A 57671-nucleotide genomic window follows, 5' to 3' on the forward strand; every position below is an offset into this window, starting at 1 on the left:
GTCATCGGCGTCGGCGACGGCGAAGTACGGCACCCAGCGGGCCTTGTGTTGCCCCGCCTGGAGGGGCGCCACGCCACCGAAGGAAGCGTCCTGCTGGTCGCCTTCCTCGATGCTCAGCACCCGGTAGGTCATTCCGGGTGCCGACATCTCCGCGGACCGCCAGCCGAACAGAGCGTTGTAGAAGGCGAGGGCACGGACCGGGTCCTGGACGTGCAGCTCGACCCACAGGAGGGTGTTGTCCTCGGACGTCTTCTCCAGCCCCTGGGTCTTCCCGGGCTGCCATACGGCGAACGGCGCGCCCTGGGGGTCGGTGAACTGGGCCATCCACCCCTCCCCCATGATGTCCATGGGCTCGGCGCGTACGGCACCGCCGTCCGCGACGACCCGGCGGGCGGTCTCCTGGATGTCGTCGGTCTTGAAGTACGTCGTCCAGGCCGTGTGGGCGCCCTCCTCGGTCAGGGAGCCGAGCGCGGCGACGGTCTTGCCGTCCTTCTGGAAGAACCCGTACCCGCCGGCGTCGGGCCCGGCGGAGACGAAGGCCCAGCCGAAGAGGTCGCCGTAGAAGGTGGCGGCCAGGGCCGGGTCGGGACTGCCGAGATCGATCCAGTTGGGCGATCCGGTACGGAACTCGGTGCTGAGCATCTGTTTCTCCTTCTGGTGTCCGATAGGGACCTGGCATCCGGTAGGGACGGCCGACTGTCACCTGCCCCAAATCTCGCGGTACGCCTCCCGGTAGCCCGCCGGATCCCAGGTCGTGGCGCCGTCGCTGTTGTCCGCCGTGGTGATGTGCACGGGGGCCGCGTACCCGCTGGCGGGGCTGCCGGAGAAGGACCGGTTGAACTCGTCGACGATCTGCCAGCCCTGCTGGGACAGCGGCTCGGGCACGGTGGCGGCCTGGTACTGCCTGCTGTTGATGCGCTGGAACGCGGAGGGGTCGCCGTCGCCCGCGCCGATGTTGAAGGGCGGGCCGGAGCCCGGAGTGCCGGCGGCGCGGAAGGCGGGCGCGGCGTCGGCGAAGTACAGGTCGTTGATGGCGACGGAGTGGGTCCACCTGTCCTGGAACCGGGAGAGCAGCGAGGAGATCTCGCGCGGGGTGCGGGTGCTCGCGTCCGGGATCGGGATGTTCTCGTACGAGAGCACGCGAACACCCCGGCAGGTGGCCAGTTCCTCACGGATCAGGTCGGACTTGTGCTTGGCGAAGGGGATCGAGGCGTCGGTGATGACGACGACCCCGGCGCGGCCGCCCGAGTCCGAGATGATCCACTGCGCGCTGATCGCGGCCACGTCCTCGACGCGGGTGGTGACGTTGGTGAAGAGCCGGGGCCGCTCGCTGGGGCCGGGTGCGGCGACCGCGTGCCAGCCGATGAGCGGGATGTCCGCCGCGTTGGCCCGCGCCACCTGGCGTGACGTCGCGTTGGGGTCGAAGCCGCCGATGACGATGCCGGCGGGGCGGAGGGCCACGGCCTCGCTCATCGCCGCCTGGATGCCGGCGGGTGTGCCTCCGCCGTCGATGACGCGGACGTTCCAGCCGATGACGCGTGCGGCTTCCCGTACACCTTTCGCGGCGCCCGCGACTCCGGGATTGGTCATGGTCTGGGCGACGTAGACGATGGTCCTGCGGGACACCGCCGTGGGGCCGCTGGTCGGCCCGTCCCAGGGGACGTCGGTGTCCTCGGCCCGGGTGACGGCGGCCCGGGCCTCGGCGTGGACGGCGGGGCAGCCGCTCGCGCCCGTGGGGGACTCCTCGGCATCGTCCGACGAGCCGCGTTCGCAGCCGGCGAGGGCGATGGCCGTCACCAGCAGGGCACAGAGCCTGACTTTGAAGGCGCCGGGGACGGCTGCGCGGTTGCCGTGCAAGAGAGCTCCTCTCATGGAGTCATGGGGTGGTGCCCGTCGCGCCGCCGCGCTGTCTGCGGCGGGCGGCGTATCCGGCCAGGCCCACGGCGATGAGCAGGGTGCCGCCGTGGAACAGCGGGACCGTCCAGAAGTCGGCGCCCAGCTGGCCGAGGCCGGTGAGGCCGACGGCGAGAACGGCGACGGCCACGGCGGTGCCGAGGGCGTTGGGGCGGCCGGGTTTGATCGCGGTGGAGCCGAGGAGGGCCCCGACGAAGGCGGGCAGCAGATAGTCGAGGCCGACGCTCGGGTTGCCGATCTGCTGCTGGGCCGCGAGCAGCACTCCGGCGAGGCCGACGATCAGCCCCGACGCGGCGAAGGCGTACACGGTGTACTTGCGGGTCGGGATGCCCAGGAGGTCGGCCGCGCGCGGGTTCGAGCCGACGACGTACAGATACCGGCCGAGCGGCAGGCGCTCCAGCACGACCCAGAGGACGGCCGCGAGGGCGAGCACGTAGAAGGCGGGGACCGGCAGGCCGAGGAACGTGGAGTCGTAGAGGTCGGTGAACGCGGGCGGGAGGCCCCGGGGGCCGGGGACGATCCTGCCTCCGTCGGTGATCCAGCCGGTCACCGCGTACAGCATGCTGCCGGTGCCGAGGGTGGCGATGAAGGAGTCGATGCGGCCGAACTCGACGATGACACCGTTGAGGACGCCCACGACCGCACCGCCGGCGATCACCGCGAGACAGGCGAGCGGCCAGGGCCACCCGTTGTTGACGACGAGTTGCAGCACCATGACGTGGGCCAGGCCGAGGGCGTAGCCGATGGAGAGGTCGAACGCGCCGGTCACGATGGGGACCATGGCGGCGAGCGCGAGGACGGCCGGGATCGACTGGTTGGACAGGATCGAGTCGACGGTGTTCAGCGTGGGGAAGGTGTCCGGCAGGGCGAGGGAGAAGGTCAGATACAGCAGGGCGGTGAGGACGAGCAGGCCGTAGGAGCCGATCAGGTGCCCGCCGGGACGGCCCGGCCCGTCCGGACGGCTCATGGATTCGTCCCGGTTCCGTGCGGAGGCACGGCCGAGGCCGCCCTGGTGAGCCCGGCGACCGTGAGCTCCGCACCGCTCAGCTCGGTGGTGACCGATCCGCGGACGAACACCAGCGTGCGTCGGCACACCCGCGCGACCTCCTCGAAGTCGGTCGAGATGAGGAGGACAGCGAGGCCCGCGGCCAGGGCCTCGTCGAGCAGGCGGTGGATCGCGGCCTTGGCGCCGACGTCCACGCTCGCGGTCGGCTCCTCGAGGATCAGCAGCCGCAGGCCCGCCCGGAACCACCGGCCGATCATGACCTTCTGCTGGTTTCCGCCGGACAGGGTGGCGATGGCGGCCTCGCTGTCGCGGGGGCGCACCGAGAACCGTTCGATCAGGGCGGTCGCCTCGGCGCGTTCGCGGCGGGGCCTGATCCAGCGCAGCGCCGGCCGGTCTCCGGCGCGCGGATCGGCCAGGAAGTTCTCGCGTACGGTCAGCTCGGCGAGGCAGCCTTCCCGTTGTCGGTCGCCGGGTACGAAGCCGACGCCGAGCCGGACGGCGTCGGTGACGGTGTGCGGACGGTACGGGCGTCCCGCGAGCAGGGCCCTCCCGTCGAGCAGGGGCCGGGCGCCGGCCAAGGCCCGGCCCAGGTCCATGTGCCCGGCGCCCGAGAGGCCGATGAGGCCCAGGGCTTCCCCGGCCCTCAGTTCCAGGCTGACCGGTCCCGCGCCGGCGGTCCGTACGCCGTCGAGGGTGAGGACGGCCGACGTGTCGGCGGGTGCCGCGGCGGGACGGTGTTCGGCCAGTTGCGCGCCGACGATGTCGTGGACGAGGCGGACCGGGCTGTGACCCGCCAGGGGGCCGTGGCTGACGAGGTGACCGTCCCGCAGTACGGCGAAGGTGTCGGCGACCTCGTACACCTCGTCCAGGCGATGGCTGACGTAGAGGATGGCATGTCCCCGGTCGCGCAGGGTGTGCAGGACGCTGAAGAGGCGGGCGCAGTCCGCGGCCGGGAGGCGGGCGGTCGGCTCGTCGAGGACGATGAGCTTCGCGCGGGCGGCCAGGGCCCTGGCGATGGCGACCAGCGAACGCTCGGCCGGGGCGAGGCGGGCGACGGGTGTGCCGGGGTCGAGGTGTCCGGCGACGACGCGCAGGGCGTCGGCGCAGCGCTCGCGGGTCCGCCGCCACGAGATCAGTCCGGTGCGGCGCCCGTATCCGGTGCCCAGGGCGATGTTCTCGGCGACCGTCATCCACTCCACGAGACCGAGGTCCTGGTGGATGAACGACATGCTGTGCGAGGCGGCATGGCTGCCGAGGGGGTGCCCGTCCACCGTGATCTGTCCCGCGTCCGCGTGGTGGATGCCGGCGAGCACCTTGATGAGCGTGGACTTTCCGGCGCCGTTGGGCCCGAGGAGGGCGAGGACGCTGCCGACGTGGACGTCGAGGTCAACCCCGGCCAGTGCGACGGTCCCCCCGAACCGCTTGGCGAGCCCGCGGATGCGGACCAGGAGTTCCACCTCGAAGGGCTGCGCCGCCATCGCGGACGGGTCGGGAGCGTCGTGCACGGACATCTCCGAGGGTCGGCCAGGTGAGTTCTTCCCGACGTTCACGGTGGATGCTAGCCGACTAAATCACAACATTTCGGATATACGCCCGCGACGGTGGATACGCCCTCGCGGACCGTCTATGCGGCGTCCGCGGCGGCCGGCTCGCATTCGGCCCAGATGACCTTGCCCTCGGGGAGGTAGCGCACGCCCCAACTCTGCGACAGTTGCGCGACGAGGAACAGGCCCCGCCCGCCCTCGTCTGTGGTCGCCGCGCGGCGCAGGTGAGGTGCGGTGTTGCTGGTGTCGGAGACCTCGCAGATCAGGGTGCGGTCGTACAGCAGCCGCACCCTGATGGGGCCCGCGCCGTGGCGGATGGCGTTGGTGACCAGCTCGCTCAGGATCAGTTCCGCGGCGAACGCGGCCTCGTCGAGTCCCCAGTCGGCCAGTCGCCGGCCGGCGAAGGCGCGGACTTCGCCGACGAGGGCCGGGTCGGCGGGCAGCTCCCAGGTGGCGACCCGGTCGGGGCCGAGGGCGTGGGTGCGGGCGACGAGCAGGGCGATGTCGTCGTACGGGTGGGCGGGCGCCACGGTGTCCAGGATCGCCTGGCAGGTCTGCTCGGGGGTGCGCTCCGGGTGGTGGGCCAGGGCGTCGCGCAGCTGGTCGAGGACCACGTCGACGTCACGGTGCCGGTCCTCGATGAGTCCGTCGGTGTAGAGGACCAGCTGACTGTTCTCGGGGATGTCGATCTCGACGGCGTCAAAAGGCAGCCCGCCGAGGCCGAGCGGAGGGCCGGCCGGCAGGTCGGGGTACGACACGGTGCCGTCGGGGCGGACCACCGCGGGCGGCGGATGGCCGGCACGGGCCATGACGGACTGCTGCGAGGTCGGGTCGTAGATCACGTACAGGCACGTCGCGCCGATGATGCCTGCGCCCTCGCTGCCGGGGTCCTCGCGGTCCAGGCGCGCCACGAGGTTGTCGAGGTGGGTGAGGACCTCCTCCGGGGGGAAGTCGAGTTCGGCGTAGCTGCGTGCGGCGGTCCGCAGTCGCCCCATGGTGGCGGCGGACAGCATGCCGTGGCCGACGACGTCGCCGACCAGGAGTCCGATGCGGGCGCCGGAGAGCGGGATGACGTCGTACCAGTCTCCGCCGACATCGGACTCGGCGGGCAGATAGCGGTGGGCGACCTCAACGGCGTCCTGGTCGGGCAGTCCGTGCGGGAGCAGTCTGCGCTGGAGGGCCAGGACCATGGTGCGTTCGTGGGTGTAGCGCCGGGCGTTGTCGATGGACAGGGCGGCGCGGGCGGCGAGCTCCTGGGCCAGCGAACGGTCGTCGTCACCGAAGGGGGCGGGGTCCTGGGCGCGGTAGAAGCTGGCGATGCCCAGGACCACCCCGCGCGCGACCAGGGGTACCGCGATGAGGGAGTGGACGTGGGACAGCAGCCGGTCGGTGTGCTCGGGGTCCTGCGCGAGCCAGCCCGCGGCAGCCTTCAGGTCCGGTTCCAGCACCGCCTGTCCGCCGGTCAGACAGCGCAGCTGGGGCGCGGTCGGGCCGAAGTCGATCCGCTTGCCGACCGGGGTGAACGGGAGGTCGTCGCGGATGCCGTGGACCACCGTACGCCGCAGATCACCGACAGGATCGGTGGGCTCCTCGCCCCGCAGTACGGCCTCGGGCAGGTCGACGGTGACGAAGTCGGCCAGGCGCGGGACGGCCGTCTCGGCGAGCTCCTCGGCGGTGCGGCGCACGTCCAGGGTGGTGCCTATGCGGGCGCTCGCCTCGGACAGCAACTCGAGGCGACGGCGCGCGGCCAGGGCGTACGCGCCGACGTGCGGCTCCCCGAGAAGGAGGAGGCTTCTGGGTGATGGCGTTGGTAGGGGGCCGGGTGGTGGGGTGACGGGGAGGCGCGTGGGTTGAGGTGCGGCGAGGGCTGCGGGCCGGGGTGCGGCGGCAGGCTCGGCAGGGACGGCCAGGAGTTCGTCCGGTGGGCGCGGAACGGCCAGGGCTTCGCCTGCCAGGGCCTGTCCTGCCACGGCCTTCCCCGCCCGGTCCCGTACCGGCTCGGCCCCTCCCACCGGCGCCCCTCCCCGCGACAGGCCGGGCAGGACCGCCTCGACGGCGATGCCCTCCACTCCGGAGGCGCTCGTCATCGGGCGGCTGACGAGGGTGACCCGGCGCCCGTCGGAGAGGGGTACGTCGATGGCGGCCCGCTGTGCGCGGGAGATCAGCTCGGCGGCCTTCTCCAGGAGGAGGGCCTGGTCGCCGGGGCGCAGCTCGGGGGCCAGTTCGCCCACCGCGAGGCTGTGGTGCGGCCCGTCGGCGGCTTCGGCTCCGGCGGCGTGGTACGCCCGCAGCAGAGCGCGCCCACGAGCGGAACTCTGCCCCAGCAGGCGCTGTTCCATCGCCTGGGCCGCTTTGCGGATCACGACGGCGAACTCCGGGTTCTCGGCGCTGCGCGGATAGCCGAAGCACAGCACGCCCTCGATACGCCCGCTGAGCGGGTCGTGGACGGGCAGCGCGACGCAGGCGTTCCCCTGGGCGCGCTCCGCGAAGTGCTCGGCGCCGTAGACCTGGATGAGCTGGCGCTCCGCCAGGGCCAGGCCGATGCCGTTGGTACCGCCGTACTGCTCCGCGAACACGAAGCCCGGGACCCGTTGGATCGCCGGGAGGCCGCCGGCCAGCATCGGCTCGCCGAATCGGCGCAGGAGGACGGTTCCGTTCGCGTCGGCGACGGAGATGTTGATCTCGCTGCCGGAGTACCTGGACTGCAGCCGGTCGAGCACCGGTACGGCCGCGCGGACGAGCGGGCCGTCCGGATCGAAGCCGTCGTGGAAGGGGAGGTCGGACCGGTCGGGTGAGAGGCCGAGGGTCCGGCAGCGCCGCCACGAGTCCAGGATCGACGTCCGCACGCCCCCCTCCGTCACGTCGACCGGCTCACCCTGCAGAAACCGCTCACGGACAAGGGCAGGGCCGGTGCCGCCTGTGGCACGCCCCGTCGGCATCGGTTCCCTGCCGGACCGAACCACGCTTCACCTCACTCCAACCGCCATCATCCGCTTTTAGCAGAAAAGCTGATATTGCCGAGGATACGGTCATTAGGGGCACTAGTCACAGGACTGCTCACCGCACCACTCACAGCACCGCGATCGGGCTGACGGGCGAGCCGGTCCCTCCGGGTACGTTCAGCGGCGTCACGACGAACAGGAATCTGTGCCTCTCCGCCTCGGCGGTCGCGGCGGAGAGGGCCTCCAGGTCGAGGTTGTCCAGCAACGGAACTCCCATCGCGGCGACGGCCAGGGCGTGGACGGGCGAGTGCACGCCGTCCACGGGCGAGGGCCGTACGTCGCTGTCACCGTCGCTCCCGAGCAGTACGACACCTCGCTCGGCCAGCAGCGGTACGGCGTCCACGTGGAAGCCCGCGCTCGCCGTGTCGGGGTCCCAGGCACCGAGTTCCGCGCGGCGGCGGACGCTGCCGGTGCGCAGCAGCACCGCGTCACCCTCGCCGATCGTCACGTCGAGTGCCTCCTCGGCGGCGATGACGTCGTCCGCGTGTACGGCCCGGCCGGGTTCCAGCCAGCGGGTGCCGAGGGCGGCGGGGAGGTCAAGGAGTACCCCCGTCGTCACCAGGGGGCCCAGCGCCGACACCGCGCCGAAGCGGGCGCCCGCGGCGTCGACGACCTCGCGTGCGGCCCGGCCGTCGTAGAGCCGGCCCCGGTAGGCGATGTGGCACAGCGCGTCGAGATGGGTGACTCCCTTGCCGTGGTAGTCGGCGGCGATGAAGTCCTTGTGGGTGGCGGGTTCCGGGCTCTCCACGTCCCCGAGGTCGGTCATGTGGTGCAGGGCGGGCTTCTTGTTGTCGGGCCCGGGCCGGGTGTTCCAGGGCAGCGCCATCGGCACGACCGTCCCGGTCCGCACCTCGGCCATGGCGCGCCGCACATGGTCCGCGGTCACCCGGTTCCAGGCACCGCGGTCGGCCGGGGTCCAGCGGCCCCAGGTGCGCACCGACGCGAAGAGCGCGTCGAACTCCCGACGGGAGACGGCGGGCCCGTTGCCGGTACCGCCGCGACCAGTCGGCTTGGGGAGTAGCTCGTCGCCGGCCGCCATATCGATCAGGATGGCGGGGCCCGCTCCCCCCTTCAACCGCAGACCCGTAGCTCGGAGTGGCTTGTCAGTGGTGGGCCGTAAGGTCCCGTGCCATGACCTTGTTACCCGCCGTCGAAGAGTCCTGGGCCCGCATCGACACCTGGCTGGCCCGCCATGCTCCCCTCAGCCACGCCCGGCTGCGTCCACCGGCGTCCGAGGCGGACATAGCCGCGGCCGAGCGCACGCTCCAGGTCACGTTCCCTCCCGACCTCGTGGCGTCACTTCGCTGCCACGACGGGGTCGAACTGGAGGAGGGAACACCGCAGTTGGCGTACTACGGGCCCCTTTCCAAGGTCGCCGACATCGTCAAGAGCACCCAGTTCCAGCGCGATGTCGGCGAGGGGCTGGCCGACGCGGAGGATGAGGGCGACGAGGAGAACCCGGAGGCTGAGCTGGGGGTGTTCTGGCGCCGGGAGTGGTTGCTGATCACCTTGGGCATCGGTTGGCAGTCCTCCGACGGATTGTTCGTCTCCTGCCGCCGTGGGCCCAACTTCGGCCGTGTGGGCCGGTACTTCGACGAGGACGTGCCCTCCTTCACCCCGTGGTCCTCGCTGCGGCACGCGCTGGCCGACTTCGCCGATGCCCTGGAGGGCGGACACAAGTTCAACTTCCGTGTTCCGCTGGCCGTGGACGGCGTCCTGCTGTGGGAGGACGAGAGGTCCGTCATCCCGGACCCGGTCTCCCCACTGGTGCTGGCGGCCGCCACCACCGAACCGGTGCCGGCGCCTCCCGACGCCGCCGAGCCACCGGTCACCCCCACCGGACTTACCGGGCCTGCCGCTTCGGCGCAGGGCGACGGAAGCCGCATTCTCGTCTTCGCCCGCGTCACCCGCCCCCGTCCGGAACCGCTGCCGGATCAGCCCGATGTGGTCTTCGTGGAGGGCGTCACCCCGGCCGAACTGCTGCACCGGCTGGGCGCGATCCCCGACACAGTCCGGCCGCGCGGCCGGCGGTGGGCGCAGGACGCGGCGGCCTCGACCTGGGCGGGGCACCGGCCGATGGTCCGGGTGGGCACGGTCGGCGACTGGTCGTACGCCACCCAGGAGGACGAGCAGGTCGGGGCCGCGCAGTTCGCCCGGCCCGAGGTGCTGCGGCTGCTGTCCGCGGGCAGTCGGGCGGTGGCACTGACCAGGCGCGGCCCGGAGGTGTGTCTCTCCGTCACCGAGGACGGCGTCGTGCGTCCGGAAGCGGTCCAACGCGTCATGTCGCCGCGCGAGGGCAACGTGCAGTCGCCGGGTGGGCACTTGGCCAGGCGTCAAGGGGTGGATCTCTGGCCCGGCTCGACCGCGACGTACGCTCGTCTTCTGGCGGACCTGGCAGAGGATTTCGGCATTGTCTACCGCCCGGAGCAGGACGCGGCCGAGGCGCTGAGCAGCGCCCTGCTGCTGCCGGTCCTGAACGACTTCCCCGAGTACGAACGCCGGCCCGAGCCCGAGGTACGCGGCTTCAACCTGGCCGGGGTCCTGGAGCGGGCCCGCCCGCAGCGACTGCGCGGCGCGGTCGCGGCGCAGTTGGCGCGGCTGGCGGCGGAGACCGGCATCGACTCCTACGAGGAGGTGGCGAACGCGCTGGAGGACATCCGCCGGGGCGAGGCGGTCCGGCTCGACCTGGGCGATCCGCTGGATGTGCGTATACGCACCCTTGCGGCGGAGAGATGGTCGGCTCGGCAGTTGGCGCGACCCTCATGGCGTGGTGATCAAGAACCCGTCGGCCAGGAGGACCTGAGCGCCTGGGTGGCGCGGGAGGGCGCGGCACAGGCGTTGCGGGCGTTCGTGCGGCTGCCGGTTCCCGTCGCCGCGTCGAAGATCCTCCACCAGCGGCTCTCCGTCCACTGGCGCGCCGAATTCGCCGCCGATCTGGCCGATCTGGAAGCTACGTGACCGAGGTCCCTTTCCCGGCTCCAGCAAATCGGGCTTCGGCCGTGCGGCGGGGCACGACAAGACGGGTCCGGCCTCCCCTCGGCCACTCGCGGTTCCCGAACACGCGCTCACCTCTCGCGTCCTGGCCGACCGGGTGTCAGGCGGCCTCCTCCAACGTGTCCTTGGAGTTCTCGGCGGGGCGTCGCCTCGCACGCTGGGGAAGCACGATCAGCAGGGTGCCGAGGGCCAGGCCCAGTGTGGGCAGTACGGGGATCCGGCCTTCGGGTGCGAAACCGTGTACGGCGAAGCGGGTCAGCGCGGCGACGGCGGCACCGAGGCCGAGCCACAGCGGCCAGGAGCGGCGCGGGGCGGCGTCCGGTCGGATGGGCCCGTACCGCGCGTCCGGCCGAAGGCGCTCGTACAGGGCCGCCAGCCCGCGGTCCAAGGGCAGCAGAACCGCCACGACTCCGGCCAGGACGACGCCGAGCACGAGCAGCCAGGGCACCCGCAGCGCCCACCATGCCGCGGATCCGAAGGCGGGTTCGGGCGCGATCCCGGTGAGGTAGAACGCGGCGGCGACCAGCACAGGCAGCATGTGCCACAGATACAGCGTCATGCTGGCCCCGCCCACCGGGCGCACCACCCGCCACACCCGCTCCCGGTCCAGAAGCCGCCGCATTCCCCGTGCGGCCAGGAGGCACAGACCCACCTGGGCCACCGCCCACGCCAGCATCGCCGCCGACGGCGGATCGGTGTTGCTCGGGCTCTGCCCGGTCACCAGGATCAGGCTGACCGGGAACGGCCCGAGACCGACCAGTGCCACGAAGGCCAACCCTCCGCCCGCCGCCATCGCGGGCGCGACCGCCCGGTGTCCGGTCAGCCGACCGTCGCGCCAGCAGAAGCCCAACTGGTAGGCCACGCCCCACACGAGCACGTAGTTGAGCAGCCCGACGTACGGCGTGTGCACCGCCACCACCGACACGCTCGCGGCCAGGGCGACCACGCCCATGGCCAGGGGAACGGCCGGCCCCCAGCGCCGGTGCGCCGCGTGCAGGACCGGGGTCAGCGCACTGAGAATCAGATACACCGGGAGGAACCAGAACTGCATCGCCATCGCCCACCCCACCAGCGCGAGGGTGTCCGGATCCACGCCGACCGCCGCACAGACCCCTACGGCGAGCAGCACGAGGGCGCTGTACACGCCCGCCGGGAGCAGCAGCCGCAGCGCCCGTCCCGCCACCCACCCGGCCGCCGTACCACCCGCCGCCCGGGCGCGCACCCAGGAGCCGCCCGCCGCATGGCCCCCGGCCAGGAAGAACAGCGGCATGACCTGGAAGCCCAGGGTCAGCCACTGGGTCCACGGAACGACCGCCAGCAGCTCGGGCGCGGTGATCTCCCCTCCGGGTCCGCGGACCAGAGCGGTGATCAGCCAGTGGCCGATCACCACCAGCACGATGGCCCAGGCGCGCAGGAAGTCGACGTAGCGATCTCTGCTCATACGTCGTCATGCTGCCCTGTGTCCCAGGTCATCGGCGTGGCAAGACCATGCCGCAACCAACCCGTGCCCGGCACGACACCATCCGCGCACGCCAACTGGGTTGGAAGGGACCAACCTTTCAACCTACCTTGCCGATGTGGATCTCTTCTCACGTTCCTGGACAGCACTGCTCACGACCGTCGCCGAACTGTCGGACGAGGACTTCGCCCAGCCGTCCGGCTGCGCCGGCTGGCTCGTGCGGGACCTGGTGTGCCACCTGGTCATCGACGCGCAGGACGTCCTGATCACCCTCGTGACCCCGGCCGACGCGGAACCGACCCGTGATGCGGTGACCTACTGGGAGGTCTCCGCGACGCCGCCCGCCGGTGACGACCCGCTCAACGCGCTGACCGTACGGCTGGCCGCCGCGCACGGGGAGCCGTGGCTGCTCAAGTTCCACCTCGACGACGTCGGCTCCGCCGCCGGTCGCGCCGCCGGACTCGCCGACCCGGCCCTCCGGGTCAGCACCCGCGACGAGGTCCTCACCGTGGGCGACCACCTCTCCGCGTACGTCCTGGAGTGGACGCTGCACCACCTCGACCTGGTCGCGCACCTCCCGAACGCGGCGGGACCGCCGACGGCGGGGCTTGCCCGGTCACACGAGCTGCTGGAGAGCATCGCCCGGGCCGAGTTCCCCGTGTCGTTCTCCGACCAGGACGCGCTCCACCGGTGTGTGGACGTTCCCCGGCGCCGGGCCGGGCACGCTGGACGTGGGCGCTCGTAGACTGGCGGCCGGATCTCGGCGGGCGAAGCGGAGCGGACGGAACCGGCTCGATGACTGTCCACATCCTGATCGTCGACGACCATCCCGTCGTACGCCTCGGCCTCCGCGGCATGCTCGAGGCCTACGACGACCTGCGCGTCGTGAGCGAGGCCGGCTCCGGCGACGAGGCGACCGTCCTCGCCGCCGCGACGCGCCCGGACGTCATCCTGATGGACCTGCGGATGCCGGGTGCCGACGGCGCCACCGCGACGGCGCGCATCCGCCAGGAACACCCCGGCGTCCGTGTGCTCGTGCTGACCACCTACGAAGGCGACGCCGACATCCTGCCGGCGATCGAGGCCGACGTCACCGGTTACCTGCTCAAGGACACCCCGATCGGCACCCTGACCGACGCGATCCGCGCGGCCGCCCGCGGCGAAACCGTCCTCGCCCCGCCGGTGGCCGCCCGGCTGGTGACCCACATGCAGGCGCCGGCCGGGGAGCAGCTGACCCCCTGCGAGGTTCAGGTACCCGGCCTCGTCGCGCGCGGTCTGTCCAACAGCGAGATCGGCCGGCAGCTGTACATCGGCGAAGCGACGGTGAAGACGCACCTGCTGCGCACGTTCGTCAAGCTGGGCGTCAACGACCGCACCGCGGCCGTCACCGTCGCCCTCTCCCGCGGCATTCTCACCTCACCTCACCAGTGAGCGGTCAGCGTTCACCTGCTCCTCGCGGTGGCGGCGATGGCCGGGAGGACGGCGAGGGCGAGGATGCCGCCGGTGAGGGCGAGGACGGGGTAGCCGGCGGCGGAGACGACGAGGCCGGAGGAGAGGCCGCCGGTGGCGCCGGCGATGGCGATGGAGACGTCGACCGTGCCCTGGGTCTTGGCGCGGGTGGCCAGCGGTACGGCGTCGGTGATCATCGCGGTGCCGGAGACGAGGCCGAGGTTCCAGCCCAGGCCAAGGAGGGCGAGCGCCAAAGCCAACAAGGCGACGGAGTCCGCGGGCGCGACGGCGGCGGTGATTCCGGCGGCGAGCAGGGTGAGGCCGGAGGCGGCGGCGATCACGGTGCGGCCGTACGCGTCGACGAGCCAGCCGGTCAACGGCGAGGGCAGATACATCGCGCCGACGTGGATGGCGATGACGAGGCCGGATGCGGCGGTGCCATGGCCGTGGTCGTGCATGTGCACGGGGGTCATGGTCATGATCGCGACCATGACGAGCTGGGTGAGGATCATCGTCAGCGCGCCCGTCATCAGCCCGGGACCGCGCTTGGGTGCGGGGGCCGGCTCGGCGACGTCACCCGTCGTCCGCTGCTGGAGGTCGAGGCTGCGGGCGAGCAGCAGGGGGTCGGGGCGCAGCCACACGGCGAGGACGAGGGCGGCCAGCGCGTAGGCCGCGCCGGAGAGCAGGAACGGCCCGGCCAGGGTGGGGATGCCGAGCGTGTCGGCGAGGTCGCCGGTGGGTGCGGCGAGGTTGGGGCCGACGACGCCGCCGAGGGTGGTGGCGACCAGGACGGTGGAGACGGCGCGGCCGCGGTGGGCGGGCGCGGCGAGGTCGGCTCCGGCGTACCGGGCCTGGAGGTTGGTGGCGGTTCCGGCGCCGTAGACGAACAAGGCGATGAAGAGCAGCACCGGGTTGTCGGCGACGACGGCGGCGATGACGCCCGCGCTGCCGACGGCGCCGGCCAGGTATCCCGCGGCCAGGCCCGGTCGGCGGCCCCGGGCCTGGGAGATGCGGCCGATGGTGACGGCGGCGAGGGCCGAGCCGGCGGTGAACAGGGCGCTGGGCAGCCCCGCGAGGTCGGTAGAGCCGAGCATGTCCTGAGCGAGCAGGGCTCCCACGGTGATACCGGCCGCGAGCCCCGCCCCGCTCAGGATCTGGCTGCTGACCAGGACGGCGAGGACGCGACGCTGCGCCTCGGGCCGCGAGGTTATACCGGCGGTGGTGTCCAGGGCGGTGCTTGTCACAGGCGAGTTCTCCCAATGGCTCTATGGCTCTGTGGCCCCATGGCTACAGGACGTCTACGACGAGGTAGCCGTCGATACGGCGTACGAACTCGCTGTCGGGATCGGACGGGAGCGCGTGGCCGAGGTCGCTCGCGCGGACTTCGCTGATCCACTGGTCGTGCTGGTACTCGTGGTTGATGAGCGTGGTGAGCAAGTGGGCGGGACGATGGCGAGTGGGGTGGGGGCGCCGACCCGGCCGACGGCGATGTCGCCGATACCGGCGTGCACGCGTTCGGCGACCGTGGTGCGGAAGTCGGTGAGGCGTCGGATCGTGGGCAGGGCTCCGCGGAAGCTCTCGGGGTTCGCCGAATCCATCAGGCCATCCAGCTCCGGGTCCGGGCTGGGCTCGGCCGCGGTGAGGTTGCGGATCATGAAGTGGGCGACGTGGGCCTGATGCCCCAGGTGCCAGCCGATGGCGCTGGAGTTCTCGTGCGGGCGCCAGGTCACCTCGTCCGGGGTGAGATCCTTCCACAGGTCGTCGGTGTAGGCACGGGCACGGTCGTACTCGCGCAGCAACGCGTCTATCTGGAGCATGAGTTCGCCTCATCTGTGGTCAAGGATGCCGTTGTGGCCAGGGATACCGTTGTGGTCAGAGATGGCGCTGTGGTCAGGGACGCCGTCCAGCGGATCAGGCTCGGCGCCGACTCCGACGGACCGCTGCGCGCGCTGGAGCACAGCTCCCTGAACCAGACGTCGACCGTGCAGGAGTACGTCGAGACCAGCGCCACCATCACACGGACGATGTACGACGCCGACGCCCACCACACGGCCGACAGGGCCGTACGGCTCGACGTGCCGACACCCACCTGGATGCACGCGCCCGGAGATGCGCCGGGGTCGTTCGCGCTGGAGTCGGCCCTCGACGAACTCGCCGAGAAGTGCGGCATCGACCCGATCGAACTGCGCGCCCGCAACGAACCCGAGCGCGGCCCGGTGTCCGGCCTGCCGTACAGCAGCCGCAAGCTCCTCGACTGCTTCCGTGAGGGCGCCCGCCGGTTCGGCTGGGCGGACCGCGACCCGCGCCCCGGTGTGCGCCGCGACGGCCGCCGGCTGCTCGGCACCGGGACGGCGGCGGCCTCCTTCCACACGCTGGCCATGCCGGCCACGGCGGCCGTGACGGCGGAGGCGGACGGCACCTTCACGGTGCGGATCAACGCGGCGGACGTTTCGGAACCGGGGCGCGGACAGCACTCACCCTGACCGCCGCGGACGCACTGGAGGTGACACCGGACCAGGTCCGGGTGCGGCTCGGAGACAGCGACTTCGGGCCGGCGTGGGTCGCCGCCGGCTCGATGGGCACCCGCTCCTGGGCCTGGGCGATCACGGACGCGGCCACCGAACTGCGGAAGCGGCTCGCCCTGACCACCACCGGCATCCCGCCGGAGGGCATCACCGCGCGCGCCGACACCACCCAGTCGGTCTTCGGACTCCCGCCCAAGGAACGGCGCGCCTACGGGGCCCAGTTCGCCGAGGCCGCCGTGGACGTCGCCACCGGCGAGGTGCGCGTACGGCGGATGCTCGGCATCTTCGCGGCGGGCCGGATCGTCAACCCGCTCACCGCACGCAGCCAGTTCACCGGCGGCATGACCTGGGGCATCTCCATGGCCCTGCACGAGGAGGCGGTCAGGGACCAAGCCTCGGGCGGCCTCTACGGCGCCGACCTCGCGGGCTACCACGTCGCCGCGCACACCGACGTCCCCGCCATCGAGGCCGACTGGGTGGACGACCCCGACCCCGACGACCCGGTCGGCATCAAGGGCATCGGCGAGATCGGCATCGTGGGCGCCGCGGCGGCGATCGCCAACGCGGTCTGGCGCGCCACCGGCGTCCGCCACCGCCACCTGCCCATCCGGCCGGACCGCGTCCTGATGGCAGGCGGCCATGCTTGGCCTCGCCACCGAGTTGAGCAACTGGGCCGAGCAGGGCCGGGACTTCGCCGTCGCCACCGTCGTACGGGTCGGCGGCAGCGCCCCGCGCCCTCCCGGTGCCGCCCTCGCCGTCGACAGCGACGGCACGGTCATCGGCTCGGTCTCCGGCGGCTGCGTCGAAGGCGCGGTCTACGACGGTTGCGTCCAGGCCCTGAAGGACGGCCACACTGTCCTCGAACAGTTCGGCCACAGCGACGACGACGCCTTCGCGGTGGGTCTGACCTGCGGCGGCACCATCGAGGTCCTCGTCACACCGGTACGCGCGAACACGCCGGACGGCAAGACGCTCGCCTCGGCACTGTCGTACGCGGCCCGGAAGGAGGCGGTGGCCCTCACTCGCGTGATCCGGGGGCCGGACGACCTGCTCGGCAGGCTCCTCCTCGTGCACCCCGACGGCTCGTACGAAGGCGCCCTCGGCGGCCACCCGGACCTGGACCGGACGGCTGCGGCCGAGACCCGGGCCATGCTGGAGGCGGGCCGCACCGGCACGGTGGAACTCGCGGCGGCACTCGTACGGGCAGGCAATTTCCTCGGCTACCACGTCACCGTGTGCGACGCCCGCCCCACCTTCACTACCCGGGCCCGCTTCCCCGAGGCCGACGACATCGTGGTCGACTGGCCGCACCGGTATCTGGGGCGGACGGCAACCGACAAGCGCACCGTCCTGTGCGTCCTGACCCACGACGCCAAGTTCGACGTACCCCTCCTGAAGGCGGCCCTTCGGCTCCCGGTCACCTACATCGGCGCGATGGGCTCCCGCCGCACCACGCGGACCGGGTGCGGCGACTGCGCGAAGTCGGCCTCAACGAGGAGGAGTTGGACCGGCTGAAGTCCCCGATCGGCCTCGACCTCGGCGCCCGTACGCCCGAGGAGACCGCCGTGTCCATCGCGGCGGAGATCATCGCGGCACGGCAGGGCGGAACGGGCGCGCCCCTGACCGGTTCACGAACACCGATCCACCGGGAGGACGACCAGCGCAGAAAGAGGGCCGTCGCCTGAGCTCAACAGCCGCGACCTGGCGTCGAGGCGCCCGGCCGGAAGGCCGGGCGCCTCGCGTTTCAGGGGAGTTACCGCGTGCTACTTGAAGGACCGCAGCCGCAGGCTGTTGGTCACGACGAAGACCGACGAGAAGGCCATCGCGGCGCCCGCGATCATCGGGTTGAGCATGCCGGCGGCGGCCAGCGGCAGGGCGGCGATGTTGTAGCCGAAGGCCCAGAAGAGGTTGCCCTTGATGGTGGCCAGGGTCTTGCGGGACAGCCGGATCGCGTCCGCCGCGACACGCAGGTCGCCGCGTACGAGGGTCAGGTCGCCGGCCTCGATCGCCGCGTCCGTGCCGGTGCCCATCGCCAGGCCCAGGTCGGCGGTGGCGAGGGCGGCCGCGTCGTTGACGCCGTCGCCGACCATCGCGACCGTACGGCCCTCGGCCTGCAGTCGCTTGACGACGTCCACCTTGTCCTGCGGCAGGACCTCGGCGATCACCTCGTCGATGCCGACGGTCCGCGCCACGGACTCGGCGACGAGCCGGTTGTCGCCGGTCAGCAGCACGGGCTTCAGCCCGAGCTTCCGCAGTTCGGCCACCGCCTCGGCGCTGGTCTCCTTGACCGCGTCGGCGACGGTGAGCACGCCGCGCGCCTTGCCGTCCCAGGCGACGGCGACCGCCGTACGCCCCTCGGCCTCCGCCGCGGCCTTGGCCTCGGCGAGGTCGCGGGGCAGTTCGATGACCCACTCTTCGAGGAGCTTCTCGCGTCCGACGAGTACGGCGTGTCCGTCGACGACGCCCTGGACGCCGAGCCCGGCGACGTTCTCGAAGCCCTCCGGCACGGGCAGGCTTCCGGCCCTCCCCCACTCTCGGCTTCGCTCGAGCGGGGGGACCCCCATCACAGCCCCGGCCGCGATCGCCTGGGCGATCGGGTGCTCGGAAGCGTGCTCCAACGCGCCCGCCAGCCGTAGCAGTTCGCCCTCGTCCACGCCCGGCGCGGTGAACACGTCCTGCAGTTCCATCCGGCCCGTGGTCACCGTCCCCGTCTTGTCCAGGACGACGGTGTCGACGCGCCGGGTGGATTCCAGTACCTCGGGGCCCTTGATGAGGATGCCGAGCTGAGCGCCACGCCCGGAGCCGACCAGGAGGGCGGTCGGGGTGGCCAGCCCGAGTGCACAGGGGCAGGCGATGATCAGGACGGCGACGGCGGCCGTGAAAGCGGCGGCAGCGTCACCCGTGACGCCGAGCCAGGCGCCGAGCGTGGCCGCGGCGATCAACAGCACCACCGGCACGAAGATCCCGGAGATCCGGTCGGCGAGCCGCTGTACCTCGGCCTTGCCGTTCTGCGCGTCCTCCACCAGCTTCGCCATCCGGGCGAGCTGGGTGTCGGCGCCCACGCGCGTCGCCTCGACGACCAGCCGCCCACCGGCGTTCACGGTTGCCCCGGTCACCGCGTCGCCGACGGTCACGTCCACCGGCACCGACTCGCCGGTCAGCATGGAGGCGTCCACCGCCGAGGAGCCCTCGACGACGGTCCCGTCGGTCGCGATCTTCTCACCGGGCCGTACGACGAACCGGTCCCCGACCGCCAACTGCCCGACCGGGATGCGCACTTCCCTGCCCCCTCGCAACACGGAGACGTCCTTGGCCCCAAGTTCCAGCAGCGCCCGCAGTGCCGCGCCCGACTTTCGCTTGGCCTTCGCCTCCAGATAGCGCCCGGCGAGGATGAACGTCGTCACGCCGGCCGCGGCCTCCAGGTAGATGGAGGAGGAGCCGTCCGAACGGGAGATGGTGAACTCGAAGCCGTGCCGCATGCCGGGCATTCCGGCGTGCCCGAAGAACAGCGCCCACAGCGACCAGCCGAGCGCGGCGAGAGTGCCGATGGACACGAGCGTGTCCATGGTCGCGGCTCCGTGCCGGGCGTTGGTGAACGCGGCCCGGTGGAAGGGGAAGGCACCCCAGACGACGACCGGAGCGGCCAGCGTCAGCGACAGCCACTGCCAGTTGTCGAACTGCAGGGCCGGGACCATCGCCATCAGTACGACGGGCACGGACAGGGCCAGCGAAACGAACAACCGCTGCCGCAGGGAGAGCAGTTCGCCGTCCGCCACCGTCGGGACTTCGGCCTCCGCCCTCTCCTCCGTGGCCGGGGGCGGCGGTTCCTCGGCGGTGTAGCCGGTCTTCTCGACGGTGGCGATGAGGTCGGCGACCTCGATGCCCTCCGGGTACGTGACCTTCGCCTTCTCGGTGGCGAAGTTGACGGTCGCCGTGACGCCGTCCATCCGGTTGAGCTTCTTCTCGATGCGGGCGGCGCACGAGGCGCAGGTCATGCCGCCGATGGAGAGCTCGACCTGGGAGGCAGGCGCCGGCACCGTGCCGGGCGGCGTCTTCTCGGGAGCCGTGCTGGTCATTGCGTGTCTCCTACGGGAGGCCGGGACGTACGGCGTCCGTATCAGCGGAGCGGTACGTGCCGGCGTGGGAGTGAGTTCGCGTCGTTCGTTGTCGTACGTCGTCATACGTCGTCGTACGCATCTACAGGGGAAGCGCCCCCGGAGCTGCGAGCTGCCGTCAGGCGCGGCCGACGAGCTCGTAGCCGGCCTCGTCGACGGCGGCGCGGACGGCCTCCTCGTCGAGCGGGGCGGCGGAGGTGACGGTGACCTCGCCGGTCTTGGCGACGGCCTTGACCGCGCTGACGCCGGCCAGGGCGGATATCTCCTGAGAGACCGCGCCCTCGCAGTGCCCGCAGGTCATTCCGGACACCTTGTAGACGACGGTGGAGCCGGTGCTGGAGTTCGTCTGGGAGGTCATGAGTGCTTCCTCGGGGTGTGGATGCGTGGTCTGCCGCCGGGAGGACCTGGTTCCTGGTCGTCCTGACGATGACAACACTATACCCCCCTAGGGTATACCGATGGTGTGATGCAGCCCACAAAGACCGGCCGACGGCTCAGGAACAGAAGTCGGTGATGGTGGCCATGAGGATGTCGGTGAGGCGGTCCAGCGAGGCGAGGTCGACGTACTCGGTGGCCGCGTGCGCGTCTTCGCCGTCGACGCCGAAGAGCAGGCAGGGGATGCCGGCGCGGTCCAGGAGGGCGCAGTCGGTCCAGTACGGCTCGGCGCGCACCACGGGTGGGTGACCGAGGGCCTGCTCTGCGTGGTGGGTGAGGGTACGCACGATCGAGACTTCGGGCGCGGCTTCGAAGGGTTCGCGGTGCAGGCCGCGGGTCAACTGGTAACGGAAGTCGGGGACCGTGTCGGTGAGGTGGTCGAGTACGGCGGTCAGTTCCCGCTCGACGGTGTCGGCGTTCTCGCCGGGGACGGTGCGGCGTTCCAGGGTGATGCGGCAGTGCGCGGGGTAGGTGGAGGGTTCCTCGCCGCCGTGGATGACGGAGGCGTGCACGGTGCCGGTGCCCAGGAGAGGGTGTGCCGGACTCTGTGCGAGGCGCCGGCCCAAGTCCTCCAGAGCGACGAGGAAGTGCCCGGCTTTGGCGATGGCGTCGATGCCGAGCTCGGGGCGCGAGCCGTGAGCGGCGCGGCCTTCGATCTCCACGTCGAACCAGGCGAAGCCCTTGTGGGCGAGGGTGACTTCGAGGTGGCTCGGCTCGGTGATGATCGCCGCGTCGGCGGTGAAGGACTCCAGCACTTCCTCGGTGCCCGAGCTGCCGTACTCCTCGTCGGCGACGCAGGCGAGGATGACATCGCCGCGCAGGGGGCCGTGGGCGGTGGCGCGGGCGCGGCGACCATCATGGCCGCGATGCCGCCCTTCATATCGAAGGTGCCGCGGCCGTACATCCTGCCGTCGCGGATCCGGGGGTCGAGCGGGTCGCCGTCGTAGTCGGCGAGGCTGAAGGTGTCGAGGTGGCCGTTGAGCATGAGGGACCGGCCGCCGCCGGTGCCGCGGGCGATCGCGACGAGCGAAGGCCGGCCAGGGCGCTTCTCCAGGCGGTGGACTTCAAAACCGCGGGCGGCCAGCCATGCGCCGCAGAAGTCCGCGATGACGCCCTCACCGGCCCCGCCGGGTACGAGGTCCGGGTTGACGGAGTCGATGGCGATCAGCCGGGCCAGCAGGCCTGCGGGGTCGGAGTCGAGGAATTCGGGAGCGGCGGGAGTCTCGGGGAGCATGGGGGCCTTTCGGAGTACGGCACTTGGGGAGCGGCGGTGCTTGCCGAGCGGCGTGAGTGGTCAGTGCTGGTCGACCAAGCGCAGGAGGGTGGTGGCCAGGACGTCGACGCCGTGGGCGCATGCCTGGGGGCTGGAGTACTCGCGGGGGTTGTGGCTGATGCCGTCGTACTCGCCGCGTACGAAGATCATGGCGGTGGGGCAGAGCGCGGCGATCTCCTGGGCGTCGTGGCCGGCGCCGGAGAGCAGGGAGATGTGCTCCAAGCCGTGGTCGTCGGCGGCCTGCGCGATGACCTCTGCACGCCGTCGTCGAAGGCAACGTAGGCCGTCTTGGCCATCCGCCGGACGGTCAGTGACAGGCCCGGCTGACTGTCCTCCAGCTCGCTCAGGGACGCGGCCAGGGCCTCCTCGGCGCGGGCCATCTGCGTGTCGTCGGGGTTGCGGAGGTCGACGGTCAGCTCGGCGCGGGCCGGGACGATGTTGGTCAGGTCCGGGTGGACGATCAGATGGCCGACCGTGGCGCGCAGGTCGCCGTAGTCACCGGAGTCGACCAGCGCCCGCAGCTGGACGATGATCTGGGCGGCGGCCAGACCGGCGTCGGCGCGCAGGTGGGTGGGTGTGGTGCCGGCGTGGGCGGCGCGGCCGTGAACGGTGATCGCCTGCCAGGAGATGCCCTGCACGCCGGTGACCACACCGATCTCGACATCGTTCTCGGCGAGGACGGGGCCCTGTTCGATGTGGCACTCGACGTAGGCGTGGGGCGGGGTGAGGCGCACGTCGACGGGTCCGTCGAAGCCGGTGCGGGCGAGCTCGCCACCGAGGGTGAGGCCCTCGCGGTCGGTCAGGGCGTGGGCGTACTCCAGGGTCAGGCGGCCGGCGGCGACGGCGCTGCCGAGCATGTCCGTGCCGAAGCGGACGCCCTCCTCCTCGGTGAAGATGCCGACCTCGATCGGGCGGCGGGTGGTGATGCCGCGTTCGTTCAGGGTGCGGACGACCTCGATGCCGCCCAGGACGCCGAGGCAGCCGTCAAAGGCACCGGCGGCGGCGACGCTGTCGATGTGCGAGCCGGTCAGCACCGACTGCGCCTGCTCCGGGAACTCAAGCACCGCGGCACCCTGGCGGCCGTCGCCGCCGCCCTCTCCTACGCCCCCTCCTCCGTCTCCCAGCAGCTCTCCCAGCAGCTCTCCCAGCTGGAAGCCGAAGTCGGTGTCCCCCTCCTTGAGCCGGTCGGACGGCGGGTGAGGCTGACCGCGCAGGCCGAGATCCTCGTCGCCCACACCGAAGCGGTCCTCGAACGCCTGGAGCGCGCGGAGGCGGACATCGCCGCCTCCCTGACCGACCTGACCGGTACCCTGCGCATCGCCTCGTTCCAGACAGCCGCCCTGGCCCTCGTCCCGACCGCGCTCGGACTGCTGCGTGACCAGCACCCCCACCTGCGCGTCCACGTCACACACATGGAACCGGAAAAGGCCCTGCCCGCTCTCCAAGCCCGCGACTTCGACCTGGTCCTCGCCGAGGAATACCCCGGCAACCCCAACCCGCGGCCTGCCGAACTCGAACAGGAAGACCTGCTCGACGACCCCCTGCACCTCGCCCTGCCGAAGTCGGCCGACACATCGGACGCCGACGGCCCGACGGCGGCGCTGCGCTCACTCGCCGACCACCCCTGGGTGATGGAACCCGAAGGCACAGCCGCCCGGCACTGGGCCATGACCCTGTGCCGCAACGCCGGCTTCGAACCCGACGTACGGTTCGAGACCACCGACCTCCTGCTCCACCAGCGCCTCGTCGAGCAGAAACACGCCGCGGCCTTCCTCCCCGACCTCGTCTGGAGCGGACAGCCCCCGACCGTCACCCTGCGGCAACTCCCCGACGGCCAACGCACGCGCCGCATCTTCACCGTCGTACGCCAAGGCCGCAACCGCCACCCCGCCGTCCTCGCATGCCGCGACGCCCTCCGCCGCGCGGTCACCCTCCGCTCCGACCAGGCATAGGGAAACGCAGCTCACCGCCCGTCCGACATATCCGGCCGCACCGGGGGTACCCCGGGGCACATGACCACCATCGAACTGCAAAGCAGCGCATTCAGTGACCACGAGTTCGTCCCCCGCCGGTACGCGTTGGAGGGGGACAACGTCTCCCCTCCCCTGGCCTGGTCCGGCGTGCCGGACGACGCGGCGGAACTGGTCCTGCTGTGCGAGGACCCCGATGCACCATCGGGAAATTTCGTGCACTGGATCGTCGTAGGCATCGACCCCCACAGCACTGGCGTCGATGCAGGGCAACGCCCGCCGGGCGGCACCGATCTCGTCAACGGCTACGGCCTCCCCGGCTGGGGTGGACCCCACCCACCGCCCGGAGACGAGTCGCACCACTACGTCTTCCGCCTGTACGCCCTCAAGGAACCGTGCGCCCTCCCGGACGCCCCCCGCGCCGACGAGGTTCGTCAGACTGTCGAGAAGCATGAACTGGCCGACGGCACCCTGGTCGGGCTGTACCACCGCTGAGCGTCACGCCGCCGAGTGCCGCTGCGGCCGGCCTTGCGCAGGAAGCGCCGCAGCCGTGCCTGCGGCCAGGTGTTGATCACGTGTTCTCGCAGGTCCGGACCAGTCGGCGGTCGGGCGCCACCACCGCTCGGCACCATCATCGGAGTCCTGAACCGTCCCCACACCGTCTTCCTCGACCGCTACGGCCGTTGATTCGAACGCGCTACTGAACGACTCTCAGGAGTCTGTTCGGTGACCCTGGGCCGATGTTGCGCAGGACTCCGGTCGTTGCCCTCGTTACGAGAGCACCGGATACGGTGGCCGGGCTGGCGGAGGGGCGGAGGGCGAGGTAGAGGGCTGCAGCGCCTGCGGCGTGTGGGGCCGCCATGGAGGTACCGGAGAGGGTTGCGATGGCGGTGTCGCTGGTGTGCCAGCCTGCCGTGACCTGCGATCCGGGGGCGAACAGGTCCAGGACGGATCCGTAGTTGGAGTAGCCGGCCCGGTAGTCGGTACTGGTGGTGGCGCCGACGGTGACGGCGGCCCTGACCCGGGCGGGTGAGTAGTTGGCCGCATTCGCATTGGAGTTGCCGGCGGCCACGGTGTAGGTGATGCCGGAGGCGATGGAATTGCTTACCGCTCTGTCCAGTGCGGTGCTGGCGCCTCCGCCCAGTGACATGTTGGCGACGGCGGGTCTGATGCGGTTCCGGGTGACCCAGTCGATGCCCTCGATGAGTCCGGAGACGGTTCCGGTGCCGGCGTCATCGAGGACGCGCACCGCCACGATTCGCGCAGCTTTGGCTACGCCGTAGGTGGTGCCGGCGACGGTGGTGGCGACGTGGGTGCCGTGGCCGTTGCCGTCGGAGGCGACGTTGTCGCCGTCGACGGCGTCGTACCCGTAGGCGGCCCGACCGGCGATCTGTTGGTGGGTGACGCGCACCCCGGTGTCGATGACGTACACGGTCGTGGCCCTGCCCTCTGAATCGGGATAGGTGTAACTTCGGCTCAGAGGAAGGCGGGGTTGATCGATCCGGTCCAGATTCCACGGGGGGTTGAACTGCGTCGCATCGAGCCGGACGGTTCTGTCCTGCTCGACTGATGCGACGGCCGGGTCTGCCGCGAGGCTTCTGGCTCCGGCGTGGCTGACGCGGACGGCGTAGCCATTGAGCGCGGCGGTGTAGGTGCGCCGGATGGTGGCGCCGTACTTGGCCGCCAGCTCATTGCCTTCCGGGGATGCTGCCCTGAACCCGGCGGTCTTCTTCAGTACGACGATGTAGCTGTTGTCGATGGAAGCGACAGAACCCGTATGCAGGATCTTGCCTGCGGCTGCGGTTGTTGCTTGAGCAGGTAGCGCGGCAGCACAGCCGAGGACCGCGGCCATAGACGCTGCGGCACTCGCGGCGGTGATCCGCCACAGGCGGCGGGCGAGCGATCCTGGCATCCTGCCTCCTTGTCCGGGGCGTCCTGACTGTGTGCGGATGTGTCAGTTTTGAGATGCCCGGCGCCTCAGCACCTCAAGGCGATCTCGTCCGCAGTGAACACTGACGAGTGATAGCTGACCTGAGCCAAGTGCCGACTTCGGCGGACCGGGGGTCTCGTTTGGATCACCGAGCGGACCACAGGAAGATGCCTGCGATGTGGAGTTCGGCCAGGACGGCGTGGGCGAGCATGGACAGGGTGATGTGCCGGTACCGGCCCGGTGTAACGGCGGACCTCGTACTCGTCCAGGTCGCACTCGTTCTTCGCCGCCTGGTCGGGTAGGACAGCGCCGCATCGCTGCGGCGGTCCCCCTCAGAGCCGTGCGGGCCCGTTGTCCGAGCACACGGCTCAAGCAAGCCCCGAGGCTCGCAAGCATGTGAAGGTGCTGGCTTATGTCTGCGGCGCCGCCCGGCCCAGTAGTCGGTGAGAGCGGAGTCGCCGAAGATCCACCTGTCCCTCCTGGCCTTGTTGAACATGCCGAAGTAGCCGGCGGTGACCCAGTGCTTCGGCTTGTTCGGGCCTTGGCCTCGGCGGCCAGCCGTTTCCGGATGCGTCGCACGGCTGCCGTACTCAGCTTGATCAGTAGCACCGTCCCGCCGCGCCAGCGGCGGACGCTGAAGCCCGGGAAATCGCAGCCCTCGGATCGCATCCTGGCAACCCCTGCCCGGCCTGAACCCATAAGAGCAGACGGCCGCAGACACGGCCGGCGCGGTGCGGGCCGAGATGACGCTTCATCCGCCGACGCACAAGACGCGGCAACCGCAGCGGCCTGCGACGGCAGCCGCCTGCAGGAGAAGGCTGCCGCCGGCGCCGCGGACCAGGGCAAGCTGCCACCCGGGCGAGCCGGTGGTCGGCAGGAGCACGGGCCGACCGCGTGGAGGTTGTCACTCTCGCGCAGGCGGCCGCAGACGCCGGTCATCGAGGACGCGGGCCCTTCTCCCATAGGGCCGCCGCACTCTATTCAACCAGTTGGTTGACAATGCGAGAGTTCAACCCTAGGCTATTTAACCAATCGGTTGAATATGCGAGGTGCGTGGTGGCCGACGACCGGCTGTCCCAGGTGTTTTCCGCTCTGGCCGACCCGACCCGGCGCGACATCGTGGCCCGGCTTGCCGCCGGGGACGCCACGGTCAACGAACTGGCCGAACCGTACGACGTCACGGTGCAGGCGGTGTCCAAGCACATCAGGGTGCTGGAAGACGCCGGTCTGGTCAGTCGCCGCAGGGATGCCCAGCGGCGGCCCTGCCACCTCGAAGCAGAGGTCTTCGACCTGATGACGAAGTGGATCGAGCGTTACCGGCGTGAGGCGGAGGACCGTTTCCGTCGTCTCGACGCACTCCTCGATCAGATGGACGAGCAGCCGGTGACGGGCACCCCGACGGAGGAGGCGGCATCATGAGCACCACCGACAGGCAACACCACAACGAAACGCGGATCGTGGCCGACCCGGCTCTGCCCACCATCGTGATCACCCGGGAGTTCGACGCTCCGCCGGAGCGGGTGTTCCGCGCGTACACCGACCCCGATCTGGTCATCCAGTGGCTCGGCCCGCGGCGGCTCACGATGCGGATCGACCGGTACGACGCCCGCAGCGGCGGCTCCTATCGCTATGTACATCGCGACGACGACGGGACCGAGTACGGCTTCCACGGCGTGTTCCACGAGGTCCGCCCCGACGAGCGCATCGTCCAGACCTTCACCTACGACGGCTTCCCGGACGGCGTCAGTCTGGAGACGGCCGTCTTCGAGGACCTCGGTGGTCGCACCCGGGTCACCACCAAGTCGCTCATGGACTCCATCGAGGCCCGCGACGCGATGCTCAAGAGCGGCATGGAGTACGGCGTCCGCGAAGGCTACGAGCGGCTCGACGAACTGCTCAGCAGCGGCCGGAGCGGCAGCCCTGACCGACGCACCGATACGGAGGCTTGAGGTCATGACGAGGGCAGCCGATGAACACCGCACCGTCGCACGCGCATTCACCGACCGCGTGCGCGGCACGCATCCAGAGGCATGGAACAACCCGGCGCCGTGCGAGGGGTGGGTCGCCCGAGACGTGGTGCGTCACCTCGTCGGATGGTTCCCGGACTTCCTGAAGGCCGGTGCCGGCGTCGAACTGCCGAAAGGGCCGTCGGTGGACGACGACCCGGTCGCCGCCTGGGCGGTGCACAGCGACGGGGTACAGGCCCTCCTCGACGATCCCTCCACAGCGGACAGGACGCTTTCGAACCCGCACATCGGAGAAACGCCGCTGGACCAGGCCGTCGACCGCTTCTACACCGCCGACGTATTCCTGCACACCTGGGACCTGGCGCGGGCCACCGGCCAGGAGGAACGCCTCGATCCCGACAGGTGCGCCCAGATGCTCGACGGGATGCTGCCGCTCGACGACGTCCTCCGCGAGAGCGGACACTACGGCCCACGTGTCGAAGTGCCCGAGAGCTCCGACGTACAGACCCGCTTGCTCGCCTTCATCGGCCGCAGGCCCTGACGCCCGTCCCCACAGGTACGTACGCGCGGCTGCAGGAGTGCCTGCCGACTGCAGGAGCAGGATGCTGGAGTCAGGATGCGGATCGTCTGTGTCGTTCTCGTTCTGGTCGCCGCGAACCTGCTCAACAACTGGCTCGTGCGGGGCCCCTTCGCGTACGTGCTCACGTGTGTGACGGCGACGGCCGTGCTGGTACTGATCGCCCGCTGGGACGGTCTCACCTTGGCCGATCTGGGGCTCGACGCAGCGGGTGTGCGCCGGGGACTGCGGTGGGCGCCCGTCCTGGCCGGTGCCGTCCTCGCCGTCCTCCTGCTCCTTTTCGCCGTTCCGGCCGGCCGAGAGGCGTTCCGGGATGCCAGGGCCGTCGACCAGTCCGCGGAGCAGCTGCTGTGGCGGGTGCTGGTGCGGGTCCCGTTCGGCACCGTGCTGCTGGAGGAGACCGCCTTCCGCGGTGTTCTGTGGGCCATGGTCCGACGCCGACGCGGAACGGCGTGGGCCACCACCGTGTCATCACTGCTCTTCGGTCTCTGGCATCTGCTGCCGTCCCGCGGGCTCAACCGTTCCAATACCGCCGTGGCAACGGCTTTCGGAAGCAGTTCGGCAGACGTGACACCGACCGTCATCGTGGCCGTCGTGGCCATGGTCGCCGCCGGGGTGATCCTGTGCGAGCTGCGGCGCCGTTCCGGCAGCCTGCTGGCTCCGGCGGCGCTGCACTGGGCGATCAACGGTTTCGGCTACGCGCTGGCATGGGCGGCGCCCCGCGTCTAGAGCGCGTCCACGGCGCTCACCTTCCAGCCCTCGGAGGTGCGGGTGAGCGTCATCCGCACCCGGTTCAGATCCACGCGAGACCCCGTGACCTGGGTGCTCGTGGTGACCTGGTTGACGAAGAGCAGGACCACGGCCTTGTCCGGTCCGGCCGACACGACGGACGCCGCGGGTCGGCCACCGTCTGCGGGTGCCGCCACCGTCGCCTTCACCACGCCGTGGTACTTCCTGGCGGTCGGTCCGACCACCTTCGTCGTGGTCCTTCCGTACTCGGCGCGGAAGGACCCGGTCAGATGGGTGCGGGCCCGGGCGAAGTCACGGTCGAGATGCCGGTAGTCGTACGACAGGACGACGGGCGCCGCCTTCCGCGCGGCCGCGAGCGCCTCTCCCCGAGCCTGTTCCGCGCGCCGCCCCTCCCGGTACTGCCACCCGAGCACGGCGACGGCGATCAAGCCCCCCGCGAGCACGACGCAGAGCGCCATGGTGAGCAGCCGTCGCCAGGGCCGTCGTACAAGCGCGCTCTCCTCCGGCACCTCCTCGGACTCCAGTGCCTCCTGGGACAGTTCCTCGGACTCCGGTGCCGGCTCCGGCGGGTCGTCCCACCCGTCACCGCCCGGAGGATCGATCACCACCGTGCGCCCGGAGTACCGCTCCTCGGCCCGTGGTGGTGCCTCGTCCGCGAGGTGCTCCACGCGTCGGGTGCGCTTGGCCGCCGCGCGGGCGGCCGCGGTCATGGTGCGGCGGGCGGGGGAGCCGGCGCCGCGGCCTCGCGAGGTCGTGTTCACCACGGTCTTTCTCCTCAACTCTCGTGCCTGCTGTTCGTACGGGAGGCGGGTCGTCAGCCCACGAACTCGACGCCGGACGTCAGCCAGTGGCCGTCCTGGAGTACGAGGTCGAGCTGGAGCCGGTACGTGCGCGCCTCCCCGTTGGGCACGGCGGTGTTGGTCACCTTGCTGTCGGCGACGACCAGGACCCGGGCGGACCGGGTGTCGGACCGCACGACGCCCGCTTCGAGGACCTGCCCCTCGGACACGGACTTGTTCTCGGCGACCAGCTCGGTCAACTGCTCGGTCTGCGCGGCGAACTGCTCCTTGAAGTCGCCGGTGGCGCTCTTGAGCACGTTCCCGCTGTCCCGGTCGTAGTGGCGGTAGTCGAGCGAGGTGAAGTTCAGCGCCGACTGGCGGGCCGCCGCCAGGATGTCCTGCCGTCGCTGCTCGGCCGCGCGCTGCCCGGACAGCCCCACGGCCAGCCAGACCGACAACGCGGTCGTCAGGACGGTCGCGACGACGAGTCCGGCGGACAGCGCCCTGCGACGCCCCCGCTTCGTACCGTCGGCGTTCATGCCATCGGTCCGACGAGTAGCCATTGCCACGACTCCTTTCCGAAGACGGTCTGTTCGCCGCCCGTCGAGCCGATCTCGACGGGCCTCCCATCCGGGCCGGTGGCGGTGCCCGTGTCCGGGTCGTACGGGGTGACGTACGCGGCGCGTTCGGCGCCGTACGAACCCGCCGACGCGCCGGGGGCGTTCTGCGCGCCGCGCACCGAGGTGTCGCTGCCGCGCGGCGCCGTGCAGCGCGCGTCGGTGTTCGCCGGGCGGGTGCTGGTGTCGGCGGGGTCGCGCCGCTGCGTCCCGCCGTACCCCTGGGTGCACGGCGGCGGGTCGTCGGCGCCCAGGACGAGGCCGAAGTGGGTGGTGCCGTCGCCCGGGACGACCGTGTAGCTGCCGGAGACGACGACCGGGAAGGTGACCAGGGCCTGTTCGACTCCGGGCAGCCGCGCCACGGTGACCTGGCCGCCGCTGATGAGGTTGGCCAGCAGGACCGGCAGATCCGGCCGGGTCGACTTCAGCAGGGAGTCGATCTCCTGCGCGGCGGGCGTCGCGTTGCCGATCAGCCGGCGCAGGTCCCCGTCGCTGGACTTCAACTCAGCGGTGAGCGCCGCCAGATCGCGGGAGAACGACTTGATGGACGAACCCTGGTCGGCCTGGGTCTTGAGCACCGTCCGCGAGTCCTCGATCAGTGAGATCGTCTCCGGGAGCGTGTCGGACGCCGCTTCGACGAGTTCGTTCCCCGAGTCCACGAGCCGGCTCAGCTGTGGCCCGGTGCCGGAGAAGGCCTTGCCCAGCTCGTCGACGGTCGTGCGCAGATCGTCCTTGCCGACCGAGTTGACCAGCCGGTCGAGGCTGACGACGAGGTCGGTGGTGGGCAGCGGCACCCGGGTGCGCTCGCGCGGTATCGGGCTGCCGTCGAGCAGGTACGGGCCGCCGGTCCGCCGCGGTTGCAGATCGACGTACTGCTCGCCCACCGCCGAACGGTTGGCGACCACCGCCAGGGTGTCGGCCGGGATACGGGGCGCGTCGTCCTCGATCTCCAGGGCCACCGACACCCCGGAGCCGGACAGCCGCAGCTCGCCCACCCGGCCCACCGGCACCCCTCGGTAGGTGACCTCGGCGCCGGAGAAGATGCCCCCGGACGCCGCGAAGTCGGCCCGCACGGTGTAGCCGCGGTCGAGGACGCCGTCCACCAGGCCCGTGTACTCGGCGCCGACGTACGACACCCCGACGGCGGTGAGGGTGGCGAAGGCGAGCAGCTGGGCCTTGACCGTACGGGTGATCACGGCTGTATTCCCTTCAGCATGAGCTCGGCGAGCGCGAGGTCGATCCCCGCCGGGAGGCGGCCGGAGTCCCCTCGGGGGCCGTAGCCCGCGGTGCACACCGGCGGGCACAGCAGGTCGTCGCCGTCCGTGGGCGCCGAGGGCTTGACCGGAACCTCCGGGGTCTCGGGCAGCGGGGTGGGTGTCGGGACGCCGGGTACGTCCGGGAGCTCCGGCGATTCCGGCAGGTCCGGGATGTCGGAACCGTCGTCCCCGTCACCGGAGCCGCCGGACTCGCCGGGCTTGTCCTTGACGTTGCCGTAGATGCCCGCCAGGTCGAGGTCGGCGGTGACGGCGAGGTTGACGTAGTCGCCCTTGACGGCGTCGACCACGTTGCGCGGGAACGGGTAAGTGGTCAGCAGTTCAAGGGAGTTGGGCAGGTCGTCGCCGGCCTTGTTGAGCTGCTGCAGAATCGGCTTCAGCTGCTTGAGATTGGCGACGGTGTCGTTCCGCGAGGCGTTCACGACCCGGGTGCCGGCCTTGCTCAGTTTCGAGAGGGCCGTGAGCATCCGCGTCAGGTCGCGGCGCTGGTCGGCGAGGACCTTCAGCGCGGGCGGCAGCGTGTCGACGGCCTTGGCGATCGTCTTCTTCTCCTTCCTCAGCCGCTTGGCCAGCCGGTCGATGCCCTTGAGGGCGCGGACGATGTCGGCACGCTGCCCGTCGAGGCCGCCGAGGAACGTGTCGAGTTCCTCCAGCAGGGACCTGACCCGGTTCTCGCGGCCTTCCAGGGCCTTGTTGAGCTCCACGGTGATCGTCTTGAGCTGGGCGACGCCGCCGCCGTTGAGGAGCGCGGACAGGGCGGACAGCACCTCCTCGATCTCCGGGTTGCGGCCGCTGCGGGACAGCGGGACGCGGTCGCCGTCGCGGAGCCGTCCGACGGGGGCGGTGCCGACCGGCGCGGACAGCGCCACGTACTTCTCGCCGAGCATGCTGGTCTGCCGGAGATCGGCGACCGCGTTGGCGGGCAGCTTCACCGAGTCGGCGACGCGCAGCCGCACCCGGGCGTGCCAGCCGTCCAGCTCCACCTTCTCGACCGCGCCCACGGTGACGTTGTTGACCTTGACCGCCGACTGCGGCACCAGATCCAGTACGTCCCTGAACTCGACCGTGACGTGGTAGGCACGGCCGTCCGCCGCCGCTCCTCCGGGGAGCTGGACGTCGTACCAGCCGTTGAACCCGCAGCCCGACAGCAGCAGCGAACCGGCGGCCGTCCACACGACCATCCGTCCCCCGCGCGCCACGGTCATGACTCGGCTCGTACGTGGGCTCATGCGCGGGCCTCCAGGATTCCGCCGAGCGTTCGGTCGACCGTGCCCGTCACCGCGGGGGCCGTAGGTACCTCGGGCAGGGAGTCGAAGAGCTTCTTCAGCTCCGCGCAGTCGGGGTTCTCGCCGCCCTCGTCCCCAGTCGTCTTCAGCAGGGAGCACAGGAGGGATGCCGGATCCTGCGGCTCCTCTGGGTTGTTGCGGGTGTCGAGGGTGCCGGCGGAGGCGTTGTAGGCGTTCTGCAGGTTCGACAGACCCGTGGGGGCGACCTCCAACAGCTCCTCCAGCGCGGCGCGTTGGGTGACGAGGACCTTGGTGACCTTGCTGAGGCCCCGCACGTTCGAGGTCAGTGACTTCTTGTTCTTCTTCACGAACTCCGACACGTCGCCGAGTGCCGCCCCCAGATGCTTCAGCGCCGCCGCGAGATCCTCGCGCTCCCCGGCGAGTTGCTCCGCCACCTTGGCGAGGCTGGTGTTGAACGACCGCACGCGTCGGTCGTCGGCCGCCAGCGCGGCCGTGAACACCTGGAGGTTCTGTACGGTGCCGAACAGGTCGCCCCGCCCGTCGGACAGCGTGGTGACGGCCTGCGAGAGGTCCTCGACGGTCTGGTTGAGGTTCTCGCCCTGGCCTTCGAGGTTGTCCGCGCTCACCCCCAGCAGCTGCGACAAAGAACCGTCCTTGTTCGCGCCCTTCGGGCCGAGCGCCTCGGACGTGGTGTGCAGGCTGTCGAAGATCCGGTCCAGCTCGACGGGGACGGCCGTGCGCGACTCGGGAATGACGTCGCCGTCCCGCAGCACCGGGCCCTTCCGGTACACCGGCAGCAGTTGCACGTAACGGTCGCTGACCACCGAGGAGTTGATAATGGCGGCCTGCGCGTCCGCGGGCAGCTTGCGGCCCTCCTCGTACTCCAGCTCGACGCGCACCCGGTTGCCCTCCGGCGTGATCCGCTTGACCTCGCCGATGCGGATGCCGAGGACGCGGACGTCCGAGCCGGGGTAGATACCGACGGTGCGCGGGAAGTACGCCGTGACCCGGACGGCCTGGGGGCGCGGCCACAGCACGACGGCGAGCGCGGCGAGGACCGCGAGCGCGGTGAGCAGTGCCAGGGTGCGCCGGGCGGACAAGCGGCTGGTCATCGTGAGCCTCCCGTGCGTGGCACCACCGGGGCGGCGACCATGTTCTGGACGTAGGAGTCGAACCAGCGGCCGTTGCCGAGGGTGTTGGTGAAGACCCGGACGTAGGGCGCGAGCAGCTTGACGCTCCGGTCGAGGCTCGCCTGGTTGCGTTCGAGCATCCTGACGAAGGTGTTGAGGTTCTCGAGCGCGGGCCCGATCACCTCGCGGTTGTCGTCGACCAGGCCGGAGAGCTCGATGCCCAGCAGGGCGGAGCTCTTGAGCAGCTTGTGGATCGCCGTGCGCCGCTTGCTGATCTCCTTGAACAGCTTGTCGCCGTCCTTCACCAGCGCGGAGAAGTCCTCCGAGTGCTCGGCCAGCACCCCGGTGACCCCGTTCGCGTGGTCGAGGAGCTCGCGCAGCGCCTTGTCGCGCGAGGCCACCGTCCGGGAGATCCGTGACAGTCCCCTGATGGATGCCCGCACCTCCGCGGGCGAGTCCTGGAAGGTGGTGGCGATCGTGTCCAGCGCCTTCGCGAGCTGCTCCGTGTCGACCTCCTCCGTCGTGGTCGTCAGGTCGCTGAACGCCTGCACGACGTCGTACGCGGACACCGTCCGCCGCAGCGGGATCTCGCTGCCCGCCTTCAGTTGGCCGCGTCCCTTCGGGTGCAGCGCCAGGTACTTCGCGCCGAGGATCGTCTTGACGCGGATCGACGCACCGGTCTCGGTGCCGATGTCCGGGTCGTCCTTGACCTTGAAGGTCACCTTGACGTGGTCGCCGTCCAGATCGACGTCCTCGACCTTGCCGACCTTTACCCCGGCGATCCGTACCTCGTCGCCCGGCTTGAGTCCGCCCGCCTCCGAGAAGGCGGCGCTGTACGTCTCGCCGCCGCCGATCACCGGCAGGCTGTCGGCGTTGAACGCGGCCACGGTCAGTAGCGCGAGGGTGGTGAGTCCGACCGCGCCGACGACCACGGGGTTACGGTCCCGGAACGGCTTCAGCCGCGGGCGGCCCGCCTTGCGGGGCAGCCTGATCCTCGGCAGCTTCGGTGGCAGTATGCGCACCTTCATCAGGGGTTCGGGGCGGCGGCGCCGCGTCCTGCGCGGCATGATGCGGATCCTCATGCGCCGCACCTCGCCCGCGCCACGTGGAACTCGGGGGTGAGCACCTGTTTCGTCTTCGGCAGCACGATGCGGCCGTCGAAGTCGCAGAGGTAGAAGTTGAACCACGAGCCGTAGGACGCCGTCCCCGTCAGCTCGGTGAGCTTGTTCGGCAGCCGCTTCAGCACGCCCTCCACGGTCTTCTCGTTCCTGTTCAGCGTTCCGGTGAGTTCGCCCAGCTCGGTGATGTCGTCCTTCAGCGGCGGGCGGGCGTCGTGGAGGAGCCCCGACGTGGCCTCCGTGAGGTCGCCGATGCTCACCAGGGACTCCCCGATGGGCTTGCGGTCGGCGGACAGCCCGGAGATCACCCGCCGCAGCTGCTTCAGCAGTCCGGAGAAACGGCCACCGCGCTCGTCGAGCGTCTTCAGTACGGAGTTGAGGTTGTCGATCACGGAGCCGATCAGCTCGTCGCGGTCGGCGAGCGTCGTGGTGAGCGACGCCGTGTGCGCGAGCAGGCTGTTCACCGTGCCGCCCTCGCCCTGCAGGGTTTTGATGATCTCGGTGGCGAGCTGGTTGACGTCGTTCGGGCTGAGCGCGGCGAACAGCGGCTTGAAGCCGTTCAGCAGCGCGTTGAGGTCCAGCGCGGGCTGGGTCCTGGACAGCGGGATGGTGCCGCCGGGCCGCAGCCGGGTGCCGTCGCCGGCGCCCTCGGTGAGCGCGATGTACCGCTGCCCGAGCAGGTTCCGGTAGCGGACGACCGCGCCGGTACTGGTGAGCAGCGGGCGCTCCGCGGTGACCGTGAAGGTGACCTCGGCCACCGTCCGGTCCTTGATCCGGATGCCCTCGACCTCGCCGACCCGCACCCCGGCCACGCGGATGTCGTCGCCTTCCTCCAGGCCGGTCACATCGCTGAACACCGCCCGGTACGAGTCCTTCGGCGCGAACGAGATGTTGACGATGGTGGCGGCGAGCAATGCCGTCGCCAGGATGGTGACCAGCGCGAACAGGCTGAACTTGACCAGCGGCGCCATGGTCTGGCGAGCTCCCGTCGTCCTCATGCGACGCTCACCGCCGTCCCACGGGCCAGCGGTCCGAACAGCAGGGTCGCGACGGGCGGCACCTCGTCCGCCGGTACGCCCATGACGGGGGCCACGAGCGAGCCCACGGCCCGCTGCTCGGCCTCGGTGGCGGACACCTTGACACCTCCGGGCAGGGTGTCGCTCGAACCGCCGGACGACGTACCGTCGTTGAGGTCGGTGTGGGGTGCGGGCACCTGCGGATTCGGCAGACCCCGGCAGTTCGGCCCGGACCGCTCGGCGTAACGCGGCTCCTCACCGGGCTCGTACGCGGCCTGCGGGCGGACGACTTCGAGGGTGATCCGCATCCGGCCGCCCCGGAACGCCTCCTGAGACGCCTTCTCCTGCCGGACCAGGCCTTCGAGGAGGCAGGGGTACTCGGGTGAGTAGCGGGCGAACAGCTTCAGGGTGGGGCGGGAGACCCGGCCCAGCGTGATAAGCCGGTCGCCGTTCGCGTCGAAGAAGTCCTCCCCGGTGCCGGCGACGGTCGCGGTGGTGCGGAGCGCGGCGGCCAGCCGGTCCTTCTTCTCGACGATCGTGCGGCTGGTGGTGACCGTGTTCCGCAGGATCCGCATCAGGTCGGGCGCCGCGTCCCCGTACACCTCGGCGACATCGGCGAAGCGCGAGATGTCCTCCTTGAGGGACGGCAGATGCGGGTTGAGGCGGCGCAGATAGCTTTCGACGCGGGTGAGGTTGTCGCCGATCCGGTCGCCGCGGCCCTCCAGCGCGGTGGCGAACGCCGAGAGCGTGGCGTTCAGTTCAGCCGGCTTGACCGTGCGCAGCAGCGGCAGCAGGTCGTTCAGCAACCGCTGCAGTTCCATGCCCACCTTCGTTCGGTCCTGGGTGATGACGTCCCCGGCGCGGATGGGCCGGGCCGAGGAACCGCGCGGTGCCACGAGGTCGACGTACTTCTCGCCGAACAGCGTCTTGGGCAGCAGCCGCGCGTGCACGTCGGACGGGATGGACGCGACGTACTCCGGCTTGAGCGCGATGTCGAGGGTCGCTTTCTCGCCGTCCGCGCGCACCGCGCGGACCTCGCCGACCAGCAGCCCGCGCAGCTTGACGTCGGCGCGCGGATCGAGCTGGTTGCCGAGGCTGCCGGCCTCCAGGGTGATGCGCACCACCGAGGTGAAGGCCTGCTGGTAGACGGCCACGGCGAGCGACAGCAGCAGCGCGAGCACGGCGATGAAGGCGATGCCGTACAACCGAAGTCTCAGTACTCTCATCGACCTCACCCCGCGATCCGTACGGTCGTGTTGGCGCCCCAGATCGCGAGGCTCAGGAAGAAGTCCAGGACGTTGATGGCGACGATCGAGGTCCGCACCGCACGGCCCACGGCGACGCCGACCCCGGCGGGACCGCCGCTCGCGTAGTAGCCGTAGTAGCAGTGCACCAGGATGATCAGTACGGCGAAGACGATCACCTTGCCGAAGGACCACAGCACGTCGACGGGCGGCAGGTACTGGTGGAAGTAGTGGTCGTACGTGCCGGTCGACTGCCCGTAGTAGACGGTGGTGATGGTGCGGGCGGCGAGGTAGGAGGACAGCAGGCCGATCACGTACAGCGGGATCACGGCGACGAAACCGGCGACCATCCTGGTGGTCACCAGGAACGGCAGCGAGGGGACGCCCATCACTTCGAGCGCGTCGGTCTCCTCACTGATCCGCATCGCGCCGAGCTGTGCGGTGAACCCGGCGCCGACCGTGGCGGACAGGGCGAGCCCGGCCACCAGCGGGGCGATCTCCCGGGTGTTGAAGTACGCCGACAGGAACGCCACGAAGTTGGAGGTGCCGAGCTGGTTGAGGGCCGCGTAGCCCTGAAGGCCCACCTCGGTGCCGGTGAAGAACGACAGGAAGGCGATGACGCCGACCGTGCCACCGACAACGGCCAGCGCCCCGCGCCCGAAGCTCACCTCGGCGAGCAGCCGCAGGATCTCCTTCTTGTAGCGGCGCAGGGTGCGGCCCGTCCACGCGAGAGAGCGGCCGTAGAAGGAGAGTTGGGTGCCCAGCTCCTCCAGCGAGCGGAGCGGGCGGTCGAGGAGTCGTAGAGGTCGCATCGTCGGTTCCCTCAGCCCCTCTGCGGGACGACTTGGAAGTACACCGCCGTCATCACGAAGTTGGTCACGAACAGCAACATGAAGGTGATCACCACTGACTGGTTGACCGCGTCACCGACGCCCTTGGGGCCGCCCTTCGCGGTGAGCCCCTTGTACGAGGCGACGATCCCGGCGATCGCCCCGAACACCAGCGCCTTCACCTCTGCCGCCCACAGGTCGGAGAGCTGGGCGAGGGTGGTGAAGGACGCCAGATACGCGCCGGGCGTGCCGTTCTGGAGGATCACGTTGAAGAAGTAGCCTCCGGCCACGCCGACGACCGACACCAGGCCGTTGAGCAGTACGGCCACCACCATGGAGGCCAGTACGCGGGGTACGACCAGCCGGTGGATCGGGTCGATGCCGAGTACCTGCATGGCGTCGATCTCGTCCCGGATCTTGCGCGCCCCGAGGTCCGCGCAGATCGCCGTGCCGCCCGCGCCCGCGATCAGCAGCGCGGTGACGATCGGCGAGGCCTCCCGCAGGACGGCGAGGACGGAGGCGGCACCCGAGAAGGACTGGGCGCCGAGCTGCCGGGTCAGGCTGCCTATCTGGAGGGCGATGACAGCCCCGAAGGGGATCGACACGAGGGCCGTGGGAAGGATCGTGACGCTCGCGACGAACCATGCCTGCTGGATGAACTCCCGTGCCTGGAACGGCCGTCGGGGTATGGTCCGCACGACGTCCAGCGCCATCGCGAACAGGTTGCCCGAGTGCCGCAGCGCTCCGGTCGGTGACAGGCTCACGCTCCGGCCACCTCCTTCCGGTGCAGCTCGGCCTCTCGTCGTGCGATGGCCTCCCAGCGGGGCGGCCTGGTGATGCCCGGACCCGGCAGCAGGCGGGAAGGCAGCTCCTGACTGCCGGGCGTCGTGGTGTCCCCGCCGTCGCCGAGCTGTGCCAGCTCCTGCTCGACCTGGGCGGCGTCCTTCTCCTCCGCCATGCCGATCGGCCCCTGCATCCGGCCGTTCAGGAACTGGCGTACGACGGGCTCGTCGCTGGTCAGCAGCTTCTCGCGGGGGCCGAACATCACCAGCTCGCGCCGGAACAGCAGCCCGATGTTGTCCGGCACCTGGCGGGCCGAGGCGATGTCGTGCGTGACGATCAGGAAGGTGGCGTCGATCTGCGCGTTGAGGTCGACGATCAGCTGGTTGAGGTAGGCGACGCGTACGGGGTCGAGGCCCGAGTCGGGCTCGTCGAAGAGGATGATCTCGGGGTCCAGCACCAGGGCCCGGGCCAGCCCGGCCCGCTTGCGCATACCGCCGGAGATCTCGCCGGGCAGCTTCCCCTCGGCGCCGATCAGCCCGACCATGTCCATCTTCTCCAGCACGATCCGCCGGATCTGGCTCTCGGATTTCCGGGTGTGCTCGCGCAGCGGGAAGGCGATGTTGTCGTAGAGGTTCATCGAGCCGAACAGCGCGCCGTCCTGGAACAGCACCCCGAACAGCTTCCGCACCTCGTACAGGTCGTGCTCACGGAGCTTGGTGATGTCCCGCCCGGCGACCTTGATCGAGCCGCGTTCCGGCTTCAGCAGCCCGACGAGCGTCTTGAGGAACACCGACTTGCCCGTGCCCGAGGGGCCGAGCATGACCGATACCTCCCCGGCGGGCAGCGTCAGCGAGACGTCCTGCCAGATGACCTGGTGACCGAAGGACTTGGTCAGCCCTTCCACACAGATCTCGACACCCATCCGGTCCACCCTTCAGCCGTGGAGCAGCTCTCACATCTGCTCTACGGGGAGGGGCGGGGCGTCCGTCGCGACGAGGCCAATTTTTTTCGGACGGGTTTACGGACGGGGTGTGGACGGGTTCGCGGACGGCTGGCCAGGCAGCCTTAACAGCCTCCTGACCTGCGCGTTTACGGGAGCTCGGTCGCGGTGGGGAGGGAGAGGGGGGTGGCCGGTACGACGGACGTGTCCGGAACCGACGACACCGGCGGCACTGGGGGGACGGCGGACTCGACCGGTACATCGGGCGCGTCCGGCACGTCCAGCACATCTGGCGCATCGGGGATATTCGGTATGTCTGGTATGTCCGGTGTGTCCGGCAGCTCCGGCACGCCTGGGACCTCGGGAACCTCGGGCGCAGGCAGCCCCGGAAGCGGGGGCACCGAGACCTCCGACAAGGGCGGCACGGACAGCGGCAGCATCGATCCGTCGTCGGCCGCGGATCCCGCCGGACCGTCGCCGGGAGCCGCCGACGCGGGCGACGATTCGCGCGGCTCCGGCCCGCGCACCCGGCCGTCCCCGTCGGTCGTGAGCGCCTCCGAGGGCCCGGACACGGAAGGCCGCGGAGCCGGACCGTCCCCGCCCCCGTCGAGCGCGTACGGCAGCACGAACCCCGCCACCGCCAGGGTCGTGGCCGTCGAGGCGACGGCCACGACCTGTGCCTTCCCGCCTCCCCGCGGCCGTCCGCGCCCGAGCAGGAACAGCACCACCCCGAGCGTCCCGGCCAGCGAGGCGCGCAGCGTCCGCCGGGCCCGGGCGAGCAGCGACTCGACGGTCCGATAGCTCAGCCCCATCTTCACGGCGACCTGGCCGACGTCCAGGTCCTCGGACTTGAGCCACAGCGCCTCCGCCTGCCGGGCGGGGAGCTCCCCGCTGCGCACGGCCAGCCACTTCGCCTCGGCCCGGTCGCACACCGCTTCGTCGACGGGCACCGGGCCCGGTGCGATCAGCGTGGGGCTGGTGCGCACCTCGGCCTCGCGGTTGACCTGCCGGTACCGGTCGACGCACAACCTCATGGTCACGGTCGTCAGCCAGGCGCCGAGGCGCTCGTCGTCGAGGTCCGGTCGCTCGGCGGCGCGCAGCATCGCCTCGTGCACGGCGTCCTCGGCGTCCTCCGGGCTCATCGACCTGCGCCGGGCCACCTTGAGCAACTGCTCGCGGTGGCTCCACATGCGCTGCCAGCGGATGTGGTCCGCCTCTGTCCCGGCAGCCATGGCCGCCACTGTCTCAGCAGGCATGTCCGTCGCCATGAGGGCCCCTTCGCGCTCACTACGCCGGTCTCGTGCCGTCCGGCGGATGGCGACATTACCGCCCGGTATCCGCGGTTGTGGAGGGGGAGGGGTGCATCGTGTCCTCACCGTTGCTGGTCAGCGGGCCGGCACCGGGCAGCACATCACCGCCGGGCAGCTCAACACCCGGATCGGGTACGGGGAGCGGCGGCTCCTCCGTCTCCCGCGCTCCGCCCGCCGGACGGGACGGGGAGGGAGAGGGGGAGGGGGAGGGCGAGGCGGGCGGTGTGGACGGCGCAGGGGACGGACTCGCGCTCGGGCGCTCGGACGGCTCCGGCGAGGGTTCGCGTGTGCCGCTCGGTCGCGACGGCTCCGGTCGCGCGGACGACCCGCCGCTCTGGTCCGGCACCACCCGATGCCCTTCCAGGAAGTACGCGTACCAGGCCCGGACCGTGCGCAGATAGGCCTCCGAGTGGTTGTAGCCGAGGATCGCCCGATCCAGGTCGGCCGGGTCGGAGAGGTCCCGCCCGCCCGCGCACAGATAGCGCCCGGCGGCGAGCGCCGCGTCGAAAACGTTGTTCGGATCGTTCCGTCCGTCGCCGTTGCCGTCCGCGCCCCAGTGTGTCCAGGTCGACGGGATGAACTGCATCGGGCCGACCGCCCGGTCGTACGCCGTGTCCCCGTCGTACCGTCCGCCGTCGGTGTCCCAGATGACCGCGAAGGCGCCGCCGTTCAGCCGGGGGCCGAGAATCGGTGTCACGGCCGTGCCGTCCGAGGTCACCCGGCCGCCGCGCGCCTGCCCCGACTCCACCTGGCCGATGGCGGCCAGCAGCTGCCACTCCAGCCGGCATCCCGGTGCGGTGCCCGCGAGCTCCGACTCGGCGCGCCGGTACGCGGCGAACACGGTCGCGGGCAGTGCACCGCCGGCCCGCCCCGCGGCCATGTCCTCGCCGGACTTCCCGGCCCGCAGTGGCGGAAGCTCGGTGCGGTACGGGGCGTCGCCGGACACACTCGGCCCGTGCTCGGCGCCCGCCGCGTTCCGCGCCGCCTCCGCGACCTGTGCCGAGGCCCCCGGCGCCTGGGAGGCGGTCAGCGCGGCCATCGCCACCGCCGCGATCGCCGTACATCTGGTCCCCCTGAGTGCCCCTCTCGCCGTACCGACCGTCCTGAACAACATGCCCACCGCCACCTCGCGGCCCCTCCCTGTGCGGATTCCGTCCTCTGCTCTACGCGGGCGGTCGGCACGTCCGTCGCCGGAGGAGGAGCATGCGGGAGAGCAGTGCCATCCGCGGGCTGATCAGTACTCCAGCTCGGGACGCAGGCGCAGCGGGCCGCCCACCGCGTGGAGGTGCCGCAGTACCTGGGCGTAGGAGTCGAAGAGCCCGGTCTCGTGGTACGCGATGCCGTGCCGGGCGCAGTAGGCGCGCACGAGTTCCTGGGCATGACGCAGGCTGGGCCGCGGCATGGAGGGGAAGAGGTGGTGCTCGATCTGGTAGTTGAGCCCGCCGAGCGCGAAGTCGGTGAGTCGGTGACCCCGGATGTTCCGTGACGTCAGTACCTGCCGACGCAGGAAGTCGACCTTGTCGTCCTTGCCGAACAGGGCCATGCCCTTGTGGTTTGGGGCGAACGAGCACCCCATGTACAGGCCGAACAGACCTTGGTGCAGGAGGAGGAAGACCACGGCCTGCACGGGAGTCAGGACCAGGAACAGTGCGGCGAGATAGCCGCAGAGATGCGCCGTCAGCAGGCCCGCCTCGGCCACCTTGGTCGTCCGCGAGGTCGCCGTGCCGGTGCGGTCGAGCAGTGCCCGTACGCCGGCGACGTGCAGGGCGAGTCCTTCCAGCAGCAGCATCGGGAAGAACAGCCAGGCCTGGTGACGGGCCAGCCATGCGTACGCTCCGCTGCGGACGCGGGCGTGGTCCTCGGTGAAGGCGATCGCGCCGTCGGCGATGTCGGGGTCGCGGTCGACGTGGTTCGGGTGGGAGTGGTGCCGGTTGTGCTTGGCGATCCACCAGCCGTAGCTGAGGCCGATCAGCAGGTCGGCGTGCACGCGGCCGAGCAGGTTGTTGACACGCTTGGAACCGGCGATCTGGTGGTGTCCCGCGTCGTGCCCGATGAATCCGGTCTGGGTGAACATCACGGCGAGGAAGGCGGCGGTCAGCAGCTGCCACCACGACTGCCCGATCAGGGCGAACGCGGTCCAGCCGGCGGCCAGCAGGAGGAGATTCGCGCCGATTTTGACGGAGTAGTAGCCCGGCCGCCGCTTCAGCAGCCCGCTCCGCTTCACCTCACGGGAGAGCGCGGCGTAGTCGCTGCCCCGGGTTTCGGGAAGCGGGTTCGTCGTCTCGGCGTGCTGGGCCGTCGGATCGGTGCCCCGGTTGATGAAGTCAGTGCTCACGGTTTTTCCTCTCGGGATGCGCGGGCCGGTACGACCACCGGCGCGGGGGCAGGGCGCCGGCCGCGGGAAGCCCATACGGAAACAGACGGATGCAGCACGAGACAGGCCCGCGGTGCGGGCCTGTCTCGACGAGATGTGCTCAGAGCGCGCGAACCTGGTCGGCCCGCATGGTAGGTCGGGTATGCGCGCGGTCGCGCGATCCCGGGCTGTCGGTCGCCAGCCGTCGAAGAAAACCCCCGAAACGACAAAACGCCCGCTGTCAGAACTCCGCGGGCGCTTCCACGTTCGCAAACTTCAACTACAACCACTCGCCAAACGTCCGGTGCGCCGGGAACGTTCCCGCTTGGGCCGGTAAGGGCTCGGTGCCGCTCGCGGCGGGCGGTTCCGGAGGGGAGTACGGTTGCGGCACCGAGCGCGCCTCGTACGCCGTCACCCGTTTCGGCGTCGCCCTCGGAGAACGGCACAGGCCGGCGCACATCGGATCCGGCAGCGCGGTAGCGGATTTCCCGGCTACCGGGATGCTTCCGAAGCATTCCGGCGTCTGGCGTACGACCCTGAACCGATCAGTACGTCTGACCCGATCAGCACGGCTCCGAACTGATCAGCACGGCCCTGAACCGATCAAGAGGATGCGGACGCATGTATTCACAGGACGCGATCTCCGGCCGCCGCCGCGGCCGCCCCGAACCGACCCCGGAGATGCTCTCCGGACTGGCCTGCCTCATCTGCGGCACCGATTACCGGAACGCTCCCGATCCGGAGGTGGTGGTGGTCTCCCACCGCGACGACAAGCAGCTGCTCGCCTGCCACGGCACGTGCGCACGCATGGCGAGCGGGTCGGTCGACGGTCTGGACGAGACCCCCCTCCCGCTGGCCGAGCGCGTGCGCGGGCACGGGGCAGACGGCTTCTGATCGAGTACTCGCCTCCTCCCGCAAGGAAAACGAGTTCCGCCTGCCGTTGCACCCCGCCCACCTCGGGCGGATCGCCCCGGACGTACGGAAAAGGATCTTCCCGAACAGGGCTACGGCGAACAGTTCGGCGTCGCCGCGCTGCGCCAGGGCCAGGCGCTGTGGGGGATGGCCGCACTGTGTGCAGGACGAGAGGATGACGCAGTTCGCCATCGACCGTCAGCTGACCCTCATCGCCTGGGAGGCCATGAACCACTGGACGTCCACGGGCGCCTTCAGTGTCCATGTGTGCCACAAGAACAACGAGCTCGCGGGCTACTGCTCGGTGCTGCACGCCCTGCAGCTGGGCGGGCTGACCGGCAGCTACGGGCGGCGCCTGCGCGCCGTGGTCATCAGCTTCGGCGCCACGGCGCGCGAAGCGGTCACAGGCCTGGGCGCCATGGGAGTCTCCGACGTCACGGTGCTCACCCAGCGCGCCGCGGCGGCGGTGGCCTCACCGATGCCGTCGGTCGTGATGGGTCACTTCGAGGAGCACGAGGACGATCCGCTGGTCGGCCCGGGGTGCCACTACTACGGAGTGGACCACAGCCCGTCCCAGCTGTGGAACTCGGCCACTTGGGAGATCAGCGAGGCGCTCCTCCCCTATCTGCGCAAGGTCATGAGTACCCCGCTGTGTGGCTGGAGCTGCCGCTCGTCGGGCCGCGGGGGCTCTGTGGGGCTTTAGGGTCGAGTCGGCATGGGGTGGACGGCATGGATGAAGGTGGGGCGGAGCGCGCGTGATCCGGGTAGTGGTGGTGGACGACGAGGCACTGGTCCGCTCGGGCTTCGAACTCATTCTGGGCGCGTCCGAGGACATCGAGGTCGTCGCGACCGCGAGCGGCGGCGGTGCCGTCGAGACCGTCCGCCGCGAGCGGCCGGATGTGGTGCTGCTGGACATCCGGATGCCGGACGTCGACGGGCTCACCGTCCTGCGCGAGCTGCGGATGATGCCGGACGCTCCCGTGGTGGCGATGCTGACGACCTTCGACGCCGACGAGTACATCCTGACCGCGCTGCACTGCGGCGCGGCCGGTTTCCTGCTCAAGGACACCGAGCCGGAGCAGCTGGCCCACCTGGTGCGCACCCTGGCCGCAGGCGGCGTCGTGCTCTCCCCCAAGGCGTCGCGCACCCTGCTGCACAGTCACCGCCGCGCCGGGGCGGCCGTCGACGAGGAGGCGGCACGCGTCCGGCTGCTCACTGCCCGCGAGCGCGACGTTCTCGTCCTGGTGGCGGAGGGGCTGTCGAACGCCGACATCGGGGCGCGCATCCACCTGGGTGCGGGCACGGTGAAGGACCACGTCAGCGCGATCCTCACGAAGCTGCGGGTGACGAGCCGGGTGCAGGCGGCGCTGCTGGCGCAGCGAGCCGGCTTGCTCGACGAGCGGCCGCAGCCGGAAGCCGGACGGTGAGCCGCGCCCCCGCAGTGTGGCGGCGTGTTCCCGCGCCGGTCGTCGACATCCTTCTGGTGATGGTGGCGGCCGTGGACGTATGGCTGAACGGTGGAAGCACACGCGCCTCGGTGTCGCGCCGGCCCGATCGGCTGCGCCGCGTTGGCTTTCCGACGCAGGTTCCCGCCCGGCGTCTTCCTGCTCACCCTGCCCATCGCGCTGATGCAGGATGTCGCCGTCGCCGTGCTCGTGGCGCTGTTCACTCTGGCCGAACGCTCCCGCAACCACCGTCTCCTCGCGGTGTGCGTCGCTCTGTCCGCCATCGCGAGCAGCACTCCGTGGCCCCTGGCCGAGGTAGACCGGACCATGACGCTGGTCTTCTTCGTGTACAGCCTGGCGACCGCCGCGGCCCCCGTCCTCTTCGGCCAGCTTCTGCAGGCGCAACGGGACTTGGCGCGGCGGCTGGCCGAGATCGAGGAGGCCAGGGAGCACGAGCGGGCCCTGCATGCCCAGGCCGTGCTCGCCAGGGAACGCGCCCAGCCGGCCCGCGAGATGCACGACGTGGTCTCCCACCAGGTCAGCCTGATCGCCGTACGGGCCGGGGTGTTGCAGGTCGCCACCAAGAACGCGGACGCCAAGGAGGCCGCCCGCACGATCCGTTCGCTGAGCGTCACCACGCTCGACGAACTGCGCACCATGGTCACGCTGCTGCGCGCCTCCGGCGGCCACGCGACGGAGCCGACGCCTCAGCCCACCCTGGCCGACCTGCGCAAACCGGTGGAATCAAGCGGCACTCACGCGGAGTTGTCGGGTGAGCTTCCGCCCGCCGTGGGCACACCCGCGCAACGGGCCGTCTACCGCACGGTCCAGGAGGCGTCGACCAACGTCCGCAAGCACGCCCCCGGCGCCACCGCCCGCGTCGAGCTGTGGCAGGACGGCGACGACGTCGGAGTGACCGTCACCAACAGCCCGCCCACGCGTCCCTCCCTGTCCCTGCCCGGTTCGCAGCAGGGCATGATCGTGGGCGCGACGGTGGCAATGCAACGCCTGCCGCGACTACGCCGCCCGGCCAAACCGGTCATCGCCGTGGGGACCATGTCCCTGACGGCCTACGTCGGCCACTTCGTCGCACAGTCCGCGCTGTCCGTGCCCGGCTGGACCGGCACCCAACAATCCTGGGTGCCGCTACTCATGTTCGTCCTCGGGGCGATCGTGTTCGCCGCGATCTGGTCCCGCTTCTTCCGCCGCGGCCCCCTGGAGTATTTGCTCAACGCCGCCACCAAGCCGGCGAAGCACATCCGATGAGGCCGGGGTGGCTCGCCTACACGTCCCACCCCGGCTCGTCACGCCTAGAGCCTCTCGTTCAAATCAGCCCGGATCAGGGAGCGGGGCGAGTGGACTTCCCCGCGTCCCTCAACGCTCCCCCTCCTTTCGGCATGCGGCCGGCCGCAGTCGGACCGGGAATGCCTTCGCCGCACGCCGTCGCGTGCCGCCGAGGTGATACGGCATCAAGCCAAAGTGACCCGAGCTCCGTCGGTCGCCTTCCGGGATCGGTGCGGCGCTCATATCCTCGTGCGCCGATGGTTACCGACGGTAAGGGGTTGCGATGGGCGGCACCACACGCAGAGGGTTCCTGGGCACGGCCGCGGCCGCCGGCGGCGGGGTCGCCCTCGGAATCCCCCAGCCGGCGGCAGCCCAGAGCGGCGCCGCCCCACAGAACGTGGCCGTACTGGGCGGGGGCGTCGCCGGGCTCACGGCCGCGCACGAACTCGCCGAACGCGGCTTCCGGGTCGCGGTCTACGAACGCAAGGCGCTGGGCGGCAAGGCCCGCAGCATGGACGTGCCGGGCAGCGGCACGGGCGGTCGCGGCCCCCTGCCCGGGGAGCACGGCTTCCGCTTCATCCCCGGCATCTACCACAACCTGCCCGACACCATGCGGCGCATCCCCTTCCCCGGCAACACAGGCGGTGTCCACGACAACCTCGTCGCCCCCAAGGAGATGCTGTTCGCCCGGTCGGGCGGCCGCGAGGACATCCGGATCCCACTTCCCTGGCCCGGCAACACCCCGGCCGAACTCACCCCCGACGAGATCCGCCGCGCCCTCACCTCGGTCCTGGACACCGCCTTCAACCTCCCCCTCCACGAGGCCCTCTACTTCGCCAACCGCTTTCTGGTCTTCCTCACCAGGTGCGACGAACGCCGCGACGACGCCTGGGAGCAGATGCCGTGGTGGGAGTTCGTACGGGCCGGACGGATGTCGTACGACTACCAGCGGATCCTCGCCGTCGGCATCACCCGCAACATCGTGGCCACCAAAGCGGAGGAGGCCAGCACCCGTACGGTCGCCACCCTGCTGGAGGCCTTCGCCTTCAACCTCCTCGGGCGGGGCGCTGACGGACCGCTGGACCGGATCCTCAACGCGCCCACCAATGAGGCCTGGATCGACCCCTGGGTGACGTACCTGAAGTCACTCGGAGTCGAGTTCCACATCGGCTGGACCGTACGGGACCTGACCCTCGACACGGGCCGCATCTCCGGGGCCGTCATGGAGGACCCGGAGGGTGCCCGCCGGACCGTCACCGCCGACCACTACATTTCGGCCATGCCGGTCGAGCACGCCCGCCGCACCTGGAACTCCGCCGTCCGCGCCGCCGACCCCCAACTGGCCGAGTGCGACCGGCTGGAGACGGACTGGATGACCGGCATCCAGTTCTATCTGACCGAACGTACGCCGATCCTGCACGGCCACCTCGACCTCATCGACTCCCCCTGGTCGCTGACCGCGATCGCCCAGGCCCAGCACTGGCCGGGCCACGACTTCCCCTCCGACTTCGGTGACGGCACGGTCGCGGACTGTCTGTCCGTGGACGTCTCCGAGTGGGACCAGCCGGGCATCCTGTACGGCAAGACGGCCAAGCAGTGCACTCGCGCCGAAGTCGCCCGCGAGGTGTGGGCGCAGCTGAAGGCGGCGCTCAACGACAGCGGTCGTACGGTCCTGAAGGACTCCGTGCTGCACTCCTGGTTCCTCGATCCGGCCGTGGACGGACTCGGCACCCCGAACCCGGTCAACGAGGAGCAGTTGCTCATCCATCCGGCGGGGACCTTGCACCACCGTCCGCGGTCCGCCACGAAGATCCCCAACTTCTTCCTGTCCGGCGACTATGTGGCCGTGCCCATCGATCTGGCCACCATGGAAGGCGCCAACACCTCAGCCCGACAGGCTGTCAACGCCCTGCTGGACGAGATCGGTTCGGCCGCCGAGCGCTGCACCGTCACCCCGCTGTACCGGGCCCCCGAGTTCGAGGCGCTCAAACGCCACGACCGCACGCGTTACCTCCTCCGACTGCCCAATCTCTTCGACGTCGGTTGACAGCTTGCGCAAGCGGTGCACTCGCGGCTTCCGGCGCAGCAGAGCACCAGCGCAACACGTAGGCTTCGCTCAGCATGGACACGGCGGGGGCGGAGCACATGACGGCTGAGGCAGCACAGAGGTGGGGGTCGACCCTCGATTCGGTCGTGGTATACGCGCAGGGCGCGGTCTGCCGCCGCCTGGCCCGGGGCATGGTGCCGCCCGACGGCCGGGTACGGGTGACGGGACTGCCCCGCTCGCTGGACCCTGGCTCGCTGCGGGCCCGTGTCCTGGGCACCTCCGGGGTCCGTGTCACCGAAGCCCGGGTGGAGGTCGAGGCCCAGCCGCTCGACACGGGCACGCCCGACGAGTTGCGGCGCGAGGTCGAGCGGCTGAGCGACGAGTACGCGGCGGCGCAGGGACGCCGGGACCGGCAGCTGAGCCTGATCGAGGAAGTCAGGGCTCTCCACCCGGTGCCACCTGCCCGCAAGCGCGAGGATCCGCACCGTCGCACCCCGGTCGACGCATGGCTGGAACTCGCCGACTTCGTCGACGAGCGACTGACGGGACTGCACACCCGCCTCGTCGAGCTGGAGGAAGCGCTGCACGACGTCGAGCACAAGCTCACCGTCGCCACCGACAGGCTCGCCCGCGCCTCCACCGACGCACCGTCAGCGCATGTGGAGACCACGGTCTGCGCGGTCCTGGCCCTCGACGCCACCGGTGACACGAAGCCGGAGGCGGGGGTTGAGGTAGAACTGGAGTACGGGGTGCCGGGCGCCGTCTGGGTGCCGACCTACCGTCTCACGCACCGTCAGGGCGACGGCAGCGGCCGTCTGGTGCTGCGTGCCTCGGTAGCCCAGCGGACCGGCGAGGACTGGACCGGCGTGCGCATCGCCCTGGCCACCGCCGATCTTCGGCGCCGCACCGACCTGCCGAGGCTCCGCTCGATCCGGATCGGACGCCGTCAGCCCGCCCCCGCACCCTCTGGCTGGCGCGAGCCTCCGGCAGGGCTCGCCGACCTGTTCACCGGGTACGAGGCAGCCGGCCCCCGCCCTGCCACGACCGCCGCACCTACGGTTGTCGTGGCCGGCTCCGCGCTCGTGGGTGCCGCTGGCGGCTCCGCGTCCGGTCCCGTTCCGCAACCGCCGCCTCCCGCGCCGCCGGCATCGCAGGGCTACGGCGGTCCGCCGACCGCGGTCCCGGCGCCCGGCGGTGCGTACATCCCCTCCCCGGAGTCGTTCGGCGGCGGGATGGCCGACCTCCGGCGGTCGGCCCCCTCGCGACCGGCCGGCAGGCCGCGGACCGGCGGCAGTTCCTTCGAGGGTGCCCCCGCCCCCATGGCGCCCGCAGCTCCCGGCCGGGCCGCACCGCCACCCCTTCCGGCACCGGTTGCCGGTCCGCCGCAGCCGAGCGGCGCCGAGCTCGACTACGCCGCCCTCGTCGTGTGCGGCCCCGACGAGCAGGGGGATCGCAGAGGCCGGCTGTTTCCCGACGTTCCCTTCGACCCGGTGGCGACCGAGTACCGCCGCCGCGCCGAAGCGGTAGCCGCGCTGCCGCTGCCCGGACAGGCCGTGCGGCCCCGCGAGTCGGCGGGTTCTTTCGACCACCGCTTCGATGCCACCGCCCGCGCCGACATTCCGTCGGACGGCACCTGGCACACCGTCACCGTCGGCGAGATCCCGGTCGGGCTGCGCACCGAGTACCTCTGTGTGCCGTCCGTGGAGCAGACCGTTTACGCGACGTTGGTGCTCTCCAACGCCACCGACCAGGCGTTGTTGGCCGGCCCTGTGGAGGTCACCGTCGACGACGACTTCCTGCTGACCGCCGCACTGCCCACGCTCGCCCCCGGCGGTGTCCGCCGGGTGGGGCTCGGGCCGGCCGAGGGCATCCGGGTCACCCGCCGTACCAACCTGCACGAGTCGACCTCGGGCCTGCGGGGCAACACCACTGTGCTCGACCACCGCGTCCACGTGGAGCTGGCCAACCGGCTCGCGAGGCCCGTCACCGTCGAGGTCCGCGAGCGGGTGCCGGTCACCTCCGAGCCGGACGTCCGGATCGAGGAACGGGCCGACTGGGCAGCACCCGAGGAAGGCACGGGGCCCGATCGCCATGCGCCGGGCACCCGCGTCTGGCGACTGGACCTGCCCGCAGGCGCCACTGCCGCACTCGACGGCGGCTACGAGATACGCATCCCGACCGGCAAGGCCCTGGCCGGCGGCAACCGCAGGAGCTGACACACGCCATGTCCACGGCCCCGAAGCCGATCGCCCTCCCCGTCATCGCCCTTCCTGTCACCGCCGTCACGTGTCTCGAGGACCGCGCCCACATCGAGCGCGCCGCCGTGTTCGACCTGGAGGCCGGGGTCCAGCGGCTGCGTCTCGGGCCGGTCAGTGCGCTGGCCGTCGACCGGACCCTCCATGCCGAGCTGACCGCCGATCACCCCGCGACCGTGCTCGACGTGCGGATCGTCCGCACCTGGACGCCGCGCGGGCCGCAGCCGCCCACCGTCGACGACTCCGCCCTGCGCCACCGCGCGCACATCCTCGAAGAAGAGCGGCTCGCCCAGGAGCAGCGGCGCGACCGGCTGCACGCCCGCCTCGACCTGCTCGGCCGCCTCGCCACCGATCTGCTGCGGGAGATCCGCGAAGGCGCCGGCTCCGGTGAGACCGAAGGGCCCCGCTGGTCCCGCGAGCTCGACCGGGTGGACGCCGAGCGCGACACGTACGGCGAAGAACTCCGCACCGTCGAAGCCCGGCTGGCCGCGCTCGCCGTCGAGCTCGGGGAGGTCCAGCGGGCCATGGACCTCGCCGAGGAGGAGCCCGCCGAGCTGGTCGGCCATGTCGAGTTGACCGTGGAGGCCGCGGTCGCCGGGCCGGCCCGGCTGCGCCTGAGCCACCTCACCCCGTGTGCGCTGTGGCGGCCCGCCTACCGGGCCGTGCTCGACGGGGACTCCCTGACGCTGGAGACCGACGCGATGGTCTGGCAGCGCACCGGTGAGGACTGGTCGGACGTACGGCTGACGTTGTCGACGGCCCGCTCGGCGCTGGCCACCGATCCGCCACGGCTGGGCGAGGACCGGCTGACGCTCAAGGACCGCTCCGCGGCGGAGCGCCGGACGCTCGACGTCGAACTGCGCGAGGAGGAGACCGGGGACCTCGGCCCGGCCCCGGTGCTCGGCCTGCCCGGGGTGGACGACGGCGGCGAGGCGCGGGTGCTGAGATCCCCCACGCCGGTCTCCGTGCCCGGAGACGGCCGCGCCCACCGGGTGCCGCTCTCCGTGTTCACCACCGCCGCGAGCAGCGAGTACGCCTGCTCACCCGAGATGTCGCCGCTGGTCACCCAAGTGGTGCGGTTCGACAACCTGTCCGGCCACGCGCTGCTCGCCGGGCCCGTGGACCTGTGCCGCGGCAGCGGATTCAGCGGCCGCGGCACGCTGGACTTCACCGCCCCCGGCGCCCCCGTCGAGCTGGCCTTCGGGAGCTGCGACGACTACCGGGTGGCCCGGCATGCCGAGGAGTCCCGCGACACCGCCGGAATCACCCAGCGGACCGTGGTCACCCGCACGGTCCGGCTGCACCTGTCCCGGTTCTCCGCCCCCGGGGAGCAGGGCGAGCGGGTGGTCGTCCTTCGGGAGCGGATCCCGGTCTCCGAGGTCTCGGCGGTCGAGATACGCCTGCACAAGGATTCCTGCTCCCCGCCGCCCGACGTGGTCGACGCCGAGGGCATCGCCCGCTGGGACGTCCCCCTGCCGCCCGGCAGCCGCCGCACAGTGACCCTGGTCTACGAGATGTCGGCGAGCGCCAAGGTCACCGGCCTGTGAGTGGCGGGCCACCGCCCGCCTGCTGACGCAGGCCTGACTCTCTGCCCGTCACTGCCCCGCCAACCCCGTATGCGCCACCCCCCGCACAATCTGCCGCTGGAACAGCGCGAAGACGATCAGGAGTGGCAGGCCCGCGATGACGACCGACGCCATCATCTGCTCGTAGCGGAGGCCGTAGGACGTCTGGACGTTGACCAGGCCCACCGGGAGCGTCATGCCGCCCGGGTCCGTGGTCACCAGGAACGGCCAGAGGAAGTTGTTCCAGGTCGAGATGAACGTGAAGATGCCGACCGCCGCAAGGACCGGACGGGAGAGGGGCATCACGATCGTCCAGAAGACGCGCCAGCGGCCCGCGCCGTCGACGAAGGCCGCCTCCTCCAGTTCGCGGGGGACGCCGTCGAAGAACTTGACCAGGATGAACACCATGGCGGGGACGGCGACTTGGGGCAGGATCACACCCCAGTACGTGTCGACCAGGCCCAGCTGCACCATCTCCGCGAACAACGGGGCCATCAGGACCTGGGGCGGGACCATGATTCCGGCCAGGACGACGGCGTACAGCACTTTGCGGCCACGGAACTCCGTGCGCGAGAAGCCGTACGCCGCCATCGCGCACAGCAGAACCGTCAGGATCGTCGTCATCACCGAGATGTACGCCGTGTTGAACATCCAGCGGCCGATATCGCCCGCCTCCCACACCTTCCGGTACGCGTCGAAGGTGACGTGGGAGCCGAGCCAGCGCAGGGGCGTCTTCGTCGCCTCGCCTTCGGGTTTGAAGGACGTGGCCAGGGCCCACGCCAGGGGGAGGACCCACACCACGGTCAGGAGCAGGGCCGCGGCCAGCATGACCCAGCGGCCCGGGGTCCAACGGGCCTTGCGGCCCTCGTCCGTTGACAGTGATGCGCTCATGCCGACTCCCCACTCCGCCGCGACAACCGCAGCTGTACCAGCGACACGATCACGATCAGGGCGAAGAAGAGGTACGAGACCGCCGAGGCGTAGCCGATGCGGTACCCGGTGAAGCCGGACTGGTAGACGTACTGGAGGATCGGGCGGGTCGAGTCGTCGGGGCCGCCGCCGGTCATGATGTACACCTGGTCGAAGATCTTGAGGGAGGCCAGGATCTGGAGAACCAGGACGACCCCTGTGGTGCGCTTCAGCAGGGGGAGGGTCACATGCCGCAGCCGTTGCCACGCGCCCGCGCCGTCCAACTCCGCTGCTTCGTAGAGGTGTTGAGGGATCGACTGCAACGCGGCCAGGTAGAGAAGGAAGTTGAAGCCGACCGTCCACCAGACGGTGGCGGCCACGATCGACAGCATCGCGTACCGCTCGTCCGTCAGCCAGCCGATCCCCGGGTGCAGTCCGAACCAGGCGAGCAACTGGTCCGCGAAGCCGAAGTCGGAGGGGAAGATCACCCAGAGGAAGAGCAGGCCGATCACGCCCGACGGCAGGAGGAAGGGCGCGAACCAGGAGAGCCGCCACAGCCATTGGACGAACCGCAGATGGTGCGAGAGCAGGGCGAGGACCAGGCCCATCACCACCAACGGGACCGTGGACAGGATCGTGAACCAGATCGTGTTCCACAGCGACGACCAGACGCCCGGGTCCTGGAACGCCTCCGTGTAGTTGTCGAAGCCGACGAACTCTCCTCCCTCGCCCGTGATGTTGTCGCTGCGCAGGCTCATCCCGATGCCGGATACGAGTGGCCAGAGCAGGAAGAGCGCATAGGCGAGGAAGAAGGGGGCGATGAACACCAGGCCGTGCTCGGTCCACTTGCGGCGGACGGTGACGGGTCGCGCCGCCGGCTGCTCCGCCGGGACCGGGACGGTGGTCGGGGTCGTCGTCGTGGTCACGCGGCACCGCCTCCTACCGGCTTGAGCGAACCGCCGAGCGGATCGGGCGTGTCGAGCAGCTTTCGCAGCCGTTTCTTCGCCTCGCGCAGGGCGCCCGCCGGCGTGCGCGATCCGGTGAGTACGCCCGAGAAGACCGCCCCCAGTTGGATCCACATCGGCGAGGCCGAGCCCGCGAACCAGGCGGGCTGGTCGAGGACCACGTCGTCGATGACGGACCGGTACGCGGACTGCGGCTCCAGTTCCAGATAGTCCTCTCGCGTCAGCGTCGGCAGATACGCCGGGACGTGGCCGCCCTTGGCCCAGTCCACGGAGTGCTTGAGCATCCAGGCGACGAAGGTGTGGGCCGCCTCGTTCGCCCCGACCGAGCGGCCGTCCTGGTGCGGGAGTACGAAGGAGTGGCAGTCGGCCTGGGCGGTGGGACGCCCGAACAGCGCGGGTACGCGGGTCATGGAGAACGGCAGCTCGGCGGTGGTGAAGGTCGACACCTCCCACTCGCCGTTGAGGTGGAAGGCGGTCCTGCCGGCGTTGAACACCCCGATGGAGCCGGGGTAGTCGACGCGGCGCACCATCAACCCGTCCGCCGTGAGCCGGGCCATGAACTCGAGGATCTCCAATGCCTTGGCGTCATCGAGTGTGAGGCGTTTACCGTCCGCGGACAGGACCGTGCCGCCCAGCTGCGAGTAGAAGGTGGCGAACAGCCGCCAGGGTGTGACGCAGTCCGGTCCGGTCGTCTCGGCGCTCAGCCCGGGCGCGCCCGTGGCCTTCTTCGCCGCGCGCAGGGCGTCCATGAACTCCCCTGCGCTGCCGATGGGTCGGAGCTGCCCGCCGTCGCCGAGCAGACCGGCCTTCGCGCAGACGTCGGTGTTGTAGTAGAGCACCATGGGGTGGGTGTCGAGCGGGATCGCGTACTGCTGTCCGTCGACCGTGCCGCGCGTGAAGATGCCCTCGGGAAACTGGTCGGTTCCCACGCCCAGTTCACGCAGCAGGTCCAGGTCGAAGGGGTCGAGGAGCCGCCCGGGCCCGAACCCCGCGAGCCGTGCCAGGTGGAGCACCGCGACCTCGGGCGCCCGCCCGCCGGCCCCCGCCATGCCCAGCTTCGTGTAGTACGGGGTACCCCACTGAAGCTGGGTCGCCTCCAGGTCGATCGCCGGGTGCTCCTTGGCGAACGCGTCGACCAACGCGGTCATATTGGCCCCGTCGCCGCCACCGAAGAGGTGCCAGTAACGCAGCCGGGTCTTCCCCTCGGCCCCGAAGGAGGGCGCGGCACACCCCGCCGCACCCAGCACCAGCCCTCCGGTGCCGACAAGTAACTTCCTTCTGCTCAGACGTGGTTCATCGCTCACGGTCCACCCTTCGATCGTCCGAAATACCGAACTGTGCTCGCGAATTCGGACGGACGCTAGATTCGAAGCGCTTCCGAGTCAACGGTTCACGCAGGCATTGGGTCAGGCCCCGTGGCTCCCCGCCTCGGCCTGCTCCCCGCGGGGCAGCGGGACGCCGTAGGCCTTGGCCAGAAATTCGCTCACGCGCCGGGCGTACTCCTGCGGTGCCACCACATGGTTGGCCAGATGCCGACCCCTCGGCACCCGCCAGATCTCCGCGGGGCCGGCCCAGTGGTCCTCGACGAATCGCCGGCTGTCCCGCGCGTCGAACATCGTCTCCCGCTCGCCCACGATGTAGAGCAGCGCCATCCCGGACTGCTGCCGGGCCGACCGGCGCGCGTGTCGGTACAGCGCCGGTGACCTCGTCCACGCCGACACGGCGGAGGCCATCGCCCGGTCGGCCAGCGCGCGCGGCGCCCGCCACCGGGCGCCCTGGCGCTCCCGGCGCAACTGCTCGCCGAGCATGTCCTTCCAGCGCACCAGTGGAGTGGAGTCGAGGATCAGGGCGGGGTGGCGCGCCTCGCCGGACGGTCTGCCCAGGTGCGCGAGGGCCATGTTGCCGCCGAAGGAGCAGCCGAGCAGCGCCACGCGTCCGGCCAGCGGCGGCGTGTCCTCGAAGCGCCCGCGTACCTGGGCCGATACGGCCTCCAGGTCCGCCAGCGGGTCCCACAGACTGCCGCGCAGCCTGCGCCGGGAGGCCTCGCTCTCGCCGCAGCCCCGGAAGTCGAATCCGACGACGGCCAACCCCTGGTCGTACAGCAGTCTGGTGTGCTTCAGCGTGCGGGACTTGCCGGTGCTGCGGGAGTGGCAGACGATCACCACCCCCCAGGCCTCGGGCGGTACGAAGGTCCACCCGGCGATGCGCAGCCCGTCGCCGGTGACGACGGTGAACGGCTCGGCCGTGAGCCCGTAGTCGGCGGGGCGTTCGAAGTCCGCGCCGGGGTCGGGCGCGGCCAGCCGGCGGAAGGTCCGGGCCGGGTATGTGAGGGGAGCCAGCGGGCCGGTCATCTCTCCGCCTCGGTGGTGGTCGCCGGGGTCGCCGCGCGGACCGGGACGACGTCGACGTAGGTGTCCTTGAGCAGGGGCTGCCAGGTGTGCGGATCGATGTTGTCCGAGCTGGTCAGGATGTTGGGATGGGTTCCGGCCCGGTCCGGGTGGAACGTCAGGTACACGTGCCCCGCAGGGACGTCCTGGCTGATCGCCACGGGGCAGGTGATCTCGCCCAGTTCGTTGCGCAGCACCGCCTCGGCCCCCGGGGCGAGGCCGAGACGACCGGCGTCGGCCGGGTTGACGTAGACGTGGTTGCGCTCCGGCCAGTCCTCGACGCCCGTCGCCGTGGAGGAGTTGAACATCGCGGTGTTGTGGCGGCGCACGGCGTTGCCGGCACCCATCGCG

General features: G+C 71.0%; 48 protein-coding genes and 5 pseudogenes (2 of these 53 cut by a window edge). 18 read left to right on the forward strand and 35 right to left on the reverse strand.

Annotated features, from left to right (window positions below):
• The 6 genes from F3T56_RS02885 to F3T56_RS02910 all read right to left on the reverse strand — a co-directional run.
• On the reverse strand, nucleotides 1-642 hold the 5' portion of the coding sequence (locus F3T56_RS02885; protein WP_149823053.1) for a VOC family protein. The gene continues 141 nt to the left of window position 1, outside the view; 642 of the gene's 783 nt are visible here — the first part of the coding sequence; it begins with the start codon at nucleotides 640-642; its stop codon lies beyond the left edge, outside the window.
• 57 nt (nucleotides 643-699) lie between these two features.
• Nucleotides 700-1857, reverse strand: coding sequence for a substrate-binding domain-containing protein (locus F3T56_RS02890; protein WP_246203358.1), 1158 nt, complete (start codon nucleotides 1855-1857; stop codon nucleotides 700-702).
• A 19-nt stretch (nucleotides 1858-1876) separates the two neighbouring features.
• On the reverse strand, nucleotides 1877-2881 hold the full coding sequence (locus F3T56_RS02895; RefSeq protein WP_149823055.1) for an ABC transporter permease: 1005 nt from the start codon (nucleotides 2879-2881) through the stop codon (nucleotides 1877-1879).
• Complete coding sequence (locus F3T56_RS02900; RefSeq protein WP_149823056.1) at nucleotides 2878-4431, reverse strand: sugar ABC transporter ATP-binding protein; 1554 nt, start codon at nucleotides 4429-4431, stop codon at nucleotides 2878-2880. The genes F3T56_RS02895 and F3T56_RS02900 overlap by 4 nt, the downstream gene beginning before the upstream one ends.
• Nucleotides 4432-4544: 113 nt before the next feature.
• Nucleotides 4545-7427 carry a SpoIIE family protein phosphatase gene (locus F3T56_RS02905; RefSeq protein WP_149823057.1) on the reverse strand — a complete coding sequence of 961 codons (2883 nt, stop codon included), beginning with the start codon at nucleotides 7425-7427 and terminating at the stop codon, nucleotides 4545-4547.
• A gap of 106 nt (nucleotides 7428-7533) precedes the next feature.
• On the reverse strand, nucleotides 7534-8505 hold the full coding sequence (locus tag F3T56_RS02910) for a cyclase family protein (protein WP_149823058.1): 972 nt from the start codon (nucleotides 8503-8505) through the stop codon (nucleotides 7534-7536).
• A 92-nt stretch (nucleotides 8506-8597) separates the two neighbouring features.
• Here F3T56_RS02910 and F3T56_RS02915 point away from each other — a divergent pair, with 92 nt between their 5' ends.
• Entirely contained in the window at nucleotides 8598-10424 is a 1827-nt protein-coding gene (locus tag F3T56_RS02915) for an SMI1/KNR4 family protein (protein WP_149823059.1), read from the forward strand.
• Between the two features lie 136 nt (nucleotides 10425-10560).
• On the opposite strand, the gene F3T56_RS02920 is transcribed toward F3T56_RS02915, so the two are convergent.
• Nucleotides 10561-11901: an acyltransferase family protein gene (locus F3T56_RS02920; RefSeq protein WP_149823060.1), complete on the reverse strand. Its 1341-nt coding sequence runs from the start codon at nucleotides 11899-11901 to the stop codon at nucleotides 10561-10563.
• A 136-nt stretch (nucleotides 11902-12037) separates the two neighbouring features.
• Here F3T56_RS02920 and F3T56_RS02925 point away from each other — a divergent pair, with 136 nt between their 5' ends.
• Entirely contained in the window at nucleotides 12038-12664 is a 627-nt protein-coding gene (locus tag F3T56_RS02925; protein WP_149823061.1) for a maleylpyruvate isomerase N-terminal domain-containing protein, read from the forward strand.
• 50 nt (nucleotides 12665-12714) lie between these two features.
• Nucleotides 12715-13350, forward strand: coding sequence for a response regulator transcription factor (locus F3T56_RS02930; protein ID WP_149823062.1), 636 nt, complete (start codon nucleotides 12715-12717; stop codon nucleotides 13348-13350).
• Between the two features lie 11 nt (nucleotides 13351-13361).
• Here F3T56_RS02930 and F3T56_RS02935 read toward each other — a convergent pair whose 3' ends face one another.
• Nucleotides 13362-14612, reverse strand: a complete 1251-nt coding sequence (locus F3T56_RS02935; protein WP_149823063.1) for an MFS transporter — start codon at nucleotides 14610-14612, stop codon at nucleotides 13362-13364.
• Nucleotides 14613-14666: 54 nt separating this feature from the next.
• Nucleotides 14667-15185, reverse strand: a complete 519-nt coding sequence (locus F3T56_RS02940; RefSeq protein WP_246203360.1) for a DinB family protein — start codon at nucleotides 15183-15185, stop codon at nucleotides 14667-14669.
• Nucleotides 15186-15272: 87 nt separating this feature from the next.
• On the opposite strand from F3T56_RS02940, the pseudogene F3T56_RS02945 reads away from it, so the two are divergent.
• Both F3T56_RS02945 and F3T56_RS02950 read left to right on the forward strand, forming a co-directional pair.
• Nucleotides 15273-16525: pseudogene (locus tag F3T56_RS02945) on the forward strand (xanthine dehydrogenase family protein molybdopterin-binding subunit); the annotation flags it as partial.
• Nucleotides 16526-16532: 7 nt separating this feature from the next.
• A pseudogene (locus F3T56_RS02950) lies at nucleotides 16533-17578 on the forward strand (XdhC family protein).
• A gap of 78 nt (nucleotides 17579-17656) precedes the next feature.
• On the opposite strand, the gene F3T56_RS02955 reads toward F3T56_RS02950, so the two are convergent.
• The 6 genes and pseudogenes from F3T56_RS02955 to F3T56_RS02970 form a co-directional block, all read right to left on the reverse strand.
• A complete protein-coding gene (locus F3T56_RS02955; RefSeq protein WP_149823064.1) occupies nucleotides 17657-19969 on the reverse strand; it encodes a heavy metal translocating P-type ATPase in 2313 nt (770 codons plus the stop codon).
• Nucleotides 19970-20126: 157 nt separating this feature from the next.
• Complete coding sequence (locus F3T56_RS02960; protein ID WP_149823065.1) at nucleotides 20127-20366, reverse strand: heavy-metal-associated domain-containing protein; 240 nt, start codon at nucleotides 20364-20366, stop codon at nucleotides 20127-20129.
• A 136-nt stretch (nucleotides 20367-20502) separates the two neighbouring features.
• On the reverse strand, nucleotides 20503-21264 hold the full coding sequence (locus F3T56_RS02965; protein WP_342786895.1) for a M20/M25/M40 family metallo-hydrolase: 762 nt from the start codon (nucleotides 21262-21264) through the stop codon (nucleotides 20503-20505).
• 83 nt (nucleotides 21265-21347) lie between these two features.
• Nucleotides 21348-21677, reverse strand: a pseudogene (locus F3T56_RS49625) (acetylornithine deacetylase); the annotation flags it as partial.
• Between the two features lie 60 nt (nucleotides 21678-21737).
• Nucleotides 21738-21938 carry a M20/M25/M40 family metallo-hydrolase gene (locus tag F3T56_RS47370; protein ID WP_246203361.1) on the reverse strand — a complete coding sequence of 67 codons (201 nt, stop codon included), beginning with the start codon at nucleotides 21936-21938 and terminating at the stop codon, nucleotides 21738-21740.
• Entirely contained in the window at nucleotides 21863-22780 is a 918-nt protein-coding gene (locus tag F3T56_RS02970; RefSeq protein ID WP_246203363.1) for a hydantoinase/carbamoylase family amidase, read from the reverse strand. Before F3T56_RS02970 ends, F3T56_RS47370 begins: the two co-directional genes overlap by 76 nt.
• On the opposite strand from F3T56_RS02970, the gene F3T56_RS02975 reads away from it, so the two are divergent.
• Together F3T56_RS02975 and F3T56_RS02980 are read left to right on the forward strand one after the other, a co-directional pair.
• Entirely contained in the window at nucleotides 22733-23668 is a 936-nt protein-coding gene (locus F3T56_RS02975) for a LysR substrate-binding domain-containing protein (protein ID WP_149823066.1), read from the forward strand. The genes F3T56_RS02970 and F3T56_RS02975 overlap by 48 nt on opposite strands.
• A gap of 60 nt (nucleotides 23669-23728) precedes the next feature.
• Complete coding sequence (locus F3T56_RS02980) at nucleotides 23729-24181, forward strand: YbhB/YbcL family Raf kinase inhibitor-like protein (RefSeq protein WP_149823067.1); 453 nt, start codon at nucleotides 23729-23731, stop codon at nucleotides 24179-24181.
• A gap of 202 nt (nucleotides 24182-24383) precedes the next feature.
• Here the strand turns inward: F3T56_RS02980 and F3T56_RS02985 are convergent, their stop codons facing one another.
• Nucleotides 24384-25598 (reverse strand): S8 family peptidase, encoded by a 1215-nt coding sequence (locus F3T56_RS02985; protein ID WP_149823068.1) that lies wholly within the window; start codon nucleotides 25596-25598, stop codon nucleotides 24384-24386.
• A 1071-nt stretch (nucleotides 25599-26669) separates the two neighbouring features.
• On the opposite strand from F3T56_RS02985, the gene F3T56_RS02990 reads away from it, so the two are divergent.
• The 4 genes from F3T56_RS02990 (at nucleotide 26670) to F3T56_RS03005 (ending at nucleotide 28889) form a co-directional block, all read left to right on the forward strand.
• On the forward strand, nucleotides 26670-27035 hold the full coding sequence (locus F3T56_RS02990; RefSeq protein ID WP_246203364.1) for an ArsR/SmtB family transcription factor: 366 nt from the start codon (nucleotides 26670-26672) through the stop codon (nucleotides 27033-27035).
• A complete protein-coding gene (locus F3T56_RS47375; RefSeq protein ID WP_149823069.1) occupies nucleotides 27032-27565 on the forward strand; it encodes an SRPBCC family protein in 534 nt (177 codons plus the stop codon). The genes F3T56_RS02990 and F3T56_RS47375 overlap by 4 nt, the downstream gene beginning before the upstream one ends.
• A 4-nt stretch (nucleotides 27566-27569) precedes the next feature.
• Nucleotides 27570-28124: a TIGR03086 family metal-binding protein gene (locus F3T56_RS47380; protein ID WP_149823070.1), complete on the forward strand. Its 555-nt coding sequence runs from the start codon at nucleotides 27570-27572 to the stop codon at nucleotides 28122-28124.
• A 75-nt stretch (nucleotides 28125-28199) separates the two neighbouring features.
• Nucleotides 28200-28889, forward strand: coding sequence for a CPBP family intramembrane glutamic endopeptidase (locus F3T56_RS03005; RefSeq protein ID WP_149823071.1), 690 nt, complete (start codon nucleotides 28200-28202; stop codon nucleotides 28887-28889).
• On the opposite strand, the gene F3T56_RS03010 is transcribed toward F3T56_RS03005, so the two are convergent.
• The 14 genes from F3T56_RS03010 to F3T56_RS03075 form a co-directional block, all read right to left on the reverse strand.
• Nucleotides 28886-29674: a hypothetical protein gene (locus F3T56_RS03010; protein ID WP_149823072.1), complete on the reverse strand. Its 789-nt coding sequence runs from the start codon at nucleotides 29672-29674 to the stop codon at nucleotides 28886-28888. The genes F3T56_RS03005 and F3T56_RS03010 overlap by 4 nt on opposite strands.
• Nucleotides 29675-29724: 50 nt before the next feature.
• The gene (locus F3T56_RS03015; RefSeq protein WP_246203366.1) at nucleotides 29725-30252 is read right to left on the reverse strand and encodes a hypothetical protein; all 528 of its coding nucleotides are present in this window, start codon (nucleotides 30250-30252) and stop codon (nucleotides 29725-29727) included.
• Nucleotides 30225-31502, reverse strand: coding sequence for an MCE family protein (locus tag F3T56_RS03020; protein ID WP_149823073.1), 1278 nt, complete (start codon nucleotides 31500-31502; stop codon nucleotides 30225-30227). The genes F3T56_RS03015 and F3T56_RS03020 overlap by 28 nt, the downstream gene beginning before the upstream one ends.
• Nucleotides 31499-32809: an MCE family protein gene (locus F3T56_RS03025; RefSeq protein WP_425473537.1), complete on the reverse strand. Its 1311-nt coding sequence runs from the start codon at nucleotides 32807-32809 to the stop codon at nucleotides 31499-31501. The genes F3T56_RS03020 and F3T56_RS03025 overlap by 4 nt, the downstream gene beginning before the upstream one ends.
• A complete protein-coding gene (locus F3T56_RS03030; protein WP_172638781.1) occupies nucleotides 32806-33939 on the reverse strand; it encodes an MCE family protein in 1134 nt (377 codons plus the stop codon). Before F3T56_RS03030 ends, F3T56_RS03025 begins: the two co-directional genes overlap by 4 nt.
• Complete coding sequence (locus F3T56_RS03035) at nucleotides 33936-35039, reverse strand: MCE family protein (protein WP_425473538.1); 1104 nt, start codon at nucleotides 35037-35039, stop codon at nucleotides 33936-33938. Before F3T56_RS03035 ends, F3T56_RS03030 begins: the two co-directional genes overlap by 4 nt.
• Nucleotides 35036-36073: an MCE family protein gene (locus F3T56_RS03040; RefSeq protein ID WP_149823074.1), complete on the reverse strand. Its 1038-nt coding sequence runs from the start codon at nucleotides 36071-36073 to the stop codon at nucleotides 35036-35038. Before F3T56_RS03040 ends, F3T56_RS03035 begins: the two co-directional genes overlap by 4 nt.
• Nucleotides 36070-37317 carry an MCE family protein gene (locus F3T56_RS03045; protein WP_149823075.1) on the reverse strand — a complete coding sequence of 416 codons (1248 nt, stop codon included), beginning with the start codon at nucleotides 37315-37317 and terminating at the stop codon, nucleotides 36070-36072. The genes F3T56_RS03040 and F3T56_RS03045 overlap by 4 nt, the downstream gene beginning before the upstream one ends.
• A 5-nt stretch (nucleotides 37318-37322) precedes the next feature.
• Nucleotides 37323-38147 carry an MlaE family ABC transporter permease gene (locus tag F3T56_RS03050; protein ID WP_149823076.1) on the reverse strand — a complete coding sequence of 275 codons (825 nt, stop codon included), beginning with the start codon at nucleotides 38145-38147 and terminating at the stop codon, nucleotides 37323-37325.
• 11 nt (nucleotides 38148-38158) lie between these two features.
• Nucleotides 38159-38929 carry an MlaE family ABC transporter permease gene (locus F3T56_RS03055; RefSeq protein WP_149823077.1) on the reverse strand — a complete coding sequence of 257 codons (771 nt, stop codon included), beginning with the start codon at nucleotides 38927-38929 and terminating at the stop codon, nucleotides 38159-38161.
• Nucleotides 38926-39870: an ABC transporter ATP-binding protein gene (locus F3T56_RS03060; RefSeq protein WP_149823078.1), complete on the reverse strand. Its 945-nt coding sequence runs from the start codon at nucleotides 39868-39870 to the stop codon at nucleotides 38926-38928. Before F3T56_RS03060 ends, F3T56_RS03055 begins: the two co-directional genes overlap by 4 nt.
• 167 nt (nucleotides 39871-40037) lie before the next feature.
• Complete coding sequence (locus F3T56_RS03065; RefSeq protein ID WP_246203368.1) at nucleotides 40038-41120, reverse strand: sigma-70 family RNA polymerase sigma factor; 1083 nt, start codon at nucleotides 41118-41120, stop codon at nucleotides 40038-40040.
• Nucleotides 41121-41211: 91 nt separating this feature from the next.
• Entirely contained in the window at nucleotides 41212-42312 is a 1101-nt protein-coding gene (locus F3T56_RS03070; RefSeq protein WP_246203370.1) for a lytic transglycosylase domain-containing protein, read from the reverse strand.
• A gap of 120 nt (nucleotides 42313-42432) precedes the next feature.
• Nucleotides 42433-43533 carry a fatty acid desaturase family protein gene (locus tag F3T56_RS03075; RefSeq protein WP_149823081.1) on the reverse strand — a complete coding sequence of 367 codons (1101 nt, stop codon included), beginning with the start codon at nucleotides 43531-43533 and terminating at the stop codon, nucleotides 42433-42435.
• Between the two features lie 639 nt (nucleotides 43534-44172).
• Between F3T56_RS03075 and F3T56_RS03080 the strand changes: the two genes are divergently transcribed.
• The 7 genes and pseudogenes from F3T56_RS03080 to F3T56_RS03110 all read left to right on the forward strand — a co-directional run bounded on the left by F3T56_RS03080 (nucleotide 44173) and on the right by F3T56_RS03110 (nucleotide 53041).
• On the forward strand, nucleotides 44173-44445 hold the full coding sequence (locus F3T56_RS03080) for a hypothetical protein (protein ID WP_149823082.1): 273 nt from the start codon (nucleotides 44173-44175) through the stop codon (nucleotides 44443-44445).
• Between the two features lie 40 nt (nucleotides 44446-44485).
• Nucleotides 44486-45112 (forward strand): annotated as a pseudogene (locus F3T56_RS03085) (Rossmann-fold NAD(P)-binding domain-containing protein); the annotation flags it as partial.
• Between the two features lie 106 nt (nucleotides 45113-45218).
• Nucleotides 45219-45890 carry a response regulator gene (locus tag F3T56_RS03090; protein ID WP_172638782.1) on the forward strand — a complete coding sequence of 224 codons (672 nt, stop codon included), beginning with the start codon at nucleotides 45219-45221 and terminating at the stop codon, nucleotides 45888-45890.
• A pseudogene (locus F3T56_RS03095) lies at nucleotides 45887-47174 on the forward strand (sensor histidine kinase). The gene F3T56_RS03090 and the pseudogene F3T56_RS03095 overlap by 4 nt, the downstream one beginning before the upstream one ends.
• A gap of 301 nt (nucleotides 47175-47475) precedes the next feature.
• Entirely contained in the window at nucleotides 47476-49239 is a 1764-nt protein-coding gene (locus tag F3T56_RS03100; protein WP_149823083.1) for a hydroxysqualene dehydroxylase, read from the forward strand.
• Between the two features lie 98 nt (nucleotides 49240-49337).
• Entirely contained in the window at nucleotides 49338-51455 is a 2118-nt protein-coding gene (locus F3T56_RS03105; protein ID WP_149823206.1) for a DUF4139 domain-containing protein, read from the forward strand.
• An 8-nt stretch (nucleotides 51456-51463) separates the two neighbouring features.
• Nucleotides 51464-53041, forward strand: a complete 1578-nt coding sequence (locus F3T56_RS03110; RefSeq protein ID WP_149823084.1) for a mucoidy inhibitor MuiA family protein — start codon at nucleotides 51464-51466, stop codon at nucleotides 53039-53041.
• Between the two features lie 48 nt (nucleotides 53042-53089).
• Here F3T56_RS03110 and F3T56_RS03115 read toward each other — a convergent pair whose 3' ends face one another.
• The 5 genes from F3T56_RS03115 to F3T56_RS03135 all read right to left on the reverse strand — a co-directional run.
• Nucleotides 53090-53950 carry a carbohydrate ABC transporter permease gene (locus F3T56_RS03115; RefSeq protein WP_149823085.1) on the reverse strand — a complete coding sequence of 287 codons (861 nt, stop codon included), beginning with the start codon at nucleotides 53948-53950 and terminating at the stop codon, nucleotides 53090-53092.
• A complete protein-coding gene (locus F3T56_RS03120) occupies nucleotides 53947-54894 on the reverse strand; it encodes a carbohydrate ABC transporter permease (RefSeq protein ID WP_149823086.1) in 948 nt (315 codons plus the stop codon). The genes F3T56_RS03115 and F3T56_RS03120 overlap by 4 nt, the downstream gene beginning before the upstream one ends.
• Nucleotides 54891-56237 (reverse strand): extracellular solute-binding protein, encoded by a 1347-nt coding sequence (locus tag F3T56_RS03125; protein WP_425473539.1) that lies wholly within the window; start codon nucleotides 56235-56237, stop codon nucleotides 54891-54893. The genes F3T56_RS03120 and F3T56_RS03125 overlap by 4 nt, the downstream gene beginning before the upstream one ends.
• Before the next feature lie 102 nt (nucleotides 56238-56339).
• Nucleotides 56340-57284, reverse strand: a complete 945-nt coding sequence (locus tag F3T56_RS03130; RefSeq protein WP_149823087.1) for an alpha/beta hydrolase — start codon at nucleotides 57282-57284, stop codon at nucleotides 56340-56342.
• Nucleotides 57281-57671, reverse strand: the 3' end of a protein-coding gene (locus tag F3T56_RS03135; RefSeq protein WP_149823088.1) for a molybdopterin oxidoreductase family protein. 1964 nt of this gene lie beyond the right edge of the window; only the last 391 of its 2355 coding nucleotides appear in the window; the start codon falls outside the window, past its right edge; the stop codon is at nucleotides 57281-57283. Before F3T56_RS03135 ends, F3T56_RS03130 begins: the two co-directional genes overlap by 4 nt.

It is taken from the genome of Streptomyces tailanensis (assembly GCF_008386495.1).
Taxonomy (GTDB): domain Bacteria; phylum Actinomycetota; class Actinomycetes; order Streptomycetales; family Streptomycetaceae; genus Streptomyces; species Streptomyces tailanensis.

Coding starts and splice junctions, on each gene's coding strand:
- F3T56_RS02980 (WP_149823067.1), top strand. CDS start 23,729: ATGACCACCATCGAACTGCAAAGCAGCGCATTCAGTGACCACGAGTTC.
- F3T56_RS03005 (WP_149823071.1), top strand. CDS start 28,200: ATGCGGATCGTCTGTGTCGTTCTCGTTCTGGTCGCCGCGAACCTGCTC.
- F3T56_RS03070 (WP_246203370.1), bottom strand. CDS start 42,312: ATGTTGTTCAGGACGGTCGGTACGGCGAGAGGGGCACTCAGGGGGACC.
- F3T56_RS03080 (WP_149823082.1), top strand. CDS start 44,173: ATGTATTCACAGGACGCGATCTCCGGCCGCCGCCGCGGCCGCCCCGAA.
- F3T56_RS03065 (WP_246203368.1), bottom strand. CDS start 41,120: ATGGCTGCCGGGACAGAGGCGGACCACATCCGCTGGCAGCGCATGTGG.
- F3T56_RS03015 (WP_246203366.1), bottom strand. CDS start 30,252: ATGGCTACTCGTCGGACCGATGGCATGAACGCCGACGGTACGAAGCGG.
- F3T56_RS03045 (WP_149823075.1), bottom strand. CDS start 37,317: ATGAGAGTACTGAGACTTCGGTTGTACGGCATCGCCTTCATCGCCGTG.
- F3T56_RS03050 (WP_149823076.1), bottom strand. CDS start 38,147: ATGCGACCTCTACGACTCCTCGACCGCCCGCTCCGCTCGCTGGAGGAG.
- F3T56_RS02915 (WP_149823059.1), top strand. CDS start 8,598: ATGACCTTGTTACCCGCCGTCGAAGAGTCCTGGGCCCGCATCGACACC.
- F3T56_RS47375 (WP_149823069.1), top strand. CDS start 27,032: ATGAGCACCACCGACAGGCAACACCACAACGAAACGCGGATCGTGGCC.
- F3T56_RS03030 (WP_172638781.1), bottom strand. CDS start 33,939: ATGACCAGCCGCTTGTCCGCCCGGCGCACCCTGGCACTGCTCACCGCG.
- F3T56_RS02910 (WP_149823058.1), bottom strand. CDS start 8,505: ATGGCGGCCGGCGACGAGCTACTCCCCAAGCCGACTGGTCGCGGCGGT.
- F3T56_RS03115 (WP_149823085.1), bottom strand. CDS start 53,950: ATGAGCGCATCACTGTCAACGGACGAGGGCCGCAAGGCCCGTTGGACC.
- F3T56_RS03110 (WP_149823084.1), top strand. CDS start 51,464: ATGTCCACGGCCCCGAAGCCGATCGCCCTCCCCGTCATCGCCCTTCCT.
- F3T56_RS03060 (WP_149823078.1), bottom strand. CDS start 39,870: ATGGGTGTCGAGATCTGTGTGGAAGGGCTGACCAAGTCCTTCGGTCAC.
- F3T56_RS02900 (WP_149823056.1), bottom strand. CDS start 4,431: ATGTCCGTGCACGACGCTCCCGACCCGTCCGCGATGGCGGCGCAGCCC.
- F3T56_RS02940 (WP_246203360.1), bottom strand. CDS start 15,185: ATGCTCCAGATAGACGCGTTGCTGCGCGAGTACGACCGTGCCCGTGCC.
- F3T56_RS02955 (WP_149823064.1), bottom strand. CDS start 19,969: ATGACCAGCACGGCTCCCGAGAAGACGCCGCCCGGCACGGTGCCGGCG.
- F3T56_RS03035 (WP_425473538.1), bottom strand. CDS start 35,039: ATGAGGATCCGCATCATGCCGCGCAGGACGCGGCGCCGCCGCCCCGAA.
- F3T56_RS02930 (WP_149823062.1), top strand. CDS start 12,715: ATGACTGTCCACATCCTGATCGTCGACGACCATCCCGTCGTACGCCTC.
- F3T56_RS03100 (WP_149823083.1), top strand. CDS start 47,476: ATGGGCGGCACCACACGCAGAGGGTTCCTGGGCACGGCCGCGGCCGCC.
- F3T56_RS03130 (WP_149823087.1), bottom strand. CDS start 57,284: ATGACCGGCCCGCTGGCTCCCCTCACATACCCGGCCCGGACCTTCCGC.
- F3T56_RS02895 (WP_149823055.1), bottom strand. CDS start 2,881: ATGAGCCGTCCGGACGGGCCGGGCCGTCCCGGCGGGCACCTGATCGGC.
- F3T56_RS03040 (WP_149823074.1), bottom strand. CDS start 36,073: ATGAGGACGACGGGAGCTCGCCAGACCATGGCGCCGCTGGTCAAGTTC.
- F3T56_RS02985 (WP_149823068.1), bottom strand. CDS start 25,598: ATGCCAGGATCGCTCGCCCGCCGCCTGTGGCGGATCACCGCCGCGAGT.
- F3T56_RS03105 (WP_149823206.1), top strand. CDS start 49,338: ATGACGGCTGAGGCAGCACAGAGGTGGGGGTCGACCCTCGATTCGGTC.
- F3T56_RS47380 (WP_149823070.1), top strand. CDS start 27,570: ATGACGAGGGCAGCCGATGAACACCGCACCGTCGCACGCGCATTCACC.
- F3T56_RS02920 (WP_149823060.1), bottom strand. CDS start 11,901: ATGAGCAGAGATCGCTACGTCGACTTCCTGCGCGCCTGGGCCATCGTG.
- F3T56_RS02960 (WP_149823065.1), bottom strand. CDS start 20,366: ATGACCTCCCAGACGAACTCCAGCACCGGCTCCACCGTCGTCTACAAG.
- F3T56_RS03025 (WP_425473537.1), bottom strand. CDS start 32,809: ATGAGCCCACGTACGAGCCGAGTCATGACCGTGGCGCGCGGGGGACGG.